The 56,407-nt window shown below is 54.8% G+C and carries 56 protein-coding genes and 2 tRNA genes (2 of these 58 only partly in view); 33 read left to right on the forward strand and 25 right to left on the reverse strand.

The window, feature by feature from the left end:
• Positions 1-365 carry the 5' end (the start) of a glutamate synthase large subunit gene (gene gltB, locus UR289_RS08195; protein WP_064673375.1) on the reverse strand. It extends 4,096 nt beyond the left edge of the window, so 365 of the gene's 4,461 nt are visible here — the first part of the coding sequence; it begins with the start codon at positions 363-365; its stop codon lies off the left edge, out of view.
• A 687-nt stretch (positions 366-1,052) separates the two neighbouring features.
• On the opposite strand from gltB, the gene UR289_RS08200 reads away from it, so the two are divergent.
• Positions 1,053-1,994, forward strand: a complete 942-nt coding sequence (locus UR289_RS08200) for a TIGR01212 family radical SAM protein (RefSeq protein ID WP_120785312.1) — start codon at positions 1,053-1,055, stop codon at positions 1,992-1,994.
• Here the strand turns inward: UR289_RS08200 and UR289_RS08205 are convergent.
• The gene (locus UR289_RS08205) at positions 1,974-3,476 is read right to left on the reverse strand and encodes a helicase HerA-like C-terminal domain-containing protein (protein ID WP_033146759.1); all 1,503 of its coding nucleotides are present in this window, start codon (positions 3,474-3,476) and stop codon (positions 1,974-1,976) included. The genes UR289_RS08200 and UR289_RS08205 overlap by 21 nt on opposite strands.
• A gap of 138 nt (positions 3,477-3,614) precedes the next feature.
• On the opposite strand from UR289_RS08205, the gene UR289_RS08210 reads away from it, so the two are divergent.
• Entirely contained in the window at positions 3,615-5,261 is a 1,647-nt protein-coding gene (locus UR289_RS08210; protein WP_045888044.1) for a dihydroxyacetone kinase subunit DhaK, read from the forward strand.
• Between the two features lie 92 nt (positions 5,262-5,353).
• Here the strand turns inward: UR289_RS08210 and ahr are convergent, their stop codons facing one another.
• From ahr to pepA, 5 genes are all read right to left on the reverse strand, one after another.
• Positions 5,354-6,373, reverse strand: a complete 1,020-nt coding sequence (gene ahr / locus UR289_RS08215; RefSeq protein WP_033146757.1) for an NADPH-dependent aldehyde reductase Ahr — start codon at positions 6,371-6,373, stop codon at positions 5,354-5,356.
• An 83-nt stretch (positions 6,374-6,456) separates the two neighbouring features.
• A complete protein-coding gene (locus UR289_RS08220) occupies positions 6,457-6,960 on the reverse strand; it encodes a GNAT family N-acetyltransferase (RefSeq protein WP_039260409.1) in 504 nt (167 codons plus the stop codon).
• Between the two features lie 123 nt (positions 6,961-7,083).
• Positions 7,084-9,939, reverse strand: coding sequence for a valine--tRNA ligase (locus UR289_RS08225; RefSeq protein ID WP_221702920.1), 2,856 nt, complete (start codon positions 9,937-9,939; stop codon positions 7,084-7,086).
• The gene (gene holC / locus UR289_RS08230; RefSeq protein ID WP_008502815.1) at positions 9,939-10,382 is read right to left on the reverse strand and encodes a DNA polymerase III subunit chi; all 444 of its coding nucleotides are present in this window, start codon (positions 10,380-10,382) and stop codon (positions 9,939-9,941) included. The genes UR289_RS08225 and holC overlap by 1 nt, the downstream gene beginning before the upstream one ends.
• Positions 10,383-10,468: 86 nt before the next feature.
• Complete coding sequence (gene pepA, locus UR289_RS08235; protein WP_023309366.1) at positions 10,469-11,980, reverse strand: leucyl aminopeptidase; 1,512 nt, start codon at positions 11,978-11,980, stop codon at positions 10,469-10,471.
• A 266-nt stretch (positions 11,981-12,246) separates the two neighbouring features.
• Between pepA and lptF the strand changes: the two genes are divergently transcribed.
• The 5 genes from lptF to mtgA all read left to right on the forward strand — a co-directional run bounded on the left by lptF (position 12,247) and on the right by mtgA (position 18,506).
• Complete coding sequence (gene lptF / locus UR289_RS08240; RefSeq protein WP_024906345.1) at positions 12,247-13,347, forward strand: LPS export ABC transporter permease LptF; 1,101 nt, start codon at positions 12,247-12,249, stop codon at positions 13,345-13,347.
• Positions 13,347-14,429 (forward strand): LPS export ABC transporter permease LptG, encoded by a 1,083-nt coding sequence (gene lptG / locus UR289_RS08245; RefSeq protein WP_024906346.1) that lies wholly within the window; start codon positions 13,347-13,349, stop codon positions 14,427-14,429. The genes lptF and lptG overlap by 1 nt, the downstream gene beginning before the upstream one ends.
• A gap of 135 nt (positions 14,430-14,564) precedes the next feature.
• Positions 14,565-16,898: an aerobic respiration two-component sensor histidine kinase ArcB gene (gene arcB / locus UR289_RS08250; RefSeq protein ID WP_320709712.1), complete on the forward strand. Its 2,334-nt coding sequence runs from the start codon at positions 14,565-14,567 to the stop codon at positions 16,896-16,898.
• A 232-nt stretch (positions 16,899-17,130) separates the two neighbouring features.
• Positions 17,131-17,784 carry an isoprenoid biosynthesis glyoxalase ElbB gene (gene elbB / locus UR289_RS08255; protein ID WP_320709923.1) on the forward strand — a complete coding sequence of 218 codons (654 nt, stop codon included), beginning with the start codon at positions 17,131-17,133 and terminating at the stop codon, positions 17,782-17,784.
• Positions 17,781-18,506, forward strand: a complete 726-nt coding sequence (gene mtgA / locus UR289_RS08260; protein WP_320709713.1) for a monofunctional biosynthetic peptidoglycan transglycosylase — start codon at positions 17,781-17,783, stop codon at positions 18,504-18,506. Before elbB ends, mtgA begins: the two co-directional genes overlap by 4 nt.
• 39 nt (positions 18,507-18,545) lie before the next feature.
• On the opposite strand, the gene npr is transcribed toward mtgA, so the two are convergent.
• The 11 genes from npr to UR289_RS08315 all read right to left on the reverse strand — a co-directional run bounded on the left by npr (position 18,546) and on the right by UR289_RS08315 (position 26,465).
• Positions 18,546-18,818 carry a PTS phosphocarrier protein NPr gene (gene npr / locus UR289_RS08265; RefSeq protein ID WP_003861872.1) on the reverse strand — a complete coding sequence of 91 codons (273 nt, stop codon included), beginning with the start codon at positions 18,816-18,818 and terminating at the stop codon, positions 18,546-18,548.
• Complete coding sequence (gene rapZ, locus UR289_RS08270; protein ID WP_014885397.1) at positions 18,815-19,669, reverse strand: RNase adapter RapZ; 855 nt, start codon at positions 19,667-19,669, stop codon at positions 18,815-18,817. The genes npr and rapZ overlap by 4 nt, the downstream gene beginning before the upstream one ends.
• Before the next feature lie 45 nt (positions 19,670-19,714).
• Positions 19,715-20,206 (reverse strand): PTS IIA-like nitrogen regulatory protein PtsN, encoded by a 492-nt coding sequence (gene ptsN / locus UR289_RS08275; RefSeq protein WP_008501443.1) that lies wholly within the window; start codon positions 20,204-20,206, stop codon positions 19,715-19,717.
• Between the two features lie 82 nt (positions 20,207-20,288).
• Entirely contained in the window at positions 20,289-20,576 is a 288-nt protein-coding gene (hpf, locus tag UR289_RS08280; RefSeq protein WP_008501444.1) for a ribosome hibernation promoting factor, read from the reverse strand.
• 22 nt (positions 20,577-20,598) lie between these two features.
• Positions 20,599-22,032 carry an RNA polymerase factor sigma-54 gene (rpoN, locus tag UR289_RS08285; protein ID WP_047060252.1) on the reverse strand — a complete coding sequence of 478 codons (1,434 nt, stop codon included), beginning with the start codon at positions 22,030-22,032 and terminating at the stop codon, positions 20,599-20,601.
• Between the two features lie 47 nt (positions 22,033-22,079).
• Positions 22,080-22,805 (reverse strand): LPS export ABC transporter ATP-binding protein, encoded by a 726-nt coding sequence (gene lptB, locus UR289_RS08290; protein WP_320709715.1) that lies wholly within the window; start codon positions 22,803-22,805, stop codon positions 22,080-22,082.
• A gap of 6 nt (positions 22,806-22,811) precedes the next feature.
• Entirely contained in the window at positions 22,812-23,366 is a 555-nt protein-coding gene (lptA, locus tag UR289_RS08295; protein ID WP_033146750.1) for a lipopolysaccharide ABC transporter substrate-binding protein LptA, read from the reverse strand.
• Positions 23,335-23,910 (reverse strand): LPS export ABC transporter periplasmic protein LptC, encoded by a 576-nt coding sequence (gene lptC / locus UR289_RS08300; protein ID WP_033146749.1) that lies wholly within the window; start codon positions 23,908-23,910, stop codon positions 23,335-23,337. The genes lptA and lptC overlap by 32 nt, the downstream gene beginning before the upstream one ends.
• Positions 23,907-24,473 carry a 3-deoxy-manno-octulosonate-8-phosphatase KdsC gene (gene kdsC / locus UR289_RS08305; RefSeq protein WP_023309356.1) on the reverse strand — a complete coding sequence of 189 codons (567 nt, stop codon included), beginning with the start codon at positions 24,471-24,473 and terminating at the stop codon, positions 23,907-23,909. The genes lptC and kdsC overlap by 4 nt, the downstream gene beginning before the upstream one ends.
• A 14-nt stretch (positions 24,474-24,487) precedes the next feature.
• The gene (gene kdsD / locus UR289_RS08310; RefSeq protein ID WP_023333606.1) at positions 24,488-25,474 is read right to left on the reverse strand and encodes an arabinose-5-phosphate isomerase KdsD; all 987 of its coding nucleotides are present in this window, start codon (positions 25,472-25,474) and stop codon (positions 24,488-24,490) included.
• Positions 25,475-25,487: 13 nt separating this feature from the next.
• A complete protein-coding gene (locus tag UR289_RS08315; protein WP_182382750.1) occupies positions 25,488-26,465 on the reverse strand; it encodes a calcium/sodium antiporter in 978 nt (325 codons plus the stop codon).
• A gap of 227 nt (positions 26,466-26,692) precedes the next feature.
• On the opposite strand from UR289_RS08315, the gene mlaF reads away from it, so the two are divergent.
• The 7 genes from mlaF to murA all read left to right on the forward strand — a co-directional run bounded on the left by mlaF (position 26,693) and on the right by murA (position 31,486).
• Positions 26,693-27,505 (forward strand): phospholipid ABC transporter ATP-binding protein MlaF, encoded by an 813-nt coding sequence (gene mlaF, locus UR289_RS08320; protein WP_024906354.1) that lies wholly within the window; start codon positions 26,693-26,695, stop codon positions 27,503-27,505.
• A gap of 7 nt (positions 27,506-27,512) precedes the next feature.
• A complete protein-coding gene (mlaE, locus tag UR289_RS08325; protein ID WP_010436044.1) occupies positions 27,513-28,295 on the forward strand; it encodes a lipid asymmetry maintenance ABC transporter permease subunit MlaE in 783 nt (260 codons plus the stop codon).
• Between the two features lie 4 nt (positions 28,296-28,299).
• Complete coding sequence (gene mlaD / locus UR289_RS08330; RefSeq protein ID WP_033147081.1) at positions 28,300-28,848, forward strand: outer membrane lipid asymmetry maintenance protein MlaD; 549 nt, start codon at positions 28,300-28,302, stop codon at positions 28,846-28,848.
• Positions 28,849-28,866: 18 nt separating this feature from the next.
• The gene (gene mlaC, locus UR289_RS08335; protein WP_033146748.1) at positions 28,867-29,502 is read left to right on the forward strand and encodes a phospholipid-binding protein MlaC; all 636 of its coding nucleotides are present in this window, start codon (positions 28,867-28,869) and stop codon (positions 29,500-29,502) included.
• Complete coding sequence (gene mlaB / locus UR289_RS08340; protein WP_033146747.1) at positions 29,502-29,795, forward strand: lipid asymmetry maintenance protein MlaB; 294 nt, start codon at positions 29,502-29,504, stop codon at positions 29,793-29,795. The genes mlaC and mlaB overlap by 1 nt, the downstream gene beginning before the upstream one ends.
• Positions 29,796-29,921: 126 nt before the next feature.
• Positions 29,922-30,176, forward strand: coding sequence for a BolA family iron metabolism protein IbaG (gene ibaG / locus UR289_RS08345; RefSeq protein ID WP_008501458.1), 255 nt, complete (start codon positions 29,922-29,924; stop codon positions 30,174-30,176).
• 50 nt (positions 30,177-30,226) lie between these two features.
• A complete protein-coding gene (gene murA, locus UR289_RS08350; RefSeq protein WP_023309349.1) occupies positions 30,227-31,486 on the forward strand; it encodes a UDP-N-acetylglucosamine 1-carboxyvinyltransferase in 1,260 nt (419 codons plus the stop codon).
• 60 nt (positions 31,487-31,546) lie between these two features.
• Here the strand turns inward: murA and sfsB are convergent, their stop codons facing one another.
• Positions 31,547-31,834 (reverse strand): DNA-binding transcriptional regulator SfsB, encoded by a 288-nt coding sequence (gene sfsB, locus UR289_RS08355; RefSeq protein ID WP_087823146.1) that lies wholly within the window; start codon positions 31,832-31,834, stop codon positions 31,547-31,549.
• Positions 31,835-32,063: 229 nt separating this feature from the next.
• Complete coding sequence (ispB, locus tag UR289_RS08360; protein ID WP_024906360.1) at positions 32,064-33,035, reverse strand: octaprenyl diphosphate synthase; 972 nt, start codon at positions 33,033-33,035, stop codon at positions 32,064-32,066.
• Positions 33,036-33,292: 257 nt separating this feature from the next.
• Between ispB and rplU the strand changes: the two genes are divergently transcribed.
• From rplU to cgtA, 4 genes are all read left to right on the forward strand, one after another.
• A complete protein-coding gene (gene rplU, locus UR289_RS08365) occupies positions 33,293-33,604 on the forward strand; it encodes a 50S ribosomal protein L21 (RefSeq protein WP_003025032.1) in 312 nt (103 codons plus the stop codon).
• Positions 33,605-33,623: 19 nt separating this feature from the next.
• Entirely contained in the window at positions 33,624-33,881 is a 258-nt protein-coding gene (gene rpmA, locus UR289_RS08370; RefSeq protein WP_004385076.1) for a 50S ribosomal protein L27, read from the forward strand.
• 96 nt (positions 33,882-33,977) lie between these two features.
• Positions 33,978-34,943, forward strand: coding sequence for a DMT family transporter (locus tag UR289_RS08375; protein ID WP_320709720.1), 966 nt, complete (start codon positions 33,978-33,980; stop codon positions 34,941-34,943).
• A 15-nt stretch (positions 34,944-34,958) separates the two neighbouring features.
• The gene (cgtA, locus tag UR289_RS08380; RefSeq protein WP_023333597.1) at positions 34,959-36,134 is read left to right on the forward strand and encodes an Obg family GTPase CgtA; all 1,176 of its coding nucleotides are present in this window, start codon (positions 34,959-34,961) and stop codon (positions 36,132-36,134) included.
• A 34-nt stretch (positions 36,135-36,168) separates the two neighbouring features.
• Here cgtA and pmrB read toward each other — a convergent pair whose 3' ends face one another.
• Genes pmrB through dacB form a run of 3 tightly spaced genes read right to left on the reverse strand, consistent with a single transcriptional unit; the run spans position 36,169 to position 39,307 of the window.
• Positions 36,169-37,212: a two-component system sensor histidine kinase PmrB gene (gene pmrB, locus UR289_RS08385; protein ID WP_320709723.1), complete on the reverse strand. Its 1,044-nt coding sequence runs from the start codon at positions 37,210-37,212 to the stop codon at positions 36,169-36,171.
• The gene (gene pmrA / locus UR289_RS08390; protein ID WP_320709724.1) at positions 37,209-37,871 is read right to left on the reverse strand and encodes a two-component system response regulator PmrA; all 663 of its coding nucleotides are present in this window, start codon (positions 37,869-37,871) and stop codon (positions 37,209-37,211) included. The genes pmrB and pmrA overlap by 4 nt, the downstream gene beginning before the upstream one ends.
• A 2-nt stretch (positions 37,872-37,873) precedes the next feature.
• Positions 37,874-39,307, reverse strand: coding sequence for a serine-type D-Ala-D-Ala carboxypeptidase (gene dacB / locus UR289_RS08395; RefSeq protein ID WP_214580142.1), 1,434 nt, complete (start codon positions 39,305-39,307; stop codon positions 37,874-37,876).
• Positions 39,308-39,535: 228 nt separating this feature from the next.
• On the opposite strand from dacB, the gene greA reads away from it, so the two are divergent.
• Complete coding sequence (greA, locus tag UR289_RS08400; RefSeq protein ID WP_014171793.1) at positions 39,536-40,012, forward strand: transcription elongation factor GreA; 477 nt, start codon at positions 39,536-39,538, stop codon at positions 40,010-40,012.
• Positions 40,013-40,163: 151 nt separating this feature from the next.
• Here the strand turns inward: greA and yhbY are convergent, their stop codons facing one another.
• Entirely contained in the window at positions 40,164-40,457 is a 294-nt protein-coding gene (gene yhbY / locus UR289_RS08405; protein ID WP_003861814.1) for a ribosome assembly RNA-binding protein YhbY, read from the reverse strand.
• Positions 40,458-40,584: 127 nt separating this feature from the next.
• On the opposite strand from yhbY, the gene rlmE reads away from it, so the two are divergent.
• The 6 genes from rlmE to UR289_RS08435 all read left to right on the forward strand — a co-directional run bounded on the left by rlmE (position 40,585) and on the right by UR289_RS08435 (position 46,177).
• A complete protein-coding gene (rlmE, locus tag UR289_RS08410) occupies positions 40,585-41,211 on the forward strand; it encodes a 23S rRNA (uridine(2552)-2'-O)-methyltransferase RlmE (protein WP_003861812.1) in 627 nt (208 codons plus the stop codon).
• Between the two features lie 102 nt (positions 41,212-41,313).
• A complete protein-coding gene (ftsH, locus tag UR289_RS08415) occupies positions 41,314-43,248 on the forward strand; it encodes an ATP-dependent zinc metalloprotease FtsH (protein WP_029739626.1) in 1,935 nt (644 codons plus the stop codon).
• Positions 43,249-43,346: 98 nt separating this feature from the next.
• Entirely contained in the window at positions 43,347-44,195 is an 849-nt protein-coding gene (gene folP, locus UR289_RS08420) for a dihydropteroate synthase (protein WP_023309340.1), read from the forward strand.
• Positions 44,188-45,525, forward strand: a complete 1,338-nt coding sequence (glmM, locus tag UR289_RS08425; protein ID WP_045888050.1) for a phosphoglucosamine mutase — start codon at positions 44,188-44,190, stop codon at positions 45,523-45,525. The genes folP and glmM overlap by 8 nt, the downstream gene beginning before the upstream one ends.
• A 223-nt stretch (positions 45,526-45,748) precedes the next feature.
• Positions 45,749-46,081, forward strand: a complete 333-nt coding sequence (secG, locus tag UR289_RS08430) for a preprotein translocase subunit SecG (RefSeq protein ID WP_023333590.1) — start codon at positions 45,749-45,751, stop codon at positions 46,079-46,081.
• 9 nt (positions 46,082-46,090) lie between these two features.
• A tRNA-Leu gene (locus UR289_RS08435) sits at positions 46,091-46,177 on the forward strand.
• A 185-nt stretch (positions 46,178-46,362) separates the two neighbouring features.
• Here the strand turns inward: UR289_RS08435 and argG are convergent.
• The gene (gene argG, locus UR289_RS08440; protein WP_023309336.1) at positions 46,363-47,709 is read right to left on the reverse strand and encodes an argininosuccinate synthase; all 1,347 of its coding nucleotides are present in this window, start codon (positions 47,707-47,709) and stop codon (positions 46,363-46,365) included.
• Positions 47,710-47,996: 287 nt separating this feature from the next.
• Between argG and UR289_RS08445 the strand changes: the two genes are divergently transcribed.
• From UR289_RS08445 to pnp, 8 genes are all read left to right on the forward strand, one after another.
• Positions 47,997-48,073 (forward strand) — tRNA-Met (locus UR289_RS08445).
• Between the two features lie 207 nt (positions 48,074-48,280).
• Complete coding sequence (gene rimP, locus UR289_RS08450; protein ID WP_014833432.1) at positions 48,281-48,733, forward strand: ribosome maturation factor RimP; 453 nt, start codon at positions 48,281-48,283, stop codon at positions 48,731-48,733.
• A gap of 28 nt (positions 48,734-48,761) precedes the next feature.
• On the forward strand, positions 48,762-50,264 hold the full coding sequence (nusA, locus tag UR289_RS08455) for a transcription termination factor NusA (protein WP_029739628.1): 1,503 nt from the start codon (positions 48,762-48,764) through the stop codon (positions 50,262-50,264).
• Between the two features lie 24 nt (positions 50,265-50,288).
• On the forward strand, positions 50,289-52,976 hold the full coding sequence (gene infB / locus UR289_RS08460; RefSeq protein WP_029739629.1) for a translation initiation factor IF-2: 2,688 nt from the start codon (positions 50,289-50,291) through the stop codon (positions 52,974-52,976).
• 89 nt (positions 52,977-53,065) lie between these two features.
• Positions 53,066-53,470: a 30S ribosome-binding factor RbfA gene (rbfA, locus tag UR289_RS08465; protein ID WP_003024988.1), complete on the forward strand. Its 405-nt coding sequence runs from the start codon at positions 53,066-53,068 to the stop codon at positions 53,468-53,470.
• A complete protein-coding gene (gene truB, locus UR289_RS08470) occupies positions 53,470-54,420 on the forward strand; it encodes a tRNA pseudouridine(55) synthase TruB (protein WP_167818720.1) in 951 nt (316 codons plus the stop codon). The genes rbfA and truB overlap by 1 nt, the downstream gene beginning before the upstream one ends.
• 154 nt (positions 54,421-54,574) lie before the next feature.
• The gene (rpsO, locus tag UR289_RS08475) at positions 54,575-54,844 is read left to right on the forward strand and encodes a 30S ribosomal protein S15 (protein WP_003861789.1); all 270 of its coding nucleotides are present in this window, start codon (positions 54,575-54,577) and stop codon (positions 54,842-54,844) included.
• A gap of 242 nt (positions 54,845-55,086) precedes the next feature.
• Positions 55,087-56,407: the 5' portion of a polyribonucleotide nucleotidyltransferase gene (gene pnp / locus UR289_RS08480; protein ID WP_024906369.1), read on the forward strand. Its footprint extends 818 nt past the window's final position; only the first 1,321 of its 2,139 coding nucleotides appear in the window; the start codon lies at positions 55,087-55,089; the stop codon falls past the right edge of the window.

Raw genomic sequence — 56,407 nt, forward strand, 5'->3', positions numbered from 1 at the left:
TTGGTTGGCACATTGCGCCAGCCGACAATCGACAGGGTTTCACGCTGAAGTTCTTCTTCGACGATGCGGCGTGAGGCAGCAGCCTTTTCAGGATCCTGATTCAGGAACAGCATGCCGACAGCGTAGTTTTTGGCTAAACGCCAGCCGCGCTCTTCCGCCACGATGCGGAAGAAACGATCCGGTTTTTGCAGCAGCAGGCCGCAACCGTCGCCGGTTTTACCATCGGCAAGAATAGCGCCACGGTGCTGCATTCGGGCCAGTGCGTGAATAGCAGTACGCACTACCTTGTGGCTAGGTTCGCCTTCTATGTGGGCGATCAGGCCGAAACCACAGTTATCCTTCTCAAGGGATTTATCGTACAACATATCAGTGAACCTCCCCAGGCTCGTCGGGCTTCCCACTGAACTTTACCGTGGCGCACAGGCACAGAAAGAGCATGGCGACGGGGTTTGCGTTTCATACGCGGACCTCGCATTCGCCCTCTTTTTCATCCTTTCGCGCAGGTAAACAAGTTTGAGGACTTGCTTCAGAGGGAATCTCAATTACTGCATAAATATGATGAGCAGGCCGCTCATCCAGAAAGCTTCCAGCGGATTTCCAACTTATCGGGAATTGGTACACAGGTCAAATGGCAATCTTATTTATACAAAAATGTGCTAAAGAGAGTTTATGTATTTGAAATTAAATAGTATTTAACTATTTTTACATTGATTGCATGCCCTGGCAGGACGCAGCGGAGTGTGATCTGACTCACTATATGAAAGCGGTATTATCAATGTAGCGTGCTGAATAGCAGTTTTATAGCAGAATAATAATCTGGTATCGGATGCAAACCCGCATAAACCCACTGTTTTTCAGTGGTGGCGCTATAAATGAAAAAAACAATCAGAACATAAGGAAAAGTAATCACGAATGGCGTGAATGAAATTGCAGTAATCCTGAGTATTTATTCATATAGATAAAGGCCGTCCGGGACGATTGATCCAGGTCATCGCCGACAGAGGCTAAAAGTGGCAGGCTTGTCCCCTTTCTCCGGGACGGTCTATCAGATTATGCAGTTACAGAAATTAGTCAATATGTTTGGTGGGGATCTTTTGCAGCGGTACGGGCAAAAGGTTCATAAGCTGACGCTGCACGGCGGGTTTAGCTGCCCGAATCGCGATGGCACCATCGGGCGCGGCGGCTGCACCTTCTGTAACGTTGCGTCCTTTGCTGACGAAGCCCAGCAGCATAAATCTATCGCTGAACAGCTTGTCCATCAGGCAAGCCAGGTGAACCGCGCGAAGCAGTATCTGGCCTATTTTCAGGCCTACACCAGCACGTGGGCGGAGGTGCAGGTGCTGCGCTCTATGTATCAGCAGGCCGTCAGCCAGGCTAACATCGTTGGGCTGTGCGTGGGCACGCGCCCGGACTGCGTACCGGACGCGGTGCTGGACCTGCTCAGCGAGTACAAAGAACAAGGCTACGAGATCTGGCTGGAGCTGGGCTTGCAGACCGCGCACGACAAAACCCTGCACCGTATTAACCGTGGTCATGATTTCGCCTGCTACCAGCGCACCACGCGCCTGGCCCGCGAGCGCGGGCTGAAGGTCTGCTCGCATCTGATTGTCGGCTTGCCGGGTGAAGGGCAGCAGCACGGCCTGGAGACGCTGGAAAAGGTGGTTGAAACCGGCGTGGACGGCATTAAGCTGCACCCGCTGCATATCGTTACGGGAAGCATTATGGCGAAAGCCTGGGAAGCCGGGCGGTTAAGCGGAATTGAGCTTGAAGACTATACGGTGACGGCGGGGGAGATGATTCGCCACACCCCGCCGGAAATCGTCTACCATCGCATCTCGGCCAGCGCCCGCCGTCCTACGCTTCTGGCACCGCTATGGTGTGAGAACCGCTGGACGGGGATGGTGGAAATCGACCGCTATCTGCAGGAGAACGGTGTGCAGGGTTCAGCGCTTGGCCGCCCGTGGGTTCCCCGTCTACCGGCGACGGCCGCCTAACAGACTTCCCAGCATGCCGCGCACTATCTGATTGGTGACCTGCCGCGCCGCGCTTTTCGCCATGGTCTGTACCACGCCGTCGCGCTTGCCGCCGCGCGGCCCGGTGCTGCCGAACAGGATGTCTTTGAGCCCCCCGAGAATACCGTCATCCACGGCGACGGACTGTCCTTTAGCGGCAGGCGCATCCTGCGACTCCGTTGTCGCCTGCACCCCTTTTTGCAGCATCTCGAACGCGGACTCGCGATCAACCTCGTCTTCGTACTTTCCGTAAACCGGAGAGTGGTTAATCAGGCCGTTACGTTCATCGTCGGTAACGGGCCCCATGCGCGAGCAGGGCGCGATCACCATGGCGCGTTCCACCACGGACGGGCTGCCCTTCGCATCCAGGAACGAGATCAGCGCTTCACCGGTGCCTAACGCCTGAATCGCCGCTTCGGTATCAAAGGCAGGGTTGGCGCGCATGGTCTGCGCGGCGGCTTTCACCGCTTTCTGATCCTTCGGCGTAAAGGCGCGCAGGGCGTGCTGCACGCGGTTACCAAGCTGACCGAGCACGTTATCCGGAATGTCCGACGGGTTTTGCGAGACAAACCAGACGCCAACGCCTTTGGAGCGGATCAGGCGAATGACCTGTTCAATCTTATCCAGCAAGACCTGCGGCGCGTCGTTAAACAGCAGGTGCGCTTCGTCGAAGAAGAAGACCAGCTTCGGTTTTTCCAGATCGCCCGCTTCGGGTAACTGTTCGTACAGTTCGGAGAGCATCCACAGCAGGCTGGCGGCGTAGAGCTTTGGCATCTGGTAGAGCTTCTCGGAGCTCAGAATGTTGATGATGCCTTTGCCGCTGCTGTCGGTGCGCATCCAGTCTTTGATATCCAGCATCGGCTCGCCGAAGAAGTGCTCGGCGCCCTGTTGCTCCAGCGTCAGTAACCCGCGCTGAATGGCACCCACCGAGGCGCTGCTGATATTGCCGTACTGGTTCTGGAAGGATTTGGCGTTATCGCCGATGTACTGGGTAATGGCGCGCAGATCTTTGAAATCAAGCAGCAGCAGCCCCTGATCGTCGGCAATGCGGAAGATAATATTCAGCACGCCGGACTGCACGTCGTTGAGGTTAAGCAGACGGGCCAGCAGCAGCGGGCCGAGATCGGAGACGGTAGCGCGCACCGGGTGGCCTTTCTCACCAAAGATATCCCACACTACCACCGGATTGTTATGCGGCGTCCAGTCCGTGATGCCAATATTCTTCAGCCGTTCGAGCAGTTTCTCAGAGGCCGTACCTTCCTGAGCCACACCGGTTAAATCGCCTTTCACGTCAGCCATAAAGACCGGTACGCCAATCTCCGAAAGCGACTCCGCCAGCTTTTGCAGGGTGACGGTTTTCCCCGTCCCGGTCGCTCCGGTGATGAGACCGTGGCGGTTCGCCATCGAGGGCAGTAAATACAGCTCTTTTTCCAGCGTCCTGGCAATTAACAATGGTGTACTCATGATGCGCTTCCTCTCTTTGTCCTGGGGGGAGTATAGGCAATCTGGCCGCAATTTGGTTGAGTAAATTCCTGACTTTGCGGCGCATTATCCAGCGCGGACTATGCTTTTGCATACGGTTCACAAAAATAGTGGGAAACGATGTCCAGATTCTTCTTTAACGATCGCAAACAGCTGGTCAACGATGCCATTGAAGGCATACTGCTTTCTGCGCCACACGCAAACCTCGTCAAACTTGATATCGATCCGGCCATCAGGATCGTCGCACGCGGCGACTGGGACAAAAGCCGCGTGGCGGTGATCTCCGGCGGCGGCTCAGGCCACGAACCCGCGCACGCCGGGTTTGTTGGCAAAGGGATGCTGACGGCGGCAGTGTGTGGCGATCTGTTTGCCTCGCCGAGCGTGGATGCGGTGCTGAACGCCATTGTGGCGGTCACGGGCGATCGCGGCTGTCTGCTGATCGTCAAAAACTACACCGGCGATCGCCTGAACTTTGGTCTGGCGGCAGAAAAGGCCAAACGCTACGGCCTGAAGGTGGAGATGGCGATCGTGGCGGACGATATCGCGCTGCCGGATAACAAACAGCCGCGCGGTATTGCCGGTACGGCACTGGTGCACAAGATTGCGGGCTATGCGGCGGAGCACGGTAAATCGCTAAGCGAGGTGCGGGATATTGCGCAACAGGCCTGCGATAACCTCTGGAGCCTGGGCGTTGCGATGCAAACGTGCAACCTGCCGGGCAGCGACGAGGAAGAGGGGCGCATTAAGCAGGGCCATGTCGAGCTGGGGCTGGGCATTCACGGCGAGCCCGGTGCTTCCGTCGTGGATACGCAGAACAGTAAAGCCATTATCGACACGCTGGTGACGCCGTTACGCGCGCAGGCGGGAGAAGGGCGGTTTGCGGTATTGATTAACAATCTCGGCGGCGTATCGGCGCTGGAGATGGCGCTGCTGACCAAAGAGCTGGCGCATTCGGCGCTGAAAGAGGAGATCGCGTACCTGATAGGCCCCGCGCCGCTGGTGAGCGCGCTGGACATGAAGGGCTTTTCGCTCACGCTGCTGAAGCTTAATGACTTCTTTGAAAAGGCGATTCACGCCGAGGTCGAAACGCTGGGCTGGCAGAAGCCCGTGGCGTTTGCGCCACTGCGCACCGTGGCGCATACCGCCATTCACGATCGCGTGGAATACACTCCGTCGGACAATCTGCGGGTGGGCGAGTATGTTTCCTCGGTGACGAAAACGCTGCTCCAGCTGGAAAACCGACTGAACGCGCTGGATGCCAAAGTGGGCGACGGCGATACCGGCTCCACTTTTGCGCAAGGGGCGCGGGATATTGCGCAGCGTCTGGAGGATCGCAAGCTCCCGCTTGATAACGTATCGACGCTGCTGTTGCTGGTGGGCGAGCGGCTGGCGACGGTGATGGGCGGATCGAGCGGGGTGCTGATGTCGATCTTCTTCACCGCGGCCGGGCAAAAGCTTCACGATGGTCAGCCGCTGCCCGAGGCATTGCTCAGCGGGCTGGCGCAGATGAAGCAGTACGGTGGGGCAGATCTCGGCGATCGTACCCTGATCGACGCGCTGCAACCGGCGCTTGAAGCATTGAAGAATGGCGATCTTCAGGCAGCGGCGAAGGCAGCACAGCACGGTGCCGAAGCAACGGCGAAAATGGCGAAAGCCGGTGCGGGGCGCTCGTCGTATGTGAATAAAGAGAATCTGGATGGGGTAATGGATCCCGGTGCGGTCGCGGTGGCTGAGGTGTTTAAGGCCATGGTAGATGCAAAACGGTAACGACCGTTACCGTTTTTAGTGTGTGCGCCCTCTCCCTGTGGGAGAGGGTTGGGGTGATGGCATCAGGCCGCACATTCCCCGCCAATGTCACATCAAAAATCCGCTTTCAACACCACGCGGTAGCGGGCTTTGCCGTCACGCACGTGCTGGATCGCTTCGTTGATTTTCGACATCGGATACAGTTCGGTGGTCGGCGCCACTTTGGTGCGTCCGGCAAACTTCATCAGCTTGCGCAACTCAAACGGCGTACCGGTCGCGGAGCCTGACACGCTGCGATCCCCGCCGATCAGGGTAAACGCCGGAACCGGCAGCGGCTTCATCACGGCACCTACGGTGTGGAAGTTACCGCCGTAGGCCAGCGCCTCAAAGTACGGCTGCCAGTTGAGATCCACGTTAACGGTGTTGATGATCAGATCAAACTGCCCAGCCAGCGCGTTCAGCGCGTCAGGATCGCGGCTGTTCACGACTTTATCCGCACCCATCGCCAGCACTTCTTTCTCTTTCGCCGGGTTCGAGCTGAACGCCGTGACTTCACAGCCCATCGCGTGCAGCAGCTTGATGGCGATATGGCCCAGACCGCCAATACCGATGACACCCACGCGGCTGGTGGCGGTGATATGGTGCATCAGCAGGGGTTTGAAGACGGTGATACCGCCGCACAGCAGCGGACCGGCGGATTCGATATCAATGCTGTCCGGCAGCGGGATCACCCATTGCCAGTCGGCGCGCAGTTTGTCGGCAAAACCGCCTTTGTTCAGAATGGTGGGAACGGCGCCCTCGAGGCAGTTGATCTGATTGCCGCTGATACAGGCGTCACAGTGGCCACAGCTGCGTGCCGTCCAGCCAATGCCCACGCGCTGGCCCACTTTCAGCCCTTTGTCCTGCGCGGCGCTACCGAGCGCCACGACGCGGCCAATAACTTCGTGCCCGGCAACCAGCGGATAGCTGGAGAAGCCCCATTCGTTATCGATCATCGAGAGATCCGAGTGGCAGATCCCGCAGTAATCAACCTGTACTTCGACGTCTTCTGCTTTTAGTTCGCCCGCATCGTACTCGTACAGCTCAAGTTCTGCACCCGCCTGCGGTGCGGCGTAGCTTTTTATCTTCGACATCGTGTTTCCCCCGTTGTGGTGTGAACTGAGAGTGTAGAGCATTCAGTTTACAGCCGCTTAACAGAACAGGGCAGGAACGAAACTTACAGACTTTTCAGCATTCTGACTTCGCAATCAACGTGGCCGGTACAGCCCAGCGGCGCATCGATATGCTCAAAGCCCAGATGTTCATACAGGCCGATGGCCTCTTTGAGGAAAGCGGTGGTTTCCAGGTAGCAGCGGGTAAAACCCTGCTTGCGCGCGTGGTCCAGCGCCATCAGCGCCAGCTTTTTCGCCAGCCCTTGCCCGCGCGCCGTTGGCAGAAAATACATTTTCTGCAGCTCACAGATATCCGGCTCGCTGCAGCTGAGGGGCGCCACGCCGCCGCCGCCCACAACCTGACCGTTCTGCTCGATTACCCAGTAGGCATGCCCTGGCTGGCTGTAGAGCTGGTAAAGCTCGTCCAGGTTCGGGTCGGCAACCGTGTAGCCTTTGTCAGCCGTCAGGCCATATTCGGCAGAAACGGTGCGGATAACGGCGGCGATTGCCGGGTTATCCTGCTCAGCGATCCGGCGCATCGTCGTCGCGACGGGGGTAATCACGCTCATAGCATTACTCATTACAAAAATTGACACATAACTGCTGTTAATAGCACCGCAGAAAGGGGAGTGCAAGCGAGGAGTTTTCAGGAAGGATACCCCTTACGCCCTGAAGCGTAAGGGGTAAAAGCATTACAGGGCTGCGATAACCGCCTGTTGCTCGATCAGCTTGGTCTTCGCATCGGCGAAGGCAACCAGACGCTCGCGCTCTTTCGCGATGACCGCTTCCGGCGCGCGGGCGACAAAGCCTTCGTTCGCCAGCTTGCTTTCGATTTTGCCAATTTCCACGTCGACTTTCGCCACTTCTTTCGCCAGACGAGCCAGCTCGGCGTCTTTGTCGATCAGGCCCGCCATCGGGATCAGCAGCTCGGCGCCGTCGATGATTTTGGTCACGGAAACCGGACCTTTGTCATCCGCAGGCAGCACGGTGATGCTTTCCAGACGCGCCATGGTTTTCAGGAAGGTGTTATTCTCGGTGACGCGACGAACGGCAGCCTCGCTGCAGCCACGCAGCAGCAGCTCCAGCGGTTTGCCTGGGGCGATGTTCATTTCAGCACGGATGTTACGTACCGCAACGATCGCCTGTTTCAGCCACTCGGTATCCGCGGACGCCGCTTCATCAACCTTGGCCGCATCGAATTCCGGGAACGGCTGCAGCATGATGGTATCGGCGTTGATGCCTGCAATCACCTTCACGCGCTGCCAGATGGTTTCGGTGATGAATGGAATGACCGGATGCGCCAGGCGCAGCAGACCTTCCAGAACGGTAATCAGCGTGTTGCGCGTGCCGCGCAGCTCCGCCTCAGTGCCGCCGTTCATCACCGGCTTCGCCAGCTCCAGATACCAGTCGCAGAACTGGTTCCAGGTGAATTCATACAGGATGCCCGCCGCGATATCGAAGCGGTAGCTGTCCAGCGCCTCGCGGAACGCTTTCACCGTCTGGTTGAATTCCGCCAGGATCCAGCGGTCTGCCAGAGACAGCGTCATCTCGCCGCCGTTGAAGCCGCAATCCTGATCTTCGGTATTCATCAGCACGAAGCGGCTGGCGTTCCACAGCTTGTTACAGAAGTTACGGTAACCTTCCAGACGCTTCATGTCCCAGTTGATGTCACGACCGGTTGAGGCCAGTGCCGCCAGGGTGAAGCGCAGGGCGTCGGTACCGTGAGACTCGATCCCGTTCGGGAACTGCTTCTCGGTACGCTTGCGGATTTTCTCAGCCAGCTGCGGCTGCATCATGTTGCCGGTACGTTTTTCCAGCAGATCTTCCAGAGAGATACCGTCAACCATGTCCAGCGGGTCAATAACGTTACCCTTGGACTTGGACATTTTCTGGCCTTCGTCGTCGCGGATCAGACCGGTCATGTAGACGGTATGGAACGGAACCTGCGGCTTGCCGTCTTCGTCTTTGATGAAGTGCATGGTCATCATGATCATGCGGGCAATCCAGAAGAAGATAATGTCGAAGCCGGACACCATCACGCTGGTTGGGTGGAACTGACGCAGCGCGTCGGTGTTTTCTGGCCAGCCGAGGGTGGAGAAGGTCCACAGCGCGGAGGAGAACCAGGTGTCCAGCACGTCTTCGTCCTGACGCAGCGCAACGTTCGCGCTCAGGTTGTTTTCCTGACGCACTTCGTCTTCGCTACGGCCAACGTAAACGTTGCCTTCGTTGTCGTACCACGCCGGAATACGGTGACCCCACCACAGCTGACGGGAGATACACCAGTCCTGAATGTCGCGCATCCAGGAGAAGTACATGTTTTCGTACTGCTTCGGCACGAACTGAATGCTGCCGTTTTCAACCGCTTCCACAGCCGGTTTCGCCAGCACGTCGGCACGCACGTACCACTGGTCGGTCAGCATTGGCTCGATAACCACGCCGCCACGGTCGCCGTACGGCACGGTCAGATCGTGAGGTTTGATCTCTTCCAGCAGGCCGAGCGCGTCAACGGCAGCCACGATGGCTTTACGCGCGGCAAAACGCTCCAGCTTCTGGAACTCAGCCGGGATGTCGCTGGAGTAAACGTCGGATTCGTTGCCTTTGGTATCGTACACTTCTGCGCTTTCGCGGATATCGCCGTCGAAGGTCAGAATGTTGATCATCGGCAGGGCGTGACGACGACCAACTTCATAGTCGTTGAAGTCGTGCGCCGGGGTGATTTTTACGCAGCCGGTGCCTTTTTCCATATCGGCGTGTTCGTCGCCCACAATCGGAATACGGCGGTTTACCAGCGGCAGCACCACGAATTTGCCGATCAGATCTTTATAACGCGGATCTTCCGGGTTAACGGCCACGCCGGTATCACCCAGCAGGGTTTCCGGACGGGTCGTTGCGACCACCAGGTAATCTTTACCGTCTGCGGTTTTTGCGCCATCGGCCAGTGGATAGCGGATGTGCCACATGGAGCCTTTAGACTCGCGGTTTTCCACTTCCAGGTCAGAGATGGCGGTGCGCAGTTTCGGATCCCAGTTTACCAGGCGTTTGCCGCGGTAAATCAGGTCTTCTTTGTACAGGCGGACGAAGACTTCTTTAACGGCGTTGGACAGGCCTTCATCCATGGTGAAGCGTTCGCGCTCCCAGTCCACGGAGTTGCCGAGACGGCGCATCTGACGGGTAATGGTGCCGCCGGATTCCGCCTTCCACTGCCAGATTTTGTCGATGAACGCGTCGCGACCGTAGTCGTGGCGGGTTTTACCTTCTTCAGCGGCAATTTTACGCTCAACCACCATCTGGGTCGCGATACCCGCGTGGTCAGTCCCCGCCTGCCACAGGGTGTTTTTACCCTGCATACGCTGGTAGCGGATCATGGTGTCCATGATGGTCTGCTGGAAAGCATGACCCATATGCAAACTGCCGGTGACGTTCGGCGGCGGGATCATGATGCAGAAGGACTCTTTGCTTTCGTCGCCGTTAGGCTTGAAATAGCCCTGCTGTTCCCAGTGCTCGTAAAGCGGCTGTTCGATATCGCGTGGGTTATATGTCTTTTCCATTATTTCCAGGTTGCCGTATTCAGGTTAAAACCAGCCAGGCGGTACGCTTTATAGCGTTCGCGCGCCAGTTGTTTTAAAGATTCTTCGTAAGGGACAAAGTCTACCACTTCTGTGAAAGCGGTGGCAAAATCTGCAAAATCTATCCGCAGGCTAATCAGAATATCGCGCGCGCTGCTGTTGCGCTTTTGCGGCCAGGCAATTTCAACCGGTGCACCGCCGCGCGGGCCTTCGCCCGACAGATTATGCGGCACAAAACTCTCCGGGGGGCGCGCCCACAGCGCTTCATCCAGGCGAATCGCCTGCTGTTCATCTTCACAGGCAATCAGAACGCGTTTACCTGCGCGCCAACGTTCTGCGGCAATTTCACACACCAGCTGTTCTACGGCGCTGAGGCCATCCTGATGGGTGTCGTTGTCCAGAAGGTAGAACGTTGCATTCTTCATATATGGGGCTTCTTGTGCTCACTTTAAATGCTTAAGCCGGGTGGCGGCTTCGCCTTACCCGGCCTACGGTTTACTGCCGTTTTGACTTACTCGTCGCCGTTAAAACCTGCGCGGTTCAGCAGGAACTGCGACAGCAGCGCCACTGGACGGCCGGTTGCGCCTTTGGCTTTACCGGAGCGCCATGCGGTGCCCGCGATATCCAGGTGCGCCCAGTTGTACTTGCGGGTGAAGCGTGCCAGGAAGCAGCCCGCGGTGATCGCCCCGCCAGGACGTCCGCCAATGTTCGCCATATCCGCAAAGTTAGACTCCAGCTGATCCTGATACTCGTCACCCAGCGGCAGACGCCATGCGCGATCCCCGGCCTGCTCTGAGGCACCAATAAGCTCGTGCGCCAGAGGATTGTGGTTCGACATCAGGCCGGTGATATGGTGACCCAGCGCAATCACACAGGCTCCGGTGAGGGTAGCGACGTCAATCACCGCTTCCGGCTCGAAGCGCTCAACATAGGTCAGCACGTCACACAGCACCAGACGGCCTTCGGCGTCGGTGTTCAGCACTTCAACGGTCTGGCCGGACATGGTGGTCAGAACGTCACCCGGACGATAGGCGCGCCCGCCAGGCATGTTTTCGCAGCCCGCAAGTACGCCGATCACGTTGATAGGCAACTGCAGTTCCGCGACCATGCGCATCACGCCGTAAACCGCCGCCGCACCGCACATGTCGTACTTCATCTCATCCATGCCTTCGGCAGGCTTGATGGAGATACCGCCGGAATCGAAGGTCAGGCCTTTACCGACGAGCACAATCGGGCGCGCGTCTTCGGACGGATTGCCTTTGTACTCGATGACGGACATCAGGGATTCGTTCTGCGAGCCGTTACCGACCGCAAGGTAAGAGTGCATCCCCAGCTCTTTCATCTGCTGTTCGCCGATGACGCGGGTAATGACGTTTTTGCTGTAGGCGTCGGCCAGCTGACGTGCCTGAGAGGCCAGGTACGCCGCGTTACAGATATTAGGCGGCATGTTGCCGAGATCTTTGGCCGCTTTAATGCCGGCTGCGATCGCCAGACCGTGCTGGATCGCGCGTTCGCCGCTGGTCAACTCGCGACGGGTTGGCACGTTAAAGACCATTTTACGCAGCGGACGACGCGGCTCGCTTTTATTGGTCTTCAGCTGATCGAAGCTGTACAGGCTCTCTTTTGCCGTTTCAACCGCCTGACGCACTTTCCAGTAGGTGTTACGCCCTTTAACGTGCAGCTCCGTCAGGAAGCAGACGGCTTCCATTGAGCCGGTATCATTCAGCGTATTGATTGTTTTCTGAATCACCTGCTTATACTGACGTTCATCAAGCTCGCGTTCTTTGCCGCAGCCAATCAGCAGAATACGTTCTGACAGCACGTTCGGAACATGGTGCAGTAACAGCGTCTGCCCAGGTTTGCCTTCCAGTTCGCCACGGCGCAGCAGGGCGCTAATATAGCCGTCACTGATTTTATCGAGTTGCTCGGCGATCGGGGAGAGTCGGCGTGGTTCAAAGACGCCCACAACGATGCAGGCACTCCGCTGTTTCTCCGGGCTACCGCTTTTTACACTGAACTCCATGCACTACGCTCCTGAATCTTAAAGACAACGGCGGCAGCTACGGATAGAATTGAAACCTTTCGTAACTCATGTCCGCTGTTGTGGTGACTTCGTGTTAATCTTACGTTACTACGGTTTCGACACGTCAGAAAAAGTCCTGAAGCGTGAATCCGCCGGATGTTTTAATCTTAGCGATGATTTCGACGACTCAAGAGAATAAATGACGTTTAAGCCATGAAACAAGCGATTTTCCAGCAAAGAGACGGGTTTTTACGGGCGTATTTAAAGTGATAATCATAAGATATCTGGTGCGGGAGACGCTCAAAAGCCAACTGGCGATCCTCTTCATCCTGCTGCTGATTTTTTTCTGTCAGAAGCTGGTTAAGATCCTCGGTGCGGCCGTTGACGGCGAAATTCCAACAAATCTGGTGCTTTCCCTGCTTGGCTTAGGGATCCCGGAAATGGCGCAGCTCATCCTGCCGCTAAGTCTTTTCCTTGGCCTGCTCATGACGCTTGGGAAACTCTACACCGAGAGTGAAATCACGGTGATGCATGCCTGTGGCCTGAGCAAAGCGGTACTGGTGAAAGCGGCCATGATACTGGCGCTGTTCACGGGTATTGTCGCGGCGGTGAATGTGATGTGGGCGGGTCCCATGTCTTCCCGTCATCAGGACGAAGTGCTGGCCGAAGCAAAAGCCAACCCCGGCATGGCAGCCTTAGCCCAGGGGCAGTTCCAGCAGGCGACCGACGGTAACTCCGTGCTGTTTATTGAGAGCGTTGACGGCAGTAAATTCAACGACGTATTCCTGGCGCAGTTACGTCCCAAAGGTAACGCGCGTCCTTCCGTGGTGGTTGCAGACTCCGGTCAGCTTGCTCAGCGCAAAGATGGTTCTCAGATCGTGACGCTGAACAAAGGCACCCGTTTCGAAGGCACCGCCATGCTGCGCGACTTCCGTATTACGGATTTCCAGAACTATCAGGCCATTATCGGCCATCAGGCGGTGGCGCTCGATCCAACGGATACCGAACAAATGGACATGCGTACCCTGTGGAATACCGATACCGACAGAGCGCGTGCTGAGTTCCACTGGCGTATTACGCTTGTCTTCACCGTATTTATGATGGCGCTGATTGTCGTTCCGCTGAGCGTGGTGAACCCGCGCCAGGGCCGTGTGCTCTCTATGCTGCCGGCGATGCTGCTTTACCTGATCTATTTCCTGCTGCAAACCTCGATTCGTTCTAACGGCGCGAAGGGTAAGCTGGACCCTATGGTCTGGACATGGTTCGTCAACAGCCTGTACATCTTACTGGCGCTGGGATTAAACCTGTGGGATACGGTGCCTGTGCGCCGCATACGTGCCCGATTCTCGCGTAAAGGAGCCATCTAATGCAGGCGTTTGGCGTTCTTGATCGCTATATCGGTAAAACCATTTTTACCACCATCATGATGACGTTGTTCATGCTGGTGTCGCTCTCCGGCATAATCAAATTTGTCGATCAGCTGAAAAAAGCCGGCCAGGGGAGCTATGACGCGATGGGCGCGGGGATGTATACCCTGCTCAGCGTGCCGAAAGATGTGCAGATTTTCTTCCCGATGGCGGCCCTGCTGGGCGCGCTGCTGGGGCTGGGGATGCTGGCGCAGCGCAGTGAGCTGGTCGTTATGCAGGCCTCGGGCTTTACCCGCATGCAGGTTGCGCTGTCGGTAATGAAAACCGCGATCCCACTGGTGCTGTTGACCATGGCGATTGGCGAGTGGGTCGCGCCGCAGGGTGAACAGATGGCGCGTAACTACCGTGCGCAGGCCATGTACGGCGGCTCGCTGCTCTCGACCCAACAAGGTTTATGGGCGAAAGACGGTAAAAACTTCGTCTACATCGAACGGGTGAAGGGGAATGATGAGCTGGGTGGGGTGAGCATCTATGCTTTCGATGACCAGCGCCGTCTGGAGTCAGTCCGCCACGCCTCTTCGGCAAAATTTGACGCCGAACATAAACAGTGGCGTTTGTCCCAGGTCGATGAGTCTAACCTGACCGATCCGAAACAGATTACGGGTTCTCAGACGGTAACCGGTACGTGGAAAACCAACCTGACGCCCGATAAGCTCGGTGTTGTGGCGCTGGATCCTGACGCGCTCTCCATCAGCGGTTTGCACAACTATGTGAAATACCTGAAGTCGAGCGGGCAGGATGCGGGACGTTACCAGCTCAACATGTGGAGCAAGATCTTCCAGCCGATGTCCGTGGCGGTGATGATGCTGATGGCGCTGTCGTTTATCTTCGGCCCGTTACGCAGCGTGCCGATGGGCGTGCGCGTCGTGACCGGTATCAGTTTCGGCTTTGTGTTCTACGTGCTCGATCAGATCTTCGGTCCGCTGACGCTGGTTTATGGCATTCCGCCGATAATTGGTGCGCTGCTGCCAAGCGCCAGTTTCCTCCTGATCAGCCTCTGGCTGCTGTTGAAACGCTCCTGATTGACCTCTCCTCGCTTCCGGTTAACCGGGAGCGAGGCTAATCTCCTGTTTCACCCCGCACTTTTTCTCACAACCTTCAACGCCTCGCCCTGAATTTGAGTATTATTGAGCGATAAAGTCGTGAAGGGATCCTCTATGAAGCAAATTCGAATGCTTGCCCAGTATTACGTCGACCTGATGATGAAGCTTGGGCTGGTGCGTTTCTCCATGCTGCTTGCGCTGGCGCTGGTCGTTCTGGCCATTGTCGTACAAATGGCCGTCACCATGGTTCTGCATGGTCAGGTCGAGAGTATCGACGTCATCCGCTCCATCTTCTTTGGCTTGCTCATTACGCCCTGGGCGGTCTATTTCCTTTCCGTGGTGGTTGAACAGCTGGAAGAGTCCCGTCAGCGTCTGTCAAAACTGGTCGATAAACTGGAAGAGATGCGCGAGCGCGACCTGAAGCTCAACGTCCAGCTTAAAGACAATATTGCGCAGCTGAATCAGGAGATTTCCGATCGTGAGAAGGCGGAAGCCGAGCGTCAGGCCACGCTGGAACAGCTGAAAATCGAAATGAAAGAGCGCGAGGTCACGCAGATCCAGCTTGAGCAGCAATCCTCTTTCCTGCGGTCGTTCCTCGATGCTTCGCCGGATCTGGTGTTTTACCGTAATGAAGATAAAGAATTTTCCGGCTGTAACCGGGCGATGGAGCTGCTTACCGGGAAAAGCGAGAAGCAGCTGATTAACCTGAAGCCGCAGGACGTTTACTCTGAAGAGGCGGCGGCCAAGGTCATGGAGACGGACGAAAAAGTATTCCGCCATAACGTCTCGCTGACCTATGAACAGTGGCTGGATTACCCGGACGGACGCAAGGCCTGCTTTGAGATCCGTAAGGTGCCCTACTATGACCGCGTGGGGAAACGCCACGGCCTGATGGGCTTTGGCCGCGATATCACCGAGCGTAAGCGCTACCAGGACGCTCTGGAGCGCGCCAGCCGCGACAAGACTACCTTTATCTCGACCATCAGCCACGAGCTGCGTACGCCGCTTAATGGCATTGTCGGGCTGAGCCGTATTCTGCTGGATACCGACCTGACAGCAGAGCAGGAAAAATACCTCAAGACTATCCATGTCTCTGCGGTCACGCTGGGTAATATCTTCAACGATATTATTGATATGGATAAGATGGAGCGCCGTAAAGTTCAGCTTGATAATCAGCCTGTTGATTTCACCAGCTTCCTTGCCGACCTAGAAAACCTGTCCGGCCTGCAGGCGCAGCAGAAGGGACTGAGCTTTGTCATGGATCCCACCCTGCCGCTGCCGCATAAAGTGGTGACCGACGGCACGCGTCTGCGTCAGATCCTGTGGAATCTCATCAGCAACGCGGTGAAATTTACCCAGAAGGGGCAGGTGGCGGTGCGCATCCGCTTTGACGAAGGCGATATGCTGCACTTCGAGGTGGAAGACTCCGGGATGGGTATTCCGCAGGAGGAGCAGGACAAAATTTTCGCGATGTACTACCAGGTGAAAGACAGCAACGGTGGGAAACCGGCGACAGGAACGGGCATTGGCCTGGCGGTCTCTAAGCGGCTGGCGAAGAGCATGGGGGGCGATATCACCGTTGTCAGCCAGTCGGGCAAAGGATCAACCTTCACGCTGACGGTCCATGCGCCGGCGGTGGCGGAAGAGGTTGAAGACACCTTTGAAAACGACGACATGCCGCTGCCCGCGCTGCACGTCCTGCTGGTGGAAGACATTGAGCTGAACGTGATTGTGGCGCGCTCGGTGCTGGAAAAACTGGGCAACAGCGTGGATGTCGCCATGACAGGTAAGGCCGCGCTGGAGATGTTTAAACCGGGCGAATACGATCTTGTTCTGCTCGATATCCAGCTGCCGGATATGACCGGGCTGGATATCTCGCGTGAGCTGACGCGTCAGTACGCGGCCGACGAGCTGCCGCCGCTGGTGGCGCTGACGGCGAATGTGCTGAAAGACAAAAAAGAGTATCTCGATGCCGGTATGGACGATGTACTCAGCAAGCCGCTGGCGGTGCCTGCTCTGACCGCCATGATTAAAAAGTTCTGGGATACCCGTGATGAAGAGGAGAGCACCATGACGTCTGTTGATAGCGCAAAAGCCCAAACGATACTCGATACCGCGATGCTGGAGCAGTACATCGATCTGGTGGGTCCGAAACTGATTACCGATGGTCTGGCGGTGTTCGAAAAAATGATGCCGGGCTATCTGAGCGTGCTGGAATCAAACCTGACGGCTCGTGACCAAAAAGGCATCGTCGAAGAAGGACACAAAATCAAAGGTGCCGCCGGCTCGGTTGGCTTACGCCATCTGCAGCAGCTGGGTCAACAGATTCAGTCGCCTGATTTACCTGCATGGGAAGATAACGTGGGTGATTGGGTTGAAGAGATGAAACAAGAGTGGCAAAACGATGTGGCGGTGCTTAAAGCCTGGGTAGACGCCAGAAAAAAATGACCCCGGATTAACCGGGGTGCGCGAATACTGCGCCAACACCAGGGAAATCGTGGCTGCGCCTGTTTTATAAAGTTATTTTCGAAAGGGCGCTGCCTGAAAAATTTAGGCCGCACGCAGATAAGATAGCAAATCTTAAATGGTTTGTTACATGAATCAGTGAAATGTGTGAAGCATAGCGTTTTAATCAAAATTATTAATGTGCTTCAGCAAGTTGCAGAAAAGGATTGTCATGATGAAAAAGATTGGTGTCGTGCTGAGCGGATGCGGTGTTTATGATGGTTCTGAAATACATGAAGCCGTAATCACGCTGCTGGCCCTGGCTAAGCAGGGAGTAGAGGTTATTTGTTTTGCGCCGGACAAAAATCAGGCGGATGTGATTAATCATCTTACCGGCGAGCCGATGGCGGAAACCCGTAATGTACTGATTGAAGCCGCGCGTATTGCGCGAGGTGATATCCATCCTCTTATTCAGGCAGACCCTACAGAGCTTGATGCGCTCATTGTGCCGGGTGGGTTTGGCGCGGCCAAAAATCTCAGTACCTTTGCTGCGCAGGGTGCGGAGTGTCAGATCGATCCTCATCTTAAAGCGCTGTCGCAGGCCATGCATGCGGCAGGAAAACCGCAGGGCTTTATCTGCATCGCGCCGGCAATGCTGCCCAGGATTTTTGATTTCCCGCTGCGCCTGACTATCGGGACGGATATTGATACCGCAGAGATCGTCGAGGAAATGGGGGGCGAACACGTTCCGTGCCCGGTTGATGACATTGTGGTTGATGAAGATAACAAAATTGTCACCACGCCGGCTTATATGCTGGCGAACAATATTGCTGAGGCGGCCTCAGGTATTGAAAAGCTGGTGGCCCGCGTGCTGGTGCTGACTGAATGAGGCGTAAATTTGCCGCAGGCGCAGGGGTGAAACGTTTTCTCTTGCGCATCGTACTTGTGCTGGCGGTATTCTGGGGGGGCGGGCTGGCTTTATTCAGCATTATGCCGGTACCGTTCTCTGCCGTTATGGTTGAGCGCCAGCTTAGCGCGTGGCTCAGCGGCGATTTCGGCTACGTTGCCCACTCTGACTGGGTGAGCATGGACGAGATCTCCCCGTTCATGGGGCTGGCGGTCATCGCGGCGGAGGACCAGAAATTCCCGGAGCACTGGGGGTTCGACGTGGCGGCCATTGAGAAGGCGCTAGCCCATAACGAACGCCATGAAAATCGCGTGCGCGGGGCATCAACCTTGTCGCAGCAGACGGCCAAAAATCTGTTTCTGTGGGATGGTCGAAGCTGGGTGCGAAAAGGGCTGGAAGCGGGGTTGACCCTGGGAATGGAAACGGTCTGGAGCAAAAAACGCATTCTGACCGTCTATCTGAACGTCGCTGAGTTTGGCGACGGTATATTTGGCGTGGAAGCTGCCGCACAGCGATATTTTAATAAGCCAGCCAGCCGTCTGAGCATGTCAGAAGCGGCGCTATTGGCCGCTGTGTTACCGAACCCTATCCGCTTTAAGGCCATTGCCCCATCAGGGTACGTGCGAAGCCGTCAGGCGTGGATTATGCGCCAGATGAATCAGCTGGGTGGAGAGGAGTTTATGCAGCGTAATAATCTTATGTAGAGCGGGTAAGCGCAGCGCTACCCGCCTGAATAGCAGACCTTAATCTTCGTCGAACCCTGCGTTAAACAGGGCAATCACCGCCGCCAGCGCTTCCTCTTCCTGAGGGCCGGTGGCTTCTACTTCAATCTGGCGCCCTTTGGCGGAATCCAGCATCAGCAGCGCAATCACGCTGTTCGCTTCCGCTTCGGTGCCTTCGTCATTCCGCAGCAGTACCTCTGCATCGAAACCTTGCATCAGCTCAAACAGCTTCATCGCCGGGCGTGCATGCATACCCAGCTTGTTGGTGATCTCAACGGTTTGTTTTACGGTCATGTTTTACGTTTTTCCAGCGTGCGATGACGGGACTGAACGTTCTTACCGCGCGAGCGGAAATAGTCGGCCAGCTGTTCGGCGATGTAAACCGAACGATGTTTACCGCCGGTACAACCAATCGCCACCGTCAGGTAGCTACGATTGTTTGTCTCCAGCATAGGTAACCATAGCTCAAGGTAGCTTCGCGTCTGGTAGATAAAATTGTGTACTTCTGTGTGCCGGTCGAGGAACGCCGCCACCGGCTTATCCAGACCGGTCATTGGACGCAGTTTTGGATCCCAGTGCGGGTTTGGCAGGAAGCGCACGTCGAAAACGTAATCCGCATCAATCGGAATACCGTGCTTAAAGCCGAAGGATTCGAACACCATCGTCAGTTCGCGCTCGCGTTTACCCAACAGCCGGGTACGCAGCATTTCCGCCAGCTCGTGAACGGACATCTCAGAGGTGTCGACAATCAGGTCGGCACGAGAACGCAGCGGCTCCAGCAGGTCGCTCTCTTCATCGATAGCGCTCTCCAGAGAGAGGTTCTTGCTGGATAGCGGGTGCAAACGACGGGTATCGCTGTAGCGGCGGATCAGCGTATTGCGGTCTGCATCGAGGAACAGCAGCTGAGGCGAGAACGCGTCAGGCAGGTTGCTCATGGCCTGTTCGAAGATCTCTGGCGATTCAGGCATGTTACGAACGTCGATACTGACCGCGGCAGAGGTTTGTCTCTCCGCCAGCGTGCGGGCCAGATCAGGTAACAACACGACCGGCAGGTTATCGACGCAGTAAAAACCCATGTCTTCCAGGGCGCGCAGAGCAACGGATTTCCCCGACCCTGAACGGCCACTGACAATCATCAGCACCATGTTCCGTTTCTCCTCAGGACAACAGATGTGAAGGCCATCTCCTGGTTATGCATCATCCTGATTGCCTTCTGCTTCAGTGATAATTTGATAGAGCTCTTCATCACTTTGGGCCGAGCGCAGTCGACGGCAAATGGTTTTATCGGCCAGACGTTTTGCGACCAGCGACAGCGTATGCAGATGGGTTTTCGTCTGGTCGGCAGGCACCAGCAGCGCGAAGAGGAGATCGACGGGCTGGTTATCAATGGCATCGAAGGCGATGGGTGTTTCAAGCTGCACAAACACACCAACGGCACGCAGGGTATCCTCTTCCAGTTTGCCGTGCGGGATCGCGATGCCGTTGCCGATACCGGTACTGCCCATTTTTTCACGGGTCAGAATCGCTTCAAACACCACCTGCGGCGGCAGGCCCAGCTGTTTGGCAGCCAGTTCACTGATGATCTCCAGCGCACGTTTTTTGCTCTGGCAGTGAACCGCACTGCGGGTACATTCCTGGTTAAGGACATTGCTCAGTTGAAGAGCGGAATCGTTGTTCATCATAATTTCACCTAAGCGCTAACTGTACAAATGGCCTGTTGTGTTTCACAACAGGCCGTCCTGCACCCGTTAACTGCCCGGACAATTAGTGTTGTTTCAGTTTATCTTTATGTTTATTGAGCTGTCGTGCAAGCTTATCAATCAAGCCGTCGATAGCAGCGTACATGTCTTGCCCTTCCGCACTGGCATGCAGTTCACCCCCGTTAACATGCAGGGTGGCATCCGAGATATGAGTCACTTTCTCCACTTTCAACACAATATAGACCTGATTGATCCTTTCGAAATACTGCTCGAGTTTTGCAAACTTCGCGTTCACGAAGTCGCGTAAAGCCTCAGTAATTTCGACGTTTTGTCCAGTGATGTTGAGCTGCATAGTGTCTTCCTTATCGGTTGTGTCAGACCAGCTGTTTACGCTGGTTGGACGGCGGAATGGATAAAGACTCTCGATACTTCGCAACAGTACGACGTGCCACCATAATACCCTGATCGGACAGCATGGTGGTTAACTTACTGTCGCTTAGTGGCTTCGCGGGGTTCTCCGCGGCGATCAACTTCTTCACCAGGGCACGAATGGCCGTTGACGACGCTTCGCCGCCGCCCTCGGTATTCACATGGCTGGAGAAGAAATACTTAAGCTCAAATATACCGCGTGGACTGTGCAGATACTTCTGCGTGGTGACACGGGAAATGGTTGATTCATGCATCTCGACGGCCTGGGCGATATCCGCCAGTACCATCGGTTTCATATACTCTTCGCCCTGCTCAAAGAACGCCTGCTGCTGTTCGACAATACAGCGGCTGACGCGCAGCAGCGTATCATTTCGGCTTTCCAGACTTTTGATCAGCCATCGCGCTTCCTGAAGATTGCTACGAATATATTGATTGTCGGAGTCGTTACGCGCGCTGGTGCACATGGAGGCATACTGCTGGTTGATTTGCAGGCGAGGGATGCTGTCTGAATTCAGTTCAACGACCCAGCGGTCATTGTGTTTTCTCACCAGCACGTCCGGGATGACGTACTCGGGCTCGCTGGTCTGGATCGACTGTCCCGGGCGCGGATCGAGTGACTGGATCAGATTCACCGCTTCTTTCAGCACCTCTTCCTTCAGGCGCGTGACGCGCATCAGGCTGCGGAAATCGTGGTTGGCCAACAGATCCAGATGATCGCTGATGATTAAGCGCGCCTCGTCGAGCCATGGCGTCTCTTTGCTGAACTGAGAAAGCTGGATCAGCAGGCAGTCGCGCAGATCTTTTGCGGCCACGCCTACCGGATCGAAACGCTGGATGCGCTTCAGAACGGCTTCGATCTCCTCAAGTTCAATCTCTTCGTCGCCCATGCTTTCCAGGATATCGTCCAGCGTGACGGTCAAATAGCCGGTGTCGTCAACGGCATCGACAATTGAGGTGGCAATCGCGCGGTCGGTATCGGAGAAGGGGGTAAGTTCCACCTGCCACATCAGGTAATCCTGCAGCGACTGGGTGGTTTCTCCCTGATAGACCGGTAGCTCATCATCCTGGTAGTCTGCACGCGTACCGGAAGGGGTTCCGGCGGTGTAGATTTCATCCCAGCTGGCATCCAGCGGTAGCTCGTCGGGCATCTCTTTTTGTTCGAGTGCATCCGCGGTGTCGAGCGCTTCTGTATCCTGTGACTGCTGAGTATCTACCTCGTCATGAAGATCGGTTTGTTCCAGCAGGGGGTTGCTGTCCAGCGCCTGCTGGAGCTCCTGCTGAAGTTCTAACGTGGACAGTTGCAACAGGCGAATTGCCTGCTGTAGCTGCGGCGTCATTGCCAGTTGTTGGCTGAGCCTTAATTGCAAACCTTGCTTCATGTTCAGAGCATTTTTCTCCGGTTCGGCGTTACGTTACCTCTACCCTATCAGAGTCTGAAGTCTTCCCCAAGATAGACGCGCTTAACATGATCGTCTTCGAGGATCTGCTGCGGCGTACCGTGGGCGATCAGATTGCCCTGGCTGACAATATACGCGCGTTCACACACGGCCAGCGTTTCACGGACGTTGTGGTCGGTGATCAGTACGCCAAGCCCGCTGTCACGCAGGTGTTCAATGATGCGTTTAATGTCGATAACCGAGATCGGGTCAACGCCGGCAAACGGTTCATCCAGAAGGATAAATTTCGGGTTTGCGGCCAGCGCACGTGCAATCTCAACACGACGGCGTTCACCCCCGGAGAGTGCCTGACCGAGGCTGTCGCGCAGATGCTCAATGTGGAACTCTTCCATCAACTCGTTGGCACGATCCTGACGCTGTTCGCTGGTCAGATCGTTACGAATTTCCAGGACCGCCATCAGGTTATCGTAAACGCTAAGACGACGGAAAATGGAGGCTTCCTGCGGCAGGTAGCCGATCCCGCGACGCGCGCGCGCGTGCAGCGGCAGAAGGCTGATGTTTTCATCGTCAATGATAATGTTGCCGGCATCGCGCGGCACAATGCCAACGACCATGTAGAAGGTGGTGGTTTTACCCGCACCGTTAGGGCCAAGCAGCCCTACAATTTCGCCGGAGTTGACGGTCAGACTGACATCTTCTACGACACGGCGGCCCTTGTAGGCCTTCGCGAGATTTTTTGCAGTTAATGTTGCCATAACGAATTAGTTACTCTTCTTCTGTGCCGGGGCCTGGCCTTTGCCTTTGTCCTGCAGCTGCGACGGAACCAGGACGGTCGTGACGCGTTTGCCTTTCTCGCTGGAGGCCTGCATTTTTTGCTCTTTCACCAGATAGGTGATCTGGTCGCCGGTAATGTTGCTGTCCAGCTGTTCCAGATACGCGTTTCCGGTCAGGATGACCAGGTCCTTCGCCAGCTCATAGTGCATATGCGAAGCGCGGCCTTTCACCGGCTTGCCGTTGTCCTGCATCTGGTAGAAGGTGGCCGGGTTGCCGTAACCATCAATGATCTCTTTGCCCTGCTCGCCACCCGGACGGGTCACGACCACTTTGTCGGCGTTAATTTTGATGGTGCCCTGAGTCATGACGACGTTACCCGTGAAGGTGACGACGTTGCCCTGCATATCGAGAGACTGGGTATCAGACTCGATATGGATCGGTTGGTCGGTATCGCCCGTTACAGCAAGCGCGGGGAGACTGGTCGCCAGCATCGCGCTGGCGATAATTACTTTAAGGCTGAGTTTGTTTGTTTTGAATTTCATAGGAGGTTCTAACCTTTTCAATCAGCTCGGCGTTCTTGCTGCGTAAGTTCCCGCGCATTCTCAAACCGCTGGAATTAAATGTTGTGCCATACAGTGTGACCAGATCCTGCGAGGTCACGTCCTGGGTTACCAGGTTAATTTGGGCATTATCCGTCGTAATTTTTCGCAGTTGCGAGTCAGCGGTCAGGGCGTTGACTTCAACGTGGCCATACAGATAAAGCATACGGTCATTTGTCAGTTTTGCCCGATCTGACTTAATTGACCACGTTGGCACTTTGTCCTTATCAAATGTGGTCATGACAGGTTGGGTAAACCACGAAATACCGTCATCTGAAAAATATTCAACATGCTGGGCAATCAGGCGATAGTTCAGCGCGCCTTCCGGGCTGTAGACCACGGTGTCGCTGTGATCGCTTTTATAGGTTGGATCGTTATTGTTGACCACTTCCGTTTGCGGATCGTCGCGATCGGCAAGGTTCACGCCAATCAATACCAGTGCGACAAGCGAAAGCAAAATGATAATCCAGCGTCTGGTTTTACTCATATCGATTGCCCTTTGGCCTCATCAAGCTTGCCCTGCGCCAGCAAAAGCAGATCGCAGACTTCACGTACGGCACCACGGCCCCCGTTGATGTGGGTAACGTAGTCAGCGCGCGGGATCAGCAGCGGATGCGCATCGGCAACGGCGATGCTCAGCCCGACTTCAGCCATCACGGGCCAGTCAATCAGATCGTCCCCGACGTAGGCTACGTTTTCCGGCGCGATAGCCAGTTTACCCAGTAAATCCTTAAACGCCGCCATCTTATCGGATTGACCCTGATACAGATGGGTAATTCCTAAGGTTTCACAGCGGTCTTCTACCAGTTTAGCTTTTCGCCCGGTGATGATAGCCACCTCAATACCCGAGGTGAGCGCGCAGCGGATACCGTAGCCGTCGCGAACGTTAAACGCTTTCAGCTCTTCACCATTATTGCCCATGTAAATCAGGCCATCGGAAAGTACGCCATCCACGTCCAGGATGAGCAGACGAATGTTTTCCGCCTTTGCCATCATCTGGGTACTGACCGGTCCATAACAGGTTGCAAGGGATGCACCCGCATTACTCATTGTCTTATCCTTCATTACACTACGCCTGCGCGCAGCAGATCATGCATATGTACCACACCCAGCAACTGGTCGCCATCGGCAACCATCACTGAGGTAATGTGGCGGGACTGCATCAGGTTCAGCACATCCACGGCCAGCGTACCCGGACGGACGCGGATACCGCCCGGCGTCATCACATCGGCAATGCCGAGCGTGCGGACATCTACACCCATGTCGAACACGCGGCGCAGGTCCCCATCGGTGAAGATCCCCTGAATTTTCATCAGATCGTCGCACACGACCGTCATACCCAGATTCTTACGGGTGATTTCCAGCAGCGCATCACGCAGGGAGGCTTCTTTACTGACGTGAGGGATCTCATCCCCGGTGTGCATAATATCGTTTACCCGAAGCAGAAGCTTGCGCCCCAGCGCGCCGCCCGGGTGGGAAAGCGCGAAATCTTCCGGCGTAAAACCGCGGGCTTCGAGCAGCGCGACGGCAAGCGCATCACCCATGACCAGCGCGGCGGTGGTGCTGGACGTCGGCGCCAGGCCGAGCGGACAGGCCTCCTTGGGCACTTTCACGCACAGGTGAATATCGGCCGCCCGCGCCATGCTGCTTTCCGGACGGCTGGTCATGCAAATAAGCGGCACCTGCAGTCGCTTCAGTACCGGGATTAGCGCCAGAATTTCATTGGACTCCCCGGAGTTGGACAGCGCGATGACGATATCCTGCGGCGTGACCATACCCAGGTCACCGTGCGCGGCTTCCCCCGGATGTACAAAGAAGGAAGAGGTTCCGGTGCTGGCAAAGGTTGCCGCCATTTTGCGTCCAATGTGGCCGGACTTACCCATCCCCATCACCACGACTTTGCCGGCACAGTAGAACATCTTCTCACATGCCAGACTAAAATCCTGATTAATGTACTGATCTAACTGCGCCAGACCTTCACGTTCAATCTCCAGAACCTCTTTGCCTGCTTTCTGAAAGTCAAAACCCGGCTGCAATTCTATTTGCGACATAATGCGTTTCCGTTTACCCAGAGAGAAGAGGCGAGAGCCAGTACAGCATCGCCATCCATACGATAAATCCACCCGTCAGCAGCGCGCCTGCGCCTTTGCCGATCTGTCGTTGCCGCCGCCAGCAGAGCAGGGCAAATATCACGCTGACCAATAACATCACGCCGTAGTCGCGTGAGAACGCCAGGGGATTAAAGGGCCCTGGCGTAATCAGGGCCGGCAGGCCCATCACAATGGCGATATTAAATATGTTGGAACCGATGATATTACCAATGGCAATGTCATCCTCACCTTTACGTGCCCCCGCAATGGCCGTGGCCAGCTCCGGCAGGCTGGTGCCGATGGCAATCACCGTCAGGCCAATGGTCAGTTCACTGATGGCGAAATAGTTCGCCAGCACGGTCGCGTTATCCACGACCATGCGCGTTGCCATCGGCATGATGATCAGCGCAATGCCAAGCCAGAGGAGGGCAACAGGCAGCGTACCTTCTCGCGGCAGTTCGGCGACCTGCTCCCGCGTGAGGCTATCCTGACCCTGCTTCTCAGCCAGACGGGCGATTTTAACACTATACAGCAGCCAGATGACGGCCAGCGCCAGCAGGAAAATGCCGTCGCTGTAGCTCAGAACACCATCGTAAAATACGCAGCCTGCCAGCAGGCTTACGATTAACATTAGCGGCAATTCACGGCGCAGAACATCAGAATGCACGCGAAATGGATGGAGCAGTGCGGCCAGGCCCAAAATCAAGAGTATATTGACGATGTTGGAGCCAATCGCGGTACCTACTGCCAGGTCTAACTGACCATGCAGCGATGCCGAGACAGAGACGATGATTTCAGGAAGTGACGTTCCAACACTCACCACGGTCATCCCGATGACGACAGGCGGTACGCCCGTCAGGCGACACAGGATCGATGCGGCAAACACTAAACGGTCAGCACTGTAGACCACCAAAAGTAAACCAATTATTAACAGTGCTGTTGCTAAAAGCATCAAAAGTCCTTTCTTCAGGTATACTCGTCGGTCCATCGCACGGGAATGGCTGGACTGCATACAGTCTGAGGCGTAACGAATTCCTAATTTTGACTTTATGCGCCGGAAAAGTAAAACAAATGCCAGCTTTCGCTAACCTCAACGGCTATTATTCTGTAAAAATGCGGAGTTGAGGGCTGATTCAGGCGGCATGCCTTAACGTGAGCAGGGTAATAAAGGAACCATAAATGAGCCAAACGATGGCGAATTTAGTCGATGTTCGCGGCGTGAGTTTTTCTCGCGCCAACAGATTGATATTTGATGATATTTCGTTGACCGTACCGCGTGGCAAAATCACTGCCATCATGGGGCCGTCCGGGATCGGTAAAACGACCCTGCTGCGCCTTATTGGTGGGCAGATCCCACCTGATAGCGGTGAAATCCTTTTTGATGGCGAAAACATCCCGGAGATGTCACGCTCGCGTCTGTATACTGTCCGCAAACGCATGAGCATGCTCTTTCAGTCGGGAGCCTTGTTCACCGACATGAATGTCTTTGATAACGTGGCCTATCCGCTGCGTGAGCATACCAGCCTGCCGCCTGAACTGCTGAAAAGCACGGTGATGATGAAGCTTGAGGCCGTCGGTTTGCGGGGCGCCGCAAAGCTGATGCCTTCGGAGCTGTCCGGCGGGATGGCGCGCCGCGCCGCGCTGGCACGCGCCATTGCATTAGAACCTGATTTAATCATGTTCGACGAACCGTTTGTTGGACAGGATCCCATCACGATGGGCGTGCTGGTGAAGCTCATCTCTGAACTGAACAGCGCGCTTGGCGTCACCTGCATTGTGGTATCTCACGATGTACCGGAAGTATTGAGCATTGCCGATTACGCCTATATTGTGGCGGACAAAAAGATCGTCGCACACGGTAGCGCTCAGGCGCTGCAGGAAAATTGCGATCCGCGCGTGCGGCAGTTCCTTGACGGTATTGCCGATGGCCCTGTGCCGTTCCGCTACCCGGCGGGCGACTATCGTGACGATTTACTGGGAATAGGGAGTTAAGCCACTCATGCTGTTAAATGCGTTGGCCGCTCTCGGACACCGTGGCATAAAAACCATCAGGACGTTCGGGCGTGCCGGATTGATGTTATTCAACGCGCTGGTCGGCAAGCCGGAATTCCGTAAGCACGCACCGCTGCTGGTGCGGCAGCTTTATAATGTCGGCGTGCTGTCGATGCTCATCATCATTGTCTCCGGTCTGTTTATCGGTATGGTGCTTGGGCTGCAGGGCTATCTGGTTCTGACAACCTACAGTGCGGAAACCAGCCTCGGGATGCTGGTGGCGCTCTCGCTGCTGCGCGAGCTGGGGCCGGTTGTGGCGGCGCTGTTGTTCGCCGGGCGCGCGGGGTCGGCATTAACGGCTGAAATTGGCCTGATGCGTGCGACCGAGCAGCTCTCCAGCATGGAGATGATGGCGGTCGATCCGCTGCGTCGCGTGATCTCGCCGCGTTTCTGGGCTGGGGTGATCTCTTTACCGTTACTGACTATTCTGTTTGTCGCCGTGGGTATCTGGGGCGGTTCGCTGGTTGGTGTGCACTGGAAAGGCATTGATGCCGGTTTCTTCTGGTCCGCGATGCAGGACGCCATCGACCTGCGAATGGATCTAGTTAACTGCCTGATTAAAAGCGTGGTATTTGCCATTACGGTCACCTGGATTGCATTGTTCAATGGTTACGATGCCATCCCGACGTCGGCGGGCATTAGCCGCGCAACTACACGTACAGTCGTACATTCGTCGCTGGCCGTACTGGGTCTGGATTTTGTGCTCACCGCACTGATGTTTGGGAATTGAGTTCATGCAAACGAGAAAAAATGAAATTTGGGTCGGTGTATTCCTGCTGCTGGCGCTGCTGGCCGCGCTGTTTATCTGCCTGAGAGCGGCGGATATCACGTCTGTACGCACCGAGCCGACGTATCGCATCTATGCCACCTTCGATAACATCGGCGGGCTGAAGGCGCGTTCACCGGTCCGCATCGGCGGCGTGGTGATCGGACGCGTATCTGACATTACGCTGGATGAGAAAACCTATCTGCCCCGCGTCGCGATGGATATCGAAGAGCGTTACAACCATATCCCGGACACCAGTTCCCTTTCTATCCGTACTTCCGGCCTGCTGGGCGAACAATATCTGGCGCTTAACGTTGGCTTTGAAGATCCCGAGCTGGGAACGACTATCCTTAAAGACGGTAGCGTCATTCAGGATACGAAATCCGCGATGGTTCTGGAGGATATGATTGGTCAGTTCCTTTACAACAGTAAAGGGGATGAGAAAAAATCCGACGCTGCCCCTGCGCAGAGCGAAGATCATACCGACGTCGCACCGACGCCAGGTGCTGCGAATTAATATCAGGAGAAGTCATTCATGTTTAAACGACTGTTAATGGTTGCCATGCTGGTCATCGCCCCTCTAACCGCCGCCCACGCTGCGGATCAGAGTAACCCGTACAAACTGATGGACGAAGCGGCGAAGAAGACCTTCGACCGTCTTAAAAACGAACAGCCTAAAATTCGTGCTAATCCTGATTATCTGCGTGACGTTGTTGACCAGGAACTGCTGCCGTACGTGCAGATTAAATATGCGGGTGCGCTGGTGCTGGGACGTTATTACAAAGACGCGACCCCTGCGCAGCGTGATGCCTACTTTGCCGCGTTTCGTGAATACCTGAAACAGGCTTATGGCCAGGCGCTGGCGATGTATCACGGCCAGACCTATCAGATTGCGCCTGAGCAGCCGCTGGGCGATGCGACCATCGTCCCTATCCGTGTGACGATCATCGATCCTAACGGTCGTCCGCCGGTTCGTCTGGATTTCCAGTGGCGTAAAAACAGCCAGACCGGTCACTGGCAGGCGTATGACATGATTGCCGAAGGGGTAAGCATGATCACCACCAAACAGAACGAATGGAGCGACCTACTGCGCACCAAAGGCATTGATGGCCTGACCGCTCAGCTGCAGTCTATCTCTCGCCAGAAAATTACTCTGGATGAGAAGAAGTAATGTCACAGCAACTCAGCTGGTCGCGTGAAGGCGAGACATTAAAGCTGTCCGGTGAACTGGATCAGGATCTGCTGAACCCACTGTGGGACAAACGCCACGAAGCGATGCAGGGCGTGACGCTTATCGATTTGACAGACGTCACGCGGGTAGATACGGCAGGCGTTGCGCTGCTTGCCCATCTGATTGCCGTGGGGAAAAAGCAGGGGACAAGCGTCAAACTTCACGGCGCGAGCGATAATGTCGTGACTCTTGCGCAGCTCTACAATCTCCCTCAGGACGTACTGCCTCGTTAATATTTTCAGTGCGTTACTTCCGAAAGCCCTGACTGTTTCATCGTCGGGGCTTTTTGCTTGTTTAAGACAACGCCACTTTGCTCTAAGATGTTGGGCTTGTTTTCACTATCAGATGATTAAGAGCCCATGGAAAATCATGAAATCCAGACAGTGCTGATGAATGCACTCTCCCTTCAGGAAGCCCACGTCACTGGCGATGGCAGTCACTTCCAGGTTATTGCTGTGGGTGAGATGTTCGACGGTATGAGCCGCGTGAAGAAACAGCAGGCTGTGTACGCGCCGCTGATGGAATATATTGCGGATAACCGCATCCACGCCCTGTCGATTAAAGCGTTCACCCCGCAAGAGTGGGCACGCGATCGCAAACTAAACGGTTTTTGAGCTGAGGGCGACAGGCCCGCAGCACGGTTGAATTTATAAGAGAGCACACAATGGATAAATTTCGTGTACAGGGGCCAACGCGTCTCCAGGGCGAAGTCACAATTTCTGGCGCTAAAAACGCCGCGCTGCCAATCCTCTTTGCTGCGCTGCTGGCTGAAGAGCCGGTAGAAATTCAGAACGTACCGAAGCTGAAAGATATCGACACCACCATGAAGCTGCTCACCCAGCTGGGCACGAAAGTCGAGCGTAACGGTTCCGTCTGGATCGACGCCAGCAAGGTGAACAACTTCTCAGCCCCTTACGATCTGGTGAAAACCATGCGTGCATCCATCTGGGCGCTTGGCCCGCTGGTGGCGCGTTTTGGTCAGGGGCAGGTCTCTCTGCCTGGCGGTTGCGCCATCGGTGCGCGTCCGGTTGACCTGCACATCTTTGGTCTGGAGAAGCTGGGCGCCGAGATCAAGCTGGAAGAAGGTTACGTTAAAGCGTCCGTTAATGGTCGTCTGAAAGGCGCGCACATCGTCATGGACAAAGTGAGCGTGGGCGCAACGGTCACCATTATGTCTGCGGCGACGCTGGCAGAAGGTACCACCATCATCGAAAACGCCGCGCGCGAACCGGAGATTGTGGATACCGCCAACTTCCTCGTGGCGCTGGGGGCGAAGATTTCCGGTCAGGGTACCGACCGTATCACCATCGAAGGCGTTGAGCGTCTGGGCGGTGGTGTCTATCGCGTTCTGCCGGACCGTATCGAAACCGGTACCTTCCTGGTCGCTGCGGCGATTTCTGGCGGGAAGATTGTTTGTCGCAACGCGCAGCCAGATACCCTGGATGCGGTGCTGGCGAAACTGCGCGATGCGGGTGCGGATATCGAAATCGGTGAAGACTGGATCAGCCTCGATATGCACGGTCAGCGTCCAAAAGCAGTCAATGTGCGTACGGCGCCGCATCCGGCGTTCCCTACGGACATGCAGGCGCAGTTTACCCTGTTGAACCTGGTCGCCGAAGGCACTGGCTTCATCACAGAAACCATTTTCGAGAACCGCTTTATGCACGTACCGGAGCTGATCCGTATGGGCGCGCATGCTGAGATCGAAAGTAATACCGTGATTTGCCACGGCGTTGAGAAACTGTCAGGTGCTCAGGTGATGGCAACCGATCTGCGTGCGTCTGCAAGCCTGGTGCTGGCGGGTTGTATCGCGGAAGGTACAACGATCGTGGATCGTATCTATCACATCGATCGTGGTTATGAACGTATCGAAGATAAACTGCGCGCGCTGGGTGCCAATATCGAGCGTGTGAAGGGCGAGTAATCGTTCCGGCAGCCCCCTGCCAGCAATGACCGGGGGGTTGCTGTTCCTGTCAAAAATGCGTTATTCCTGCGGTTCTCTTTTTAACTTTCTCTGGCGAATCATGCGCGATCTGTCGATAAATTCATGGGTAATAGGATCGTGGTAGCGCGAAGGCCAAATTACCCACGGATGCGTATCCAGCGCCGTCGCGATAATTAATTCTCCCTTGGGCCAGGGGCGGGTGAGGGCGTTTGCCAGAGTGGAAGAACTCAGTCCATGGCGGCGGGACTCTGCTGCCAGTGAAGTGCCTCTTTTGCGCAGCGCGGCAATAATATCAGCCGTGTGCCAGTCGATAAATTTCGTATCCATAACGCCGTCCTTAAGTTCGGATTCACCTACGCCGTTTCTTCTGAAACGACGCGGTTACTATACCCATTTCAACTTCTTGTTCTAAAAAGTTCGCGTTACTTGAAGGGATATTCAGAATAAGACACGGCTTTATTCATGCGGTCTCTAAACCGATGAATTTACATGAACACGGAATTTACAGGTGTGTACTGGAATCTCCCCGCTATCGCTGCGGGGAGAAACAAGGGGATTAACGGTCGCGCTGAACGGCGATGTGGGCAAGACCAATCAGTGCCTCGCGCCACGGGCTGTCTGGAATGACCTGAAGCGCTTCGATGGCTTTGTCGGCTTCTTCTTCCGCGCGCTGACGCGTCCATTCCAGCGATCCGCAGATAGCCATAGTTTCCAGTACAGGTTCCAGAAGATGGCGGCCATTTCCCTGCTCAATCGCTTCACGGATCATTTTCGCCTGGTCGGCTGTTCCGTTGCGCATAGCATGAAGCAGCGGCAGGGTGGGTTTACCTTCGTTCAGGTCATCACCCACGTTTTTACCGAGCGTCTCGCCGTCCGCACTGTAGTCCAGCAAATCATCAATCAGCTGGAAGGCCGTACCCAGATAGCGGCCATAGTCCTGCAGGCCTTTTTCCTGGGCTTCAGTACAGTCGGCCAGAATGCCGGAACACTGGGCAGCCGCTTCAAACAGGCGCGCCGTTTTGCTGTAGATGACGCGCATGTAGTTTTCTTCGGTAATGTCAGGGTCGTTGACGTTCATCAGCTGCAGCACTTCGCCTTCAGCAATGACGTTTACGGCTTCGGACATCACTTCCAGCACTTTCAGGGAGCCCAGGCTGGTCATCATCTGGAAGGCGCGGGTATAGATAAAATCCCCCACCAGGACGCTGGCTGCGTTTCCGAAAGCGGCGTTTGCCGTGGCTTTGCCACGACGCATATCCGATTCATCCACAACATCGTCATGCAGAAGCGTCGCCGTGTGAATAAATTCGATGAGCGCTGCGATAGTGATGTGAGCATTTCCCTGATAGCCAACGGCTCTGGCAGCCAGAATGGCAATCATCGGACGAATGCGTTTACCGCCGCCGCTGACGATGTAATAGCCCAACTGATTGATCAGCTGAACGTCAGAGTTGAGTTGCTCCAGGATTGCTGCATTCACACCCGCCATATCTTGCGCGGTTAACTCGTTGATTTTTTCTAAATTCATCGCAAAAGCCGGGCTTTTTATCCTGTTGATCCCATCTTCAATGGGGTAACGAAGGGTTTCGGTTTATCAATAGTAGTGCTGATTGTACTGAAAAAACGGCACAGATAAACGTTACCGTACGTGTTGTGTTTTTTTTCTTCATGTATTGACGGTAGCACTTGTCAAAGGCTCGCGTTTTGCGTAATATTCGCGCCCTATTGTGAATATTTATAGCGCACTCTGATTCATACGAGGACGTGCGCGGAAGCGGAGTTTATATGTACGCGGTTTTCCAAAGTGGTGGTAAACAACACCGAGTAAGCGAAGGTCAGACCGTTCGCCTGGAAAAGCTGGACATCGCAACTGGCGAATCTGTTGAGTTCGCAGAAGTTCTGATGATCGCAAACGGTGAAGAAGTCAAAATCGGCGTTCCTTTCGTTGATGGCGGCGTTATCAAAGCTGAAGTTGTTGCACACGGTCGTGGCGAGAAAGTTAAAATCGTTAAGTTTCGTCGTCGTAAGCACTACCGTAAGCAGCAGGGCCACCGTCAGTGGTTCACTGATGTGAAAATTACTGGCATCAGCGCCTAAGACCTGAGGAGAGATTTAAATGGCACATAAAAAGGCTGGCGGCTCCACACGTAACGGTCGCGATTCAGAAGCTAAACGCCTTGGCGTTAAGCGTTTCGGTGGCGAATCCGTTCTGGCGGGTAGCATCATCGTTCGTCAACGTGGTACCAAATTCCACGCTGGCAACAACGTAGGTTGCGGTCGTGACCACACTCTGTTTGCTAAAGCAGACGGTAAAGTGAAATTTGAAGTTAAAGGCCCGAACAACCGTAAATACATCAGCATCGTTGCTGAGTAAGGTTTTCTCGGTCCGGTAACGGATTAAAGCCCCGCAACCTGTTGCGGGGCTTTTTACATTGGAAACCCGGTAATTTTTTCTGTAGGGAAAACGGGCATGAAGCAGCAGGCCGGCATTGGTATTCTTTTGGCGCTCACTACCGCAATGTGCTGGGGTGCGCTGCCAATTGCAATGAAGCAGGTACTGGAAGTGATGGAGCCGCCTACGGTGGTCTTTTATCGCTTTCTGATGGCAAGCATCGGCCTCGGGGCCATTCTGGCTATCAAAGGTAAGCTTCCACCCTTGCGGCTCTTCCGCAAACCGCGCTGGCTGGTATTGCTGGCTATCGCGACGGGCGGTCTGTTCGGTAACTTCATCCTGTTCAGCTCTTCCCTGCAATATCTCAGCCCCACGGCGTCGCAGGTGATAGGTCAGCTTTCACCGGTGGGCATGATGGTCGCCAGCGTCTTTATCCTCAAGGAAAAGATGCGCGGTACGCAGATTATCGGGGCGAGCATGATGCTGTGCGGTCTGGTGATGTTCTTCAACACCAGTCTGATTGAGATTTTCACCCGCCTGACGGATTACACATGGGGTGTAATTTTTGGTGTGGGGGCAGCAACGGTTTGGGTGAGCTATGGCGTCGCACAAAAGGTGTTATTGCGTCGTCTTGCCTCACAGCAGATCCTCTTTTTATTGTACACTTTGTGTACAATAGCATTGCTGCCATTAGCAAAGCCGGGTGTGATTTCCCAGCTTAGCGACTGGCAACTGGCGTGCCTCATTTTTTGTGGGCTGAACACGCTGGTCGGTTATGGCGCGCTGGCCGAAGCGATGGCGCGCTGGCAGGCGGCACAGGTGAGCGCGTTAATTACGCTTACTCCGCTGTTTACGCTGTTATTTTCAGATTTGTTATCAATGGCCTGGCCCGATGTCTTCGTCAGACCGATGCTCAACCTGTTGGGTTATCTCGGTGCGTTTGTCGTGGTTGCGGGCGCGATGTATTCCGCCATTGGTCATCGTCTTTGGGGACGTTGGCGCAAAAATGAAGCGGTTGTAGTAGTCCCCCGCTCAGGCGAATGAGTTACGGAGAGTAAAATGAAGTTTGTTGATGAAGCGACGATCCTGGTCGTGGCTGGTGATGGCGGCAATGGTTGCGTGAGCTTCCGCCGTGAAAAGTATATCCCACGTGGCGGTCCTGACGGCGGCGACGGTGGGGATGGTGGTGACGTGTGGCTGGAGGCGGATGAGAACCTCAACACGCTGATCGACTACCGTTTCGAAAAATCCTTCCGCGCTGAACGTGGCCAGAACGGCCAGAGCCGTGACTGTACCGGGAAACGCGGTAAAGACGTCACCATTAAAGTTCCGGTCGGTACGCGTGTGATTGACCAGGGGACAGGTGAAACCATGGGTGACATGACCAAACACGGTCAGCGCCTGATGGTGGCGAAAGGCGGCTGGCACGGTCTGGGTAACAGCCGTTTCAAATCCTCCGTTAACCGTACTCCGCGTCAGAAAACGATGGGTACGCCGGGCGATAAGCGCGATCTGCAGCTGGAGCTGATGCTTCTGGCAGATGTGGGCATGCTGGGTATGCCAAACGCCGGTAAATCGACGTTCATTCGCGCGGTTTCTGCGGCGAAACCAAAAGTGGCGGACTATCCGTTTACCACGCTGGTACCAAGCCTGGGCGTTGTCCGTATGGATAACGAGAAGAGCTTTGTGGTTGCCGATATTCCGGGTCTGATTGAAGGCGCTGCGGAAGGTGCGGGTCTGGGTATTCGCTTCCTGAAACACCTTGAGCGTTGCCGCGTGCTGCTGCACCTTATCGATATCGATCCTATCGACGGTTCCGATCCGGTTGAAAACGCCCGCATCATCATCGGTGAGCTGGAAAAATACAGCGAAAAACTGGCGAATAAACCACGCTGGCTGGTCTTCAACAAGATTGACCTGATGGACAAAGCCGAAGCGGAAGCGAAAGCGAAAGCGATTGCTGAAGCAATGGGCTGGGAAGATAAATACTACCTGATCTCTGCGGCAAGCCAGGTTGGCGTGAAAGATCTGTGCTGGGATGTGATGACCTTCATCATTGAGAACCCAATTGTTCAGGCGGAAGAAGCGAAACAGCCTGAAAAAGTCGAATTCATGTGGGATGACTACCACCGTCAGCAGCTCGAAGAGCTGGAAGCTGAAGAAGATGATGAAGACTGGGACGATGACTGGGATGAAGACGACGAAGAAGGCGTCGAGTTCATCTACAAGCACTAATATCTGTCCAAAGCCCCCATTATGGGGGCTTTTTTTATTCCAGCGTTGCGGGTAGCCAGCAGCTGGCGATCAAACCACCTTCAAAGCCATTCTCAAGCGTCAACCTGCCGTGGTGGAGCTGCACGATGCGCTGCACGATACTCAGGCCCAGACCGCTGCCACCGTAGCGCTGGTCAAGACGGCGGAATGGCTCGGTAATTGATTGTCGGTGCGCTTCATCAATACCGGGCCCCTGATCGATCACGCTGATCTGCGTTCCCCCGTCGACCCCGGTTAATGTCACTGTAATCGTTGTCCCTGCCGGGCTGTAGCGCCCGGCATTCTCCAGCAGGTTGCGCAGCATCAGACGCAGGAGCACGGCGTCTCCCTGAACCGTGAGCGCGCTTTTAGCGGGCCAAATCACCGTATGCTCTTTGGCTTCATGGCCCAGGCCGAGAGGTTCAATGATATTTTCAGTCCAGCTCACGGTTTCGTAGTGTCCGCTGGCCATTGCCTGTCCGGCACGGGCCAGCATCAGCAGCTGCTCAACGGTATGCATGAGCTGATCGATACGGCTAATTAACGTCGCGGCCTGTGGCGCGCCTGACTGCGCCATAAGCTCCAGATGAAGCCGGATACCGGCAAGGGGCGTTCGGAGCTCGTGTGCAGCGTCAGCGGTGAAGAGACGCTCCTGCTGAATGGTATTGTCCAGCCGGGCGAGCAGCTGGTTCAGGGAGGTTGTCACCGCGCCTATTTCTTCCATGTCGGAATACATAGGAAGCGGAGTTAAGTTATCCGCCGAACGGTTAGCCAGGCTGTCACGCAGTTTATTCAGCGGTCGGGTTATCCAGGTGACCGCCCAGAATGAAAACAGCAGCGTGAAACCGACCATCACCAGAGAAGGGACGAGAAGGGAAGCGATCGCCTCGCGGATCTCTTTTTCGACATGGTTATTGCGGGCTTTTGCCGACAGCGTTTCATTCACCAGAAAACCAATCTGCTCACGGCTTTCATGCCACAGCCAGATGACGCTTATCAACTGGAAAAATAAGAGAATAACCGCCAGCAGCACCATCAAACGCCGACGCATGCTGTTCATTTCTGGCTCTCAAGGCGATAGCCAACGCCACGGACGGTTTTGATTCTGTCCTTGCCGAGCTTGCGACGCAGGTTGTGAATGTGAACTTCAAGGGTATTTGACCCCGGGTCGTCCTGCCAGGAGTAGATATCCTGCTGGAGTGTTTCTCTGTGCACCGTTTGCCCGCTGCGCATGATCAGACGCGTAAGCAGGGCGAACTCTTTTGGCGTCACCTCTACGGCCTGGTCCCGGCGCAGTACCTGCTGGGTTTGCAGATTCAGCGTAATATCGCCGTCGGTCAGTAAGTTATCACTATGGCCCTGATAGCGGCGAATCAACGCCCGCACTCGCGCCTGCAGCTCCGCAAGCGCAAAAGGCTTCACCAGGTAATCATCTGCGCCTGCATCAAGGCCGGTGATACGATCCTCAATGGCATCGCGTGCCGTCAGGATCAACACCGGGTTGGCGATACAGCGGCGTCGCCACTGGCTGAGCAGCGTGGCGCCGTCTTTATCAGGCAAGCCCAAATCGAGGATCACCAGACTGTATTCGCCGCTCTGGATCAGAGCGTCCGCCTCCGCTGCGGTGCCAGCACAGTCAAGGGCATACCCTTCATTGGCCAGCCCCAGCGCCAGCCCTTCCTGCAATAACAGATCGTCTTCAACTATGAGTAGTTTCATCGCTAGTTATTCTGGTAGATGTCCTTATAAAGCCTGCTTTCGAAGCGAACAAGCGGAATACGGCGATTGCGCTGGTCGGTCGGTTCGACGGCATAGCCGGAAAGATACTGCACGAATGCCATGCGTTGTCCGCTGGCGGTAGTGATGAAGCCTGCAAGGTTGTAAACCCCCTGCAGCGAGCCTGTCTTAGCGGATACTTTGCCATCCACGCCGGCAGCGTGAAGCCCGGCGCGATACTGCAGCGAACCGTCATGCCCGGCCAGCGGCAGCATTGAAATAAAGTTTAGCTCAGTGTCATGCTGTGCAATGTACTGAAGCACCTGCATCATCGTGGCCGGAGAGATCAAATTATGACGCGATAATCCTGAGCCATCGACGGCGATGGTATTACCCAGCTCGATCCCGGCCTGCTGGCGCAGGATCTGACGAACGGCGTCTGAACCCGCGCGCCAGGTTCCCGGCACGCCGAAACGCGCGTGGCCAATCATGCGGAACACGGTGTCGGCAATCATGTTGTCCGACTTTTTCAGCATGATTCGCAGTAAATCGTGCAGCGGAGGAGACTGTTTGCTGGCGATGACCGTGCCGGGCTGATTGACCTGCGTCTGGCGAAGCAGCGTGCCGGTGTAGGTTATGCCCGCTTGTTTCAGCTCATCTTTCAGAATGGCACCCGCGTAGCTTGCTCCATCCTGTATCGCAAAGGCCAGCGGCAGCGGATCGGCGCGCTGCGTCAGGCAGCCGGTAAGCGTGAAGCGGTTAAGATCGCCCGGCACGACGTCCAGCTCACAATATTGCGCATCCGGGGAGCCTTTCGCCAGCGTGCGGACCTGGCTAAACATTGTGACCGGGTAGTAGGACGCTATGCGGATAAACGCTAAATCGTCTGCCTTTGGCGCGCTGTAAAGCGAAACCGAGAAGCAGTTACGGTCAACAATCGCGGCGGCGGGCGGGGCGCTGAAACATTGGGTCATGTCGTTCCACGGCCAGCCTGGGGCTTTATCGTGGCTGGCAAAGATGGACGTGTCGATCAGTACATTGCCATCAATTTTCTGCACGCCAGATTTTTTCAGTACCGCAACCATATTGCGGATATCCTGGCGCTTAAAGGTCGGATCGCCGCCAAAACGGGCGATAAGATCGCCTTTCAGTGCGCCACCCTCGACGTTACCTTTGGTCTCGAGTGTGGTCGTAAAACGGAAGTCAGGCCCGAGCTGGAGCAGGGCGGCGAGGGCAGTGATCACCTTTTGGGTACTGGCAGGCAGCGCCATCTGTTGACTGTGATAGTCAATCTCGGGAGCCTGTGCGCCAACCTTCTGCACCATCAGGGCAAGGTTCGCGCCTGCGGGGAGCTGATTAATGTACTCATCAACATTCGCGGCCTGGGCGGTGAACGTTATACTGGTAGTCAATCCGATGATAAATCTGGAAAATCGCATAATCTCGCGCTAACAACCCGAAAACAAACCGTCATACTACGGTGCATGGCACTGCAAAGTAAACGATGACCCATAGTGAACTTCGCGGTAAAATGCATATCAAATTGAAAAATTGCTGCTGACCTGGGGCATTGCTCCCGGGTCGGTTTTCTTTTTGCTTCTTGCCCGCTTAGGGGGGCAGGAGCAGGGAACACTGCTCCCAACAGGAATGTTTAAGAGGTATAACAAATGCAAGCTATTCCGATGACCTTACGTGGTGCCGAAAAACTGCGCGAAGAGCTGGATTTCCTGAAATCCGTGCGTCGTCCTGAAATCATCGCCGCTATCGCGGATGCGCGCGAGCATGGCGACCTGAAAGAGAACGCTGAATACCACGCCGCGCGTGAGCAGCAGGGCTTCTGCGAAGGGCGTATTAAAGATATCGAAGCAAAACTGTCCAATGCACAGGTTATCGATATCACCAAAATGCCTAACAACGGGCGTGTGATCTTTGGTTCTACCGTTACCGTCCTGAACCTGGACAACGACGAAGAGCAGACCTATCGCATCGTGGGTGATGATGAAGCAGACTTCAAACAGAACCTGATTTCAGTGAACTCCCCGATTGCTCGCGGCCTGATTGGCAAAGAGCAGGACGATGTTGTCACCATTCGCACCCCTGGCGGTGAAGTGGAATACGAAATTATTAAGGTTGAATACCTGTAATTCGCTTCTCTACTAAGATGTTGATACATTGTAAAGAAAAGAAAAAGGCCGCATAGCGGCCTTTTATCAACTCAAGGAGCATGGCATTTTGCTCGCCTGCTGACAGAAATCCCTCGTTTCACACAGAAAATGTGTTTGATTCAGGATATCCTTAGCGTGGCAGCGAGATTTTACGCTCTTTAGATGGGCGGTAGAGCACCAGCGTTTTACCGATGACCTGTACATTACAGGCGCCGGTTTCGCGCACGATGGCTTCCACGATCAGGTTTTTAGTGTCTCTGTCTTCAGAGGCGATTTTCACCTTGATCAGCTCGTGGTGTTCCAGCGCTTGTTCAATCTCGGCAAGCACCCCTTCGGTCAAACCATTGTTGCCAAGCATGACTACAGGCTTGAGCGGATGTGCCAGACCTTTAAGGTGCTGTTTTTGTTTAGTACTCAGATTCATCGTATATTTTTGCTTACGTTGGGATTGAAAACGGTTCATTCTACCGCCATCTCCCTTATATCGCCAAATAGCTGCGTAGAAATTTACGTCACAGGCAGGTAACGATGAACCAGGACGGAAATGTTAAATGACAGGTAAAAAGCGTTCTGCCAGCTCCAGCCGCTGGCTTCAGGAACACTTTAGCGATAAATATGTTCAACAGGCACAGAAAAAGGGGTTGCGTTCCCGTGCCTGGTTTAAACTTGATGAAATACAGCAAAGTGACAAACTTTTTAAGCCGGGGATGACGGTTGTTGACCTCGGTGCGGCACCCGGCGGATGGTCCCAGTATGCGGTAACGCAGATCGGCGGAACGGGCCGAATCATCGCGTGCGATCTTTTACCAATGGATCCCATCGTCGGTGTCGACTTCCTTCAGGGCGACTTTCGTGATGAATTAGTGCTGAAAGCGTTACTTGATCGTGTAGGTGACAGTAAGGTCCAGGTTGTCATGTCTGATATGGCACCAAATATGTGCGGAACACCGGCGGTGGATATCCCCCGCGCCATGTATCTGGTGGAGCTAGCGTTAGAAATGTGTCGTGATGTACTAGCGCCTGGTGGTAGTTTTGTTGTGAAGGTGTTTCAGGGCGAAGGTTTCGAGGAGTATCTTAAGGAAATTCGCTCCCTGTTTGCGAAGGTTAAAGTTCGTAAGCCGGACTCTTCCCGGGCCCGTTCCCGAGAAGTGTATATTGTAGCGACCGGGCGAAAATGATAACCGGTAGATTTCAGGCGAAAGTTTGAATGAAACTGGATATAGAGTATCCTGACGCTGTTTTTAACACAGTTGTAATATGAGGTTAATCCCTTGAGTGACATGGCGAAAAACCTAATACTCTGGCTGGTCATTGCCGTTGTGCTGATGTCAGTATTCCAGAGCTTTGGGCCCAGCGAGTCGAATGGCCGCAAGGTGGATTATTCTACCTTCCTGCAGGAGGTCAATCAGGACCAGGTTCGCGAAGCGCGTATCAACGGACGTGAGATCAACGTTACCAAGAAAGATAGTAACCGTTACACGACTTACATCCCGGTGAACGATCCTAAGCTGCTTGATAACCTTCTGACCAAAAACGTCAAGGTAGTTGGCGAGCCGCCAGAAGAACCAAGCCTGCTGGCTTCTATCTTCATTTCCTGGTTCCCGATGCTGCTTCTTATTGGCGTCTGGATCTTCTTTATGCGTCAGATGCAGGGCGGAGGTGGCAAAGGTGCCATGTCGTTCGGTAAGAGCAAGGCGCGTATGCTGACGGAAGACCAGATCAAGACCACGTTTGCTGATGTCGCCGGTTGTGACGAAGCGAAAGAAGAGGTGGGTGAACTGGTTGAGTACCTGCGTGAACCGAGCCGTTTCCAGAAGCTGGGCGGTAAGATCCCGAAAGGCGTGCTGATGGTTGGCCCTCCGGGTACCGGTAAAACCCTGCTGGCGAAAGCCATCGCAGGTGAAGCGAAGGTGCCGTTCTTTACTATTTCAGGTTCTGACTTCGTCGAAATGTTCGTGGGTGTCGGCGCATCTCGTGTGCGTGACATGTTCGAGCAGGCCAAGAAGGCAGCACCGTGCATTATCTTCATCGATGAAATCGACGCCGTAGGCCGCCAGCGTGGCGCGGGCCTGGGCGGTGGTCATGATGAACGTGAACAGACGCTGAACCAGATGCTGGTTGAGATGGACGGCTTCGAAGGTAACGAAGGTATCATCGTTATCGCGGCGACTAACCGTCCGGACGTACTTGACCCTGCGCTGCTGCGTCCAGGCCGTTTCGACCGTCAGGTTGTTGTGGGTCTGCCGGACGTTCGCGGTCGTGAACAGATTCTGAAAGTTCACATGCGTCGCGTACCGCTGGCACCAGATATCGACGCGGCAATCATTGCGCGCGGTACCCCGGGCTTCTCCGGTGCGGACCTGGCGAACCTGGTCAACGAAGCAGCTCTGTTTGCCGCTCGCGGTAACAAGCGCGTCGTATCGATGGTGGAGTTTGAGAAAGCGAAAGACAAAATCATGATGGGTGCGGAACGTCGCTCCATGGTGATGACGGAAGCGCAGAAAGAGTCCACGGCATACCACGAAGCGGGTCACGCGATTATTGGTCGCCTCGTGCCGGAACACGATCCGGTGCATAAAGTGACGATTATTCCGCGCGGTCGTGCGCTGGGTGTGACCTTCTTCCTGCCTGAAGGCGACGCGATCAGCGCCAGCCGTCAGAAGCTGGAAAGCCAGATTTCGACCCTGTACGGCGGTCGTCTGGCAGAAGAGATTATCTACGGTGTGGAACATGTTTCTACCGGTGCGTCCAACGACATTAAAGTTGCGACAAACCTGGCGCGTAACATGGTGACGCAGTGGGGCTTCTCCGACAAACTCGGTCCGCTGCTGTATGCAGAGGAAGAGGGTGAAGTATTCCTGGGCCGTTCTGTGGCTAAAGCGAAACATATGTCCGATGAGACGGCTCGTATCATCGACCAGGAAGTAAAATCTCTGGTAGAGCGTAACTACGCACGTGCACGCCAGATCCTGACCGACAATATGGACATCCTGCATTCGATGAAAGATGCGCTCATGAAATATGAGACCATCGATGCACCGCAGATTGACGACCTGATGGCGCGCCGTGAAGTGCGTCCGCCAGCAGGCTGGGAAGACCCAGGCGCTTCCAATAATTCTGACAACAATGGCACCCCGCGTGCGCCGCGTCCGGTTGATGAACCGCGTACGCCAAACCCGGGCAACACCATGTCAGAACAGTTGGGCGATAAGTAAGTCACTGCTGTTGAAGCGTTTGTCTGTACCTCAAACCCTGGAGCTTGCTCCGGGGTTTTTCATTTCTGTTTAACGATATAGATACCAGGGATTTCGCCATGAAATTATTCGCTCAGGACTCGCATCTCGATCTTTCACATCCCCATGTGATGGGGATCCTGAATGTTACCCCTGACTCCTTCTCTGACGGCGGCACGCATAACACGCTTATCGAGGCGGTTAAACACGCGAATCTAATGATTAATGCGGGTGCCACTATTATTGACGTGGGCGGCGAATCGACGCGTCCTGGTGCGGCTGACGTGTCTGTGGAAGAAGAGCTGGCGCGCGTGGTGCCGGTGGTTGAAGCTATCGCGCAGCGGTTTGAAGTATGGATTTCCGTTGATACCTCTAAACCCGAAGTGATTCGTGAAGTGGCGAGAGTGGGCGCTCACATTATCAATGATATTCGCTCGCTCACTGAGCCCGGCGCACTTGAAGCTGCGGCAGAGACCGGGTTACCGGTATGCCTGATGCACATGCAGGGCCAACCGAAAACCATGCAGGAAGCACCGAAGTATGATGATGTCTTTGCCGACGTGAATCGCTTCTTTATTGAACATATTGCGCGCTGCGAACGTGCAGGTATCCCAAAAGAGAAATTGTTGCTCGACCCGGGGTTCGGTTTCGGTAAAAATCTCTCCCACAATTATGCGTTGCTCGCGCGCTTATCGGAATTCCATCACTTTGACCTGCCGCTGCTGGTGGGGATGTCGAGAAAGTCGATGATTGGGCAGTTGCTGAACGTGGGGCCGAGCGAACGCCTGAGCGGCAGCCTGGCCTGCGCGGTGATTGCGGCGATGCAGGGCGCGCACATTATTCGTGTCCATGACGTCAAAGAAACAGTAGAAGCCATGCGTGTGGTGGAAGCCACACTGGCAGCGAAGGAAAACAAACGCTATGAGTAATCGTAAGTATTTTGGCACCGATGGTATCCGTGGGCGTGTAGGCGATGCTCCCATCACCCCTGATTTTGTCCTGAAGCTCGGCTGGGCTGCTGGCAAAGTGCTGGCGCGTCATGGTTCCCGTAAGATCATTATCGGTAAAGACACCCGTATTTCCGGCTATATGCTGGAGTCCGCGCTGGAGGCGGGTCTGGCGGCGGCTGGACTGTCCGCTTCCTTTACGGGCCCGATGCCAACGCCTGCAGTCGCGTATCTGACGCGCACCTTCCGTGCGGAAGCGGGGATTGTCATCTCGGCTTCGCACAACCCGTTCTACGACAACGGCATTAAATTTTTCTCCATTGACGGCACCAAGCTCCCGGATGACGTGGAAGAAGCCATTGAAGCCGAAATGGAAAAAGAGATCACCTGCGTTGATTCCGCAGAGCTGGGTAAAGCGAACCGTATCGTTGATGCGGCGGGCCGTTATATCGAATTCTGTAAAGGCACCTTCCCGAATGAGCTGAGCCTGGCTCACCTCAAAATTGTGGTGGACTGTGCAAACGGCGCGACCTATCACATCGCCCCGAATGTCTTCCGCGAACTGGGTGCGAAAGTCATCACCATTGGCTGCGAGCCGGATGGTCTGAACATTAACGAGCAGGTGGGTGCAACTGATGTTCGTGCCCTGCAGGCACGCGTTCTGGCAGAGAAAGCCGACCTGGGCATTGCCCTGGACGGCGACGGTGACCGCGTGATCATGGTCGACCACGAAGGTAACAAGGTCGACGGCGATCAGATCCTCTACATCATTGCCCGTGAGGGCCTGCGTCAGGGCCAGCTGCGCGGCGGTGCGGTGGGCACGCTGATGAGTAACATGGGCCTGGAACTGGCGCTGAAACAGCTCGGTATTCCGTTTGTCCGCGCGAAAGTGGGTGACCGCTATGTGCTGGAAAAACTACAGGAGAAGGGCTGGCGCATCGGCGCAGAAAACTCGGGTCACGTTATCCTGCTCGACAAAACCACCACCGGGGACGGTATCGTGGCCGCGCTGCAGGTGGTTGCCGCAATGGCGCGCAACCATATGAACCTGCACGATCTGTGCAGCGGGATGAAAATGTTCCCACAGATCCTGGTTAACGTACGCTTCACTGCCGGTAAAGGCGATCCTCTGGAAAATGAGAACGTTAAAGCGGTGATGGCTGACGTTGAAGCGGCCCTGGGCAATCGTGGACGTGTGCTGTTGCGTAAGTCCGGTACTGAACCGCTGATCCGCGTGATGGTGGAAGGTGAAGACGAAGCGCAGGTAACCGAATTTGCACACCGTATTGCGGATGCTGTAAAAGCTGCATAATCGTGCACGCTAAATGTATAAAAAGGCGGCTTTTGTCGCCTTTGTTTTAAGCAATTAATGGCTTTTTGCTGTTTTTTTCCGCAGTTGATACAATGCGTCAAAAATGCCCTTGCGAAGGTCATTCGCTTTGGTTAGTATTCACACCCGCTTCAGTGGGAAACAAAAATCCTGCTAATTGGTCGAAGCATTGGTATGCGGCAAATCCGCAAGGAACAGGTTGATTATGTACGAAGCTCTTTTAGTTATTTTCCTTATTGTAGCCATCGCTCTCGTAGCGCTGATCATGCTGCAGCAAGGTAAAGGCGCTGATATGGGAGCCTCCTTCGGAGCAGGCGCTTCCGGTACGCTGTTCGGTTCAAGTGGTTCTGCGAACTTCATGACCCGCACAACGGCGATTCTGGCTACGCTGTTCTTCATCATCAGCCTTGTGCTTGGCAATATCAACAGCAACAAGACCAGCAAAGGAAGCGAGTGGGAAAATCTGAGCGCGCCAGCGAAAACTGAGCAGACTCAGCCAGCTGCACCGGCTAAGCCAACCAGCGATATCCCGCACTAAGTATTCTGTACCGAGGTGGTGGAATTGGTAGACACGCTACCTTGAGGTGGTAGTGCCCTAACGGGCTTGTGGGTTCGAGTCCCATCCTCGGTACCAATATTCCAGAAGAAAGACGTCGAAAGGCGTCTTTTTTTACGTCTGCATATTCTGAGGTATGGTTTTGTAGGCCCGGTAAGCGCAGCGCCACCGGGCAAAATGGCGGGTGACGCTGCGCTTACCCGCCCTACGAAAGTCCACAAAAAAGGCGTCCATAGGACGCCTTGTGCACGTTATATCAGCGATTACTTCTTATCGCTGTGCTCCAGGTTTTCAACCTGCGGCAGACCGTTACCGGAATTCGCGGAGAGCAGGCCGTTCTCAACATAGTTGAACAGCTTCTCGCGGGTATCGGTGATGTCCAGATTACGCATGGTCAGCTGGCCAATACGATCGTCAGGCGAGAATACTGATTCACCTTTCTCCATGGTCAGACGCTCTGCTTTATAGGTCAGGTTGTCAGACACGGTGTTCAGGATGGAGTAGTCGTTGCCGCGACGCAGTTCCAGCGTTACTTCACCGGTGATCGCGCTTGCCACCCAACGCTGCAGCGCATCACGCAGCATCAGCGCCTGTGGATCGAACCAGCGGCCCTGATACAGCAGTTTACCCAGCTGACGGCCATGAGAGTGATACTGCTCGATGGTGTCTTCGTTGTGAATGCCGGTCAGCAGACGCTCGTAAGCGATGTGCAGCAGTGCCATTCCCGGGGCTTCATAGATGCCACGGCTTTTCGCTTCGATGATACGGTTTTCAATCTGATCGCTCATGCCCAGACCGTGACGACCGCCAATACGGTTAGCTTCCAGCATCAGCTCAACATCATCAGAGAAGGTTTTACCGTTCAGCGCAACCGGATGGCCGCGTTCGAAACGCACGGTCACTTCTTCAGCCTGGATTTTGACGTTCTCGTCCCAGAACTTCACGCCCATGATCGGGTTAACGATCTTCACGCTGGAGTTCAGGAATTCCAGGTCTTTTGCTTCGTGCGTCGCACCCAGCATGTTGGAGTCGGTGGAGTAGGCCTTCTCGACTGACATCTTATAGTCGAAGCCGCAGGCGATCATAAACTCGGACATTTCATGACGGCCACCCAGTTCGTCGATGAAGTCGGTATCCAGCCACGGCTTGTAGATCTGCAGTTCGGCGTTGGTCAGCAGGCCATAACGATAGAAACGTTCAATATCGTTACCTTTATAGGTGCTACCGTCACCCCAGATATTCACGCCGTCTTCTTTCATCGCCGCAACCAGCATGGTGCCGGTGACCGCACGGCCCAGCGGGGTAGTGTTGAAATAGGTCAGGCCGCCGGTGGTGTTATGGAACGCACCGCACTGAATAGCCGCGATACCTTCAGCGACCAGTTGCTTACGGCAGTCAATCAGGCGCGCGTTCTCTGCACCATACTCTTTAGCGCGACGAGGAATGGCATCGTAGTCGTCCTCATCCGGCTGACCCAGGTTCGCAGTATAGGCGTACGGAACCGCTCCCTTCTGGCGCATCCACAGCAGTGCAGCGCTGGTATCCAGGCCGCCTGAGAAAGCGATGCCAATACGTTGTCCTACCGGAAGATGCTTGAGAATCGTCGTCATAGAATAAAACCCTGCTTGATTGACTGATTAGAGACCGCTTTCGCTCTCTTGTGCATTTTTATGCAAAATAAGTGAGTATTCATTTAATCATCTTTTGGCGAAGACCGGAAGAGAGTCGTGCGTTTTTTGTAAAAATTTTGGTCTAATCGATCTGGCGGAAGTTGGGTTGACAGGTGGGGTCAACTATCAATATACTAAACGCCGATTTTACGTCCCGTCTTCGGTACCAAATCCCAGCATTATTTGCAAATTCTGTCCAAAACGCGTAGAATTTGCCACGTTTCAGGCGCGGGGTGGAGCAGCCTGGTAGCTCGTCGGGCTCATAACCCGAAGGTCGTCGGTTCAAATCCGGCCCCCGCAACCACTTTCCCATAAAGTTCTTTTTCAAATATACTGTGAAGACTTAGAGCCTTCGTAGCTGGATTTGAAAAAATTCTTTCGGAAAGTGCTCCAGGCCACAGTTGTGGCTATAGGGTTCAGTTATCTAAAGCCCCGATTTATCGGGGTTTTTTGTTATCTGACTACAGAATAACTGGGCTTTACGCCCTTTTTTTATGTCTTGGGGGTGGGCTTGTCCACATTAGAGCAAAAATTAACAGAGATGATTACTGCACCGGTCGAAGCACTGGGCTACGAACTGGTCGGCATCGAATTCGTTCGCGGCCGTACATCGACGCTGCGCATCTATATTGATAGTGAAGATGGCATCAATGTTGATGATTGTGCTGATGTCAGCCACCAGGTGAGTGCGGTTCTTGATGTTGAAGACCCGATTACCGTTGCGTACAACCTGGAAGTTTCCTCACCTGGCCTCGATCGCCCGATGTTCACGGCCGAGCACTATGTGCGCTTTACCGGTGAAGAAGTGGCTCTCGTTCTGCGTATGGCCGTACAGAACCGCCGTAAATGGCAGGGAATTATCAAAGCCGTTGATGGTGAAATGATCACGGTGACAGTCGAAGGCAAAGATGAAGTGTTCGCGCTGAGTAATATCCAGAAGGCGAACCTGGTTCCCCACTTTTAACAGTCTGGATTGAGGTGAAAAGCCCGCGATGAACAAAGAAATTTTGGCTGTTGTTGAAGCCGTCTCCAACGAGAAATCACTGCCGCGTGAGAAGATTTTCGAAGCGCTGGAAAGTGCACTGGCTACAGCAACCAAGAAAAAATACGAACAAGAGATCGATGTTCGCGTAGAAATCGATCGTAAAAGCGGTGACTTCGATACATTCCGTCGTTGGGTAATCGTTGAAGAAGTGACCCAGCCGACCAAAGAGATCACGCTGGAAGCTGCCCGTTTTGAAGACGAAAGTCTGAACGTGGGCGAGTACGTTGAAGATCAGATTGAATCTGTCACCTTTGACCGTATCACGACCCAGACCGCTAAACAGGTTATCGTGCAGAAAGTGCGCGAAGCCGAGCGCGCGCTGGTTGTCGATCAGTTCCGCGATCAGGAAGGCGAAATCATCACCGGCGTGGTGAAGAAAGTGAACCGCGACAACATCTCCCTGGAGATCAAATCCGAAGGGTTGCCGGGTAACGCTGAAGCCGTGATCCTGCGTGAAGATATGCTGCCGCGTGAAAACTTCCGCCCAGGTGACCGTATTCGCGGTGTTCTGTACGCCGTTCGCCCTGAAGCGCGTGGTGCACAGCTGTTCGTGACCCGTTCTAAACCAGAAATGCTGGTAGAACTGTTCCGTATCGAAGTGCCGGAAATCGGTGAAGAAGTTATCGAGATTAAAGCGGCGGCTCGCGATCCGGGCTCCCGTGCGAAAATTGCGGTGAAAACCAACGACAAGCGTATCGACCCGGTCGGTGCTTGCGTCGGTATGCGCGGTGCGCGCGTTCAGGCAGTTTCTACTGAGCTGGGCGGCGAACGTATTGATATCGTTCTGTGGGATGACAACCCGGCGCAGTTCGTGATCAACGCAATGGCTCCAGCTGATGTGGCGTCTATCGTTGTTGACGAAGACAAACACACCATGGATATCGCTGTTGAAGCGGGCAACCTGGCGCAGGCAATCGGCCGTAACGGTCAGAACGTACGCCTGGCGTCACAGCTGAGCGGCTGGGAACTCAACGTCATGACCGTTGATGACCTGCAGGCTAAGCATCAGGCTGAAGCCCATGCGGCGATCGATACCTTCACTAAATACCTGGATATTGACGAAGACTTCGCCACTGTTCTGGTTGAAGAAGGTTTCTCTACGCTGGAAGAACTGGCCTATGTGCCAATGAAAGAGCTGCTGGAAATTGACGGTCTGGATGAACCAACCGTTGAAGCCCTGCGTGAACGCGCTAAAAACGCACTGACCACCCTGGCACTGGCTCAGGAAGAAAGCCTTGGCGATAAGAAGCCGGCTGATGACCTGCTGAATCTGGAAGGTCTTGATCGTGCGATTGCGTTCAAGCTGGCTGCCCGTGGTGTTTGTACGCTGGAAGATCTCGCTGAGCAAGGCGTTGATGACCTGGCTGATATCGAAGGTTTAACCGACGAGAAAGCCGGCGAGCTCATCATGGCCGCACGTAATATTTGCTGGTTCGGCGACGAAGCGTAATAAACTGTAGCAGGAAGGAACAGCATGACTGATGTAACTGTAAAATCGCTGGCTGCTGAGATTCAGACCTCCGTGGACCGCCTGGTACAGCAATTTGCTGATGCAGGGATCCCGAAGTCCGCTGATGACTCGGTGACCGCGCAAGAAAAACAAACCTTGTTAACGCACCTGAACCGTGAACACGGTTCTACGCCTGACAAGTTAACGCTGCAGCGCAAAACGCGTAGCACGTTAAACATCCCTGGTACCGGTGGCAAAAGCAAATCGGTCCAAATTGAAGTCCGCAAGACGCGCACCTTTGTAAAACGTGATCCGCAAGAGGCAGAACGCCTTGCCGCGGAAGAGCAGGCACAGCGTGAAGCGGAAGAACAAGCTCAGCGTGAGGCGGAAGCAACCGCCAAACGTGAAGCAGAATTAAAAGCTGAACGTGAGGCCGCAGAAAAAGCGAAACGCGACGCAAGTGATAAAGTGAAGCGTGACGCTGCGGAAAAAGACAAAGTGAGCAATCAACAGACAGACGAAATGACCAAAACCGCCCAGGCTGAAAAAGCCCGCCGTGAAAATGAAGCTGCCGAGCTGAAGCGTAAAGCGGAAGAAGAAGCCCGCCGTAAGCTGGAAGAAGAAGCTCGCCGCGTCGCCGAAGAAGCGCGCCGTATGGCAGAAGAAAACGAGAAGAATGGTGTGAATACCGTTGAGCCGACTGAAGACACCAGCGACTATCACGTGACCACTTCTCAGCATGCGCGTCAGGCTGAAGATGATAACGACCGTGAAGTTGAAGGCGGTCGTGGCCGTGGCCGTAATGCAAAAGCTGCGCGTCCGGCGAAAAAAGGCAACAAGCACGCTGAATCCAAAGCTGACCGTGAAGAAGCACGCGCTGCTGTTCGCGGCGGTAAAGGCGGTAAGCGTAAAGGTTCCGCTCTGCAGCAGAGCTTCCAGAAGCCTGCTCAGGCCGTTAACCGTGACGTCGTGATTGGCGAAACCATCACCGTTGGCGATCTGGCGAACAAGATGGCGGTTAAAGGCTCTCAGGTCATCAAAGCGATGATGAAACTGGGCGCCATGGCGACCATCAACCAGGTCATCGACCAGGAAACCGCACAGCTGGTTGCTGAAGAGATGGGCCACAAAGTTATCCTGCGTCGTGAAAACGAGCTGGAAGAAGCAGTAATGAGCGACCGTGATACTGGCGCTGCGGCTGAACCGCGTGCACCGGTTGTGACCATCATGGGTCACGTTGACCACGGTAAAACCTCTCTGCTTGACTACATTCGTTCTACTAAGGTTGCCTCTGGTGAAGCGGGTGGTATTACCCAGCACATCGGTGCTTACCACGTAGAAACCGAAAACGGCATGATCACCTTCCTGGATACTCCAGGCCACGCGGCGTTTACCTCAATGCGTGCTCGTGGTGCTCAGGCAACGGATATCGTTGTACTGGTTGTTGCCGCAGACGACGGCGTGATGCCACAGACCATCGAAGCTATCCAGCACGCGAAAGCGGCGCAGGTGCCTCTGGTTGTTGCAGTCAACAAAATCGATAAGCCAGAAGCCGATCTGGACCGCGTGAAGAACGAACTGTCTCAGTATGGCGTTATGCCGGAAGAGTGGGGCGGTGAAGCGCAGTTCATCCCAGTATCTGCGAAAGCGGGTACCGGTATCGATGACCTGCTGAACGCGATCCTGCTGCAGGCTGAAGTACTGGAGCTGAAAGCGATCCGTAATGGTATGGCGAGCGGCGCGGTGATCGAATCCTTCCTGGATAAAGGTCGTGGACCGGTTGCAACCGTTCTGGTACGCGAAGGTACCCTGAACAAGGGCGACATCGTTCTGTGTGGCTTCGAATACGGCCGCGTTCGTGCGATGCGTAACGAACTGGGTCAGGAAGTTCTGGAAGCGGGTCCGTCCATTCCGGTGGAAATTCTGGGCCTGTCCGGTGTTCCGGCTGCCGGTGACGAAGTGACCGTTGTGCGTGACGAGAAGAAAGCGCGTGAAGTTGCGCTGTATCGTCAGGGCAAATTCCGTGAAGTTAAACTGGCTCGTCAGCAGAAATCTAAACTCGAGAACATGTTTGCCAACATGACCGAGGGCGAAGTTCACGAAGTGAACATCGTTCTGAAAGCTGACGTTCAGGGTTCTGTGGAAGCGATCTCCGACTCCTTGCTGAAACTGTCTACCGACGAAGTGAAAGTGAAGATCATCGGTTCTGGCGTAGGTGGTATCACCGAAACCGACGCGACCCTGGCTGCGGCCTCCAACGCTATCCTGGTTGGCTTCAACGTTCGTGCGGATGCATCTGCGCGTAAAGTAATTGAAGCCGAAAGCCTGGATCTGCGTTACTACTCCGTCATCTATAACCTGATCGACGAAGTGAAAGCAGCGATGAGCGGCATGCTGTCTCCGGAGCTGAAACAGCAGATCATCGGTCTGGCTGAAGTACGTGACGTGTTCAAATCACCGAAATTCGGTGCGATCGCGGGCTGTATGGTTACCGAAGGTAACATCAAGCGTCATAACCCAATCCGCGTACTGCGTGACAACGTGGTTATCTACGAAGGCGAGCTGGAATCCCTGCGCCGCTTCAAAGATGACGTTAACGAAGTCCGTAACGGCATGGAATGTGGTATCGGCGTGAAGAACTACAACGACGTTCGCGTTGGCGATATGATCGAAGTGTTCGAGATCATCGAAATTCAGCGTACCATCGCTTAATTACCGATTGTAAGCCGGGATCGCCTCGCGCCACCCGGCAATAATTTTAAAAGGGGCTTTTAGCCCCTTTTTTGTCTGGAGAATTTATTATGGCGAAAGAATTTGGTCGCCCTCAGCGCGTAGCGCAGGAAATGCAGAAAGAGATCGCACTCATTCTGCAACGTGAAATTAAAGACCCGCGCGTCGGCATGATGACCACCGTTTCCGGTGTCGAAATGTCCCGCGATTTGGCCTATGCAAAAGTGTTCGTCACCTTCCTGAACGATCAGGACGAAGCGGCAGTGAAAAACGGCATTAAAGCGCTGCAGGAAGCCTCTGGTTTCATCCGCTCCCTGCTCGGCAAAGCGATGCGCCTGCGCATCGTGCCTGAGCTGACCTTCTTCTACGACAACTCGCTGGTTGAAGGTATGCGTATGTCCAACCTGGTGACCAGCGTGGTTAAACATGACGACGAGCGTCGTGTTAACCCGGCGGACGACAGCAAGGAGGACTAATGAGTCGTCCTCGTCGTCGCGGTCGCGACGTGCATGGTGTGCTGCTGCTGGATAAACCCCAGGGCGCTTCCAGCAACGACGTGCTGCAGAAAGTTAAGCGTATTTATAACGCCAACCGTGCGGGCCACACCGGCGCGCTCGATCCGCTGGCAACCGGCATGCTGCCGGTCTGCCTGGGGGAGGCGACAAAGTTTTCCCAGTACCTGCTCGACTCCGATAAGCGCTACCGCGTTATCGCTAAACTGGGCCAGCGCACGGATACCTCCGACGCGGATGGCCAGGTGGTGGAAGAGCGTCCGGTGACGTTCAGCGCGGAACAGCTTGATGCTGCGCTGGAGAGCTTCCGTGGAGACACGATGCAGGTGCCGTCGATGTATTCGGCGCTGAAATATCAGGGCAAGAAGCTCTACGAATATGCGCGCCAGGGCATTGACGTTCCGCGTGAAGCCCGTCCGATAACCGTGTATGAGCTGCTGTTTATTCGCCACGAAGGTGATGAACTGGAGCTGGAAGTACACTGTTCGAAAGGGACCTATATTCGCACTATCATCGACGACCTCGGTGAAAAGCTGGGCTGCGGAGCGCATGTGATTTACCTGCGCCGCCTGGCGGTGAGCAAGTACCCGGTGGCGCGGATGGTGACCCTGGAATATCTGCGCGAGCTGGTAGAACAGGCGGAAGCGCAGGGGATTGCGCCGGCAGATTTGCTGGATCCTTTGCTGATGCCGATGGACAGTCCGGCAGCGGACTTCCCGGTTGTTAATCTTCCTTTAACATCGTCCGTTTACTTTAAGAACGGCAACCCGGTTCGTACGGCGGAAGCGCCGCTGGAAGGACTGGTACGCGTGACCGAAGGTGACGAAGGGAAATTCATCGGTATGGGCGAAATGGATGGCGAAGGGCGCGTTGCGCCGCGTCGTCTGGTCGTCGAATATCCGGTCGACGCGTGACGGTGGTAACGGCTCACCTTGCGATAAGCAGGGGAGACGAGTAGAATATCGCCGCTTAACGCCTGGTAAATTGTTTAACAATCTGCGGGGCGTACATGGGATTGCTGAATTAGAGATCGGCATCCTTACATTCTTTATACTTTGGAGTTTGAAAATGTCTCTAAGCGTTGAAGCTAAAGCTAAAATCGTTTCTGAGTTTGGTCGTGGTACTAACGACAGCGGTTCTACCGAAGTTCAGGTTGCACTGCTGACTGCACAGATTAACCACCTGCAGGGTCACTTTGCAGAGCACAAAAAAGATCACCACAGCCGTCGTGGTCTGCTGCGTATGGTTTCTCAGCGTCGTAAACTGCTCGACTACCTGAAACGTAAAGATGTTGCACGCTACACCGCGCTGATCGAGCGTCTGGGTCTGCGTCGCTAATTCTTGCGAGTTTCAGAAAAGGGGGCCTGATGGCCCCTTTTTTCAACCAGACGGCAGCAATTCACTGGAAACTATTGTATTGTTGCTATAAATGATCTTCATTGCAGAGGTTCGCGCGGCTAATGAGAGGCTTCACCCATGGGGGTGTTGGTTGTCATTAGTCGCGAGGATGCGAAGAAGGTCGGGTTAAATCGACAGCACACCGGTGGTGTGCTGTCAAACATTTAAGAAAGGACAGAACTTTGCTGAATCCGATCGTTCGTAAATTCCAGTATGGTCAACATACCGTCACGCTGGAAACCGGCATGATGGCACGTCAGGCTACTGCTGCCGTTATGGTAAGCATGGATGACACTGCGGTATTCGTTACCGTTGTTGGCCAGAAAAAAGCTAAACCAGGTCAGGACTTCTTCCCGCTGACCGTTAACTACCAGGAGCGTACCTACGCTGCCGGTAAAATCCCGGGTGGTTTCTTCCGTCGTGAAGGCCGTCCAAGCGAAGGCGAAACCCTGATTGCGCGTCTGATTGACCGCCCGGTTCGTCCGCTTTTCCCGGAAGGCTTCGTTAACGAAGTACAGGTTATCGCGACCGTTGTTTCCGTTAACCCACAGGTTAACCCGGACATCGTTGCCATGATCGGCGCATCCGCTGCCCTGTCACTGTCTGGTATTCCATTCAATGGCCCAATCGGTGCCGCGCGCGTTGGCTACATCAACGACCAGTACGTGCTGAACCCAACCCAGGAAGAGCTGAAAGAAAGTAAGCTGGACCTGGTTGTTGCGGGTACTGAAGCGGCTGTGCTGATGGTTGAATCCGAAGCTGAACTGCTGAGCGAAGACCAGATGCTGGGCGCTGTGGTATTTGGCCACGACCAGCAGCAGATCGTTATCCAGAACATCAACGACCTGGTGAAAGAAGCCGGTAAACCACGTTGGGACTGGCAGCCAGAAGCAGCAAACGACGCGCTGAACGCACGCGTTGCAGCTCTGGCAGAATCTCGTCTGAGCGATGCATACCGCATCACTGACAAACAGGAGCGTTACGCTCAGGTTGACGTGATCAAGTCTGAAACTATCGCGACGCTGGTTGCTGAAGACGAAACGCTGGACGCTAACGAACTGAGCGACATCCTGCACGCTATCGAGAAAAACGTTGTTCGTAGCCGCGTACTGGCAGGCGAGCCGCGTATCGATGGCCGCGAAAAAGACATGATCCGTGGTCTGGATGTGCGTACTGGCGTTCTGCCACGTACTCACGGTTCCGCGCTGTTCACCCGTGGCGAAACGCAGGCGCTGGTTACCGCGACCCTGGGTACTGCACGTGATGCACAGATCATCGACGAACTGATGGGCGAGCGTACTGACAGCTTCCTGTTCCACTACAACTTCCCTCCGTACTCCGTAGGCGAAACCGGTATGGTTGGCTCGCCGAAGCGTCGTGAAATTGGTCACGGTCGTCTGGCGAAGCGCGGCGTGTTGGCAGTAATGCCAGAAGCTGACAAGTTCCCGTACACCGTTCGTGTGGTTTCTGAAATCACCGAATCCAACGGTTCTTCTTCCATGG

The organism is Enterobacter sp. 302C9, assembly GCF_034106085.1.
In the GTDB taxonomy this organism is placed as follows: Bacteria; Pseudomonadota; Gammaproteobacteria; order Enterobacterales; family Enterobacteriaceae; genus Enterobacter; species Enterobacter asburiae_B.

Bases quoted from the DNA above. Each gene is read 5' to 3' on its own strand.
- yhbY (WP_003861814.1), bottom strand. From the start codon at position 40,457: ATGAATCTGAGTACTAAACAAAAACAGCACCTTAAAGGTCTGGCACAT.
- pmrB (WP_320709723.1), bottom strand. From the start codon at position 37,212: ATGAACAGCATGCGTCGGCGTTTGATGGTGCTGCTGGCGGTTATTCTC.
- npr (WP_003861872.1), bottom strand. From the start codon at position 18,818: ATGACCGTAAAACAAACCGTTGAGATCACCAACAAGCTGGGTATGCAT.
- ispB (WP_024906360.1), bottom strand. From the start codon at position 33,035: ATGAATTTAGAAAAAATCAACGAGTTAACCGCGCAAGATATGGCGGGT.
- UR289_RS08205 (WP_033146759.1), bottom strand. From the start codon at position 3,476: ATGAGTACACCATTGTTAATTGCCAGGACGCTGGAAAAAGAGCTGTAT.
- UR289_RS08210 (WP_045888044.1), top strand. From the start codon at position 3,615: ATGTCCAGATTCTTCTTTAACGATCGCAAACAGCTGGTCAACGATGCC.
- glmM (WP_045888050.1), top strand. From the start codon at position 44,188: ATGAGTAATCGTAAGTATTTTGGCACCGATGGTATCCGTGGGCGTGTA.
- UR289_RS08315 (WP_182382750.1), bottom strand. From the start codon at position 26,465: ATGCTTTTAGCAACAGCACTGTTAATAATTGGTTTACTTTTGGTGGTC.
- lptA (WP_033146750.1), bottom strand. From the start codon at position 23,366: ATGAAATTCAAAACAAACAAACTCAGCCTTAAAGTAATTATCGCCAGC.
- UR289_RS08220 (WP_039260409.1), bottom strand. From the start codon at position 6,960: ATGAGCGTGATTACCCCCGTCGCGACGACGATGCGCCGGATCGCTGAG.
- elbB (WP_320709923.1), top strand. From the start codon at position 17,131: ATGAAAAAGATTGGTGTCGTGCTGAGCGGATGCGGTGTTTATGATGGT.
- holC (WP_008502815.1), bottom strand. From the start codon at position 10,382: ATGAAGAATGCAACGTTCTACCTTCTGGACAACGACACCCATCAGGAT.
- rpmA (WP_004385076.1), top strand. From the start codon at position 33,624: ATGGCACATAAAAAGGCTGGCGGCTCCACACGTAACGGTCGCGATTCA.
- murA (WP_023309349.1), top strand. From the start codon at position 30,227: ATGGATAAATTTCGTGTACAGGGGCCAACGCGTCTCCAGGGCGAAGTC.
- mlaF (WP_024906354.1), top strand. From the start codon at position 26,693: ATGAGCCAAACGATGGCGAATTTAGTCGATGTTCGCGGCGTGAGTTTT.
- kdsC (WP_023309356.1), bottom strand. From the start codon at position 24,473: ATGAGTAATGCGGGTGCATCCCTTGCAACCTGTTATGGACCGGTCAGT.
- infB (WP_029739629.1), top strand. From the start codon at position 50,289: ATGACTGATGTAACTGTAAAATCGCTGGCTGCTGAGATTCAGACCTCC.
- UR289_RS08200 (WP_120785312.1), top strand. From the start codon at position 1,053: ATGCAGTTACAGAAATTAGTCAATATGTTTGGTGGGGATCTTTTGCAG.
- sfsB (WP_087823146.1), bottom strand. From the start codon at position 31,834: ATGGATACGAAATTTATCGACTGGCACACGGCTGATATTATTGCCGCG.
- mlaB (WP_033146747.1), top strand. From the start codon at position 29,502: ATGTCACAGCAACTCAGCTGGTCGCGTGAAGGCGAGACATTAAAGCTG.
- ibaG (WP_008501458.1), top strand. From the start codon at position 29,922: ATGGAAAATCATGAAATCCAGACAGTGCTGATGAATGCACTCTCCCTT.
- kdsD (WP_023333606.1), bottom strand. From the start codon at position 25,474: ATGTCGCAAATAGAATTGCAGCCGGGTTTTGACTTTCAGAAAGCAGGC.
- ahr (WP_033146757.1), bottom strand. From the start codon at position 6,373: ATGTCGAAGATAAAAAGCTACGCCGCACCGCAGGCGGGTGCAGAACTT.
- nusA (WP_029739628.1), top strand. From the start codon at position 48,762: ATGAACAAAGAAATTTTGGCTGTTGTTGAAGCCGTCTCCAACGAGAAA.
- lptC (WP_033146749.1), bottom strand. From the start codon at position 23,910: ATGAGTAAAACCAGACGCTGGATTATCATTTTGCTTTCGCTTGTCGCA.
- mlaE (WP_010436044.1), top strand. From the start codon at position 27,513: ATGCTGTTAAATGCGTTGGCCGCTCTCGGACACCGTGGCATAAAAACC.
- rpoN (WP_047060252.1), bottom strand. From the start codon at position 22,032: ATGAAGCAAGGTTTGCAATTAAGGCTCAGCCAACAACTGGCAATGACG.
- rplU (WP_003025032.1), top strand. From the start codon at position 33,293: ATGTACGCGGTTTTCCAAAGTGGTGGTAAACAACACCGAGTAAGCGAA.
- mlaC (WP_033146748.1), top strand. From the start codon at position 28,867: ATGTTTAAACGACTGTTAATGGTTGCCATGCTGGTCATCGCCCCTCTA.
- UR289_RS08225 (WP_221702920.1), bottom strand. From the start codon at position 9,939: ATGGAAAAGACATATAACCCACGCGATATCGAACAGCCGCTTTACGAG.
- ptsN (WP_008501443.1), bottom strand. From the start codon at position 20,206: ATGATGAACAACGATTCCGCTCTTCAACTGAGCAATGTCCTTAACCAG.
- secG (WP_023333590.1), top strand. From the start codon at position 45,749: ATGTACGAAGCTCTTTTAGTTATTTTCCTTATTGTAGCCATCGCTCTC.
- ftsH (WP_029739626.1), top strand. From the start codon at position 41,314: ATGGCGAAAAACCTAATACTCTGGCTGGTCATTGCCGTTGTGCTGATG.
- arcB (WP_320709712.1), top strand. From the start codon at position 14,565: ATGAAGCAAATTCGAATGCTTGCCCAGTATTACGTCGACCTGATGATG.
- truB (WP_167818720.1), top strand. From the start codon at position 53,470: ATGAGTCGTCCTCGTCGTCGCGGTCGCGACGTGCATGGTGTGCTGCTG.
- mlaD (WP_033147081.1), top strand. From the start codon at position 28,300: ATGCAAACGAGAAAAAATGAAATTTGGGTCGGTGTATTCCTGCTGCTG.
- pmrA (WP_320709724.1), bottom strand. From the start codon at position 37,871: ATGAAACTACTCATAGTTGAAGACGATCTGTTATTGCAGGAAGGGCTG.
- cgtA (WP_023333597.1), top strand. From the start codon at position 34,959: ATGAAGTTTGTTGATGAAGCGACGATCCTGGTCGTGGCTGGTGATGGC.
- dacB (WP_214580142.1), bottom strand. From the start codon at position 39,307: ATGCGATTTTCCAGATTTATCATCGGATTGACTACCAGTATAACGTTC.
- lptB (WP_320709715.1), bottom strand. From the start codon at position 22,805: ATGGCAACATTAACTGCAAAAAATCTCGCGAAGGCCTACAAGGGCCGC.
- pepA (WP_023309366.1), bottom strand. From the start codon at position 11,980: ATGGAGTTCAGTGTAAAAAGCGGTAGCCCGGAGAAACAGCGGAGTGCC.
- rbfA (WP_003024988.1), top strand. From the start codon at position 53,066: ATGGCGAAAGAATTTGGTCGCCCTCAGCGCGTAGCGCAGGAAATGCAG.
- rlmE (WP_003861812.1), top strand. From the start codon at position 40,585: ATGACAGGTAAAAAGCGTTCTGCCAGCTCCAGCCGCTGGCTTCAGGAA.
- lptG (WP_024906346.1), top strand. From the start codon at position 13,347: ATGCAGGCGTTTGGCGTTCTTGATCGCTATATCGGTAAAACCATTTTT.
- rpsO (WP_003861789.1), top strand. From the start codon at position 54,575: ATGTCTCTAAGCGTTGAAGCTAAAGCTAAAATCGTTTCTGAGTTTGGT.
- rapZ (WP_014885397.1), bottom strand. From the start codon at position 19,669: ATGGTGCTGATGATTGTCAGTGGCCGTTCAGGGTCGGGGAAATCCGTT.
- greA (WP_014171793.1), top strand. From the start codon at position 39,536: ATGCAAGCTATTCCGATGACCTTACGTGGTGCCGAAAAACTGCGCGAA.
- hpf (WP_008501444.1), bottom strand. From the start codon at position 20,576: ATGCAGCTCAACATCACTGGACAAAACGTCGAAATTACTGAGGCTTTA.
- argG (WP_023309336.1), bottom strand. From the start codon at position 47,709: ATGACGACGATTCTCAAGCATCTTCCGGTAGGACAACGTATTGGCATC.
- mtgA (WP_320709713.1), top strand. From the start codon at position 17,781: ATGAGGCGTAAATTTGCCGCAGGCGCAGGGGTGAAACGTTTTCTCTTG.
- UR289_RS08375 (WP_320709720.1), top strand. From the start codon at position 33,978: ATGAAGCAGCAGGCCGGCATTGGTATTCTTTTGGCGCTCACTACCGCA.
- folP (WP_023309340.1), top strand. From the start codon at position 43,347: ATGAAATTATTCGCTCAGGACTCGCATCTCGATCTTTCACATCCCCAT.